This is a genomic window from Vibrio sp. 14G-20, assembly GCF_026241515.1.
Lineage (GTDB): Bacteria > Pseudomonadota > Gammaproteobacteria > Enterobacterales > Vibrionaceae > Vibrio.
Map to the genome: position 1 here is coordinate 115,343 of NZ_JAPHPW010000007.1, position 57,671 is coordinate 173,013.

The 57,671-nt window shown below is 44.9% G+C and carries 49 protein-coding genes and 1 pseudogene (2 of these 50 running past the window's edge); 20 read left to right on the forward strand and 30 right to left on the reverse strand.

Annotated elements, in window-relative coordinates; genetic code table 11:
* The 3 genes from OQJ75_RS08450 to phhA all read right to left on the reverse strand — a co-directional run.
* Positions 1-462 carry the 5' portion of a Fic family protein gene (locus OQJ75_RS08450; protein ID WP_265972443.1) on the reverse strand. It extends 639 nt beyond the left edge of the window, so 462 of the gene's 1,101 nt are visible here — the first part of the coding sequence; its start codon is at positions 460-462; the stop codon falls past the left edge of the window.
* Positions 463-602: 140 nt separating this feature from the next.
* Positions 603-941, reverse strand: coding sequence for a 4a-hydroxytetrahydrobiopterin dehydratase (locus tag OQJ75_RS08455; RefSeq protein ID WP_017102223.1), 339 nt, complete (start codon positions 939-941; stop codon positions 603-605).
* Positions 931-1,725, reverse strand: coding sequence for a phenylalanine 4-monooxygenase (gene phhA / locus OQJ75_RS08460; protein ID WP_265972441.1), 795 nt, complete (start codon positions 1,723-1,725; stop codon positions 931-933). Before phhA ends, OQJ75_RS08455 begins: the two co-directional genes overlap by 11 nt.
* Positions 1,726-1,924: 199 nt before the next feature.
* On the opposite strand from phhA, the gene OQJ75_RS08465 reads away from it, so the two are divergent.
* Both OQJ75_RS08465 and OQJ75_RS22525 read left to right on the forward strand, forming a co-directional pair.
* Positions 1,925-3,931 carry an acetoacetate--CoA ligase gene (locus OQJ75_RS08465; protein WP_265972440.1) on the forward strand — a complete coding sequence of 669 codons (2,007 nt, stop codon included), beginning with the start codon at positions 1,925-1,927 and terminating at the stop codon, positions 3,929-3,931.
* A 176-nt stretch (positions 3,932-4,107) separates the two neighbouring features.
* Positions 4,108-4,269 (forward strand): annotated as a pseudogene (locus OQJ75_RS22525) (LysR family transcriptional regulator); the annotation flags it as partial.
* Positions 4,270-4,394: 125 nt separating this feature from the next.
* On the opposite strand, the gene OQJ75_RS08470 reads toward OQJ75_RS22525, so the two are convergent.
* Positions 4,395-5,312: a LysR family transcriptional regulator gene (locus OQJ75_RS08470; RefSeq protein WP_265972439.1), complete on the reverse strand. Its 918-nt coding sequence runs from the start codon at positions 5,310-5,312 to the stop codon at positions 4,395-4,397.
* 117 nt (positions 5,313-5,429) lie between these two features.
* Here OQJ75_RS08470 and OQJ75_RS08475 point away from each other — a divergent pair, with 117 nt between their 5' ends.
* The 3 genes from OQJ75_RS08475 to OQJ75_RS08485 are packed head-to-tail and all read left to right on the forward strand — an operon-like array spanning position 5,430 to position 7,373.
* Positions 5,430-6,371, forward strand: a complete 942-nt coding sequence (locus OQJ75_RS08475; protein WP_265972437.1) for an NADP-dependent oxidoreductase — start codon at positions 5,430-5,432, stop codon at positions 6,369-6,371.
* Positions 6,372-6,422: 51 nt separating this feature from the next.
* Complete coding sequence (locus tag OQJ75_RS08480) at positions 6,423-7,049, forward strand: putative quinol monooxygenase (protein ID WP_265972436.1); 627 nt, start codon at positions 6,423-6,425, stop codon at positions 7,047-7,049.
* A 12-nt stretch (positions 7,050-7,061) separates the two neighbouring features.
* Positions 7,062-7,373, forward strand: coding sequence for a DUF1330 domain-containing protein (locus OQJ75_RS08485; protein WP_010432301.1), 312 nt, complete (start codon positions 7,062-7,064; stop codon positions 7,371-7,373).
* 265 nt (positions 7,374-7,638) lie between these two features.
* Here OQJ75_RS08485 and OQJ75_RS08490 read toward each other — a convergent pair whose 3' ends face one another.
* The 6 genes from OQJ75_RS08490 to OQJ75_RS08515 all read right to left on the reverse strand — a co-directional run bounded on the left by OQJ75_RS08490 (position 7,639) and on the right by OQJ75_RS08515 (position 14,760).
* Positions 7,639-8,325, reverse strand: a complete 687-nt coding sequence (locus OQJ75_RS08490; RefSeq protein WP_248376755.1) for an SGNH/GDSL hydrolase family protein — start codon at positions 8,323-8,325, stop codon at positions 7,639-7,641.
* 84 nt (positions 8,326-8,409) lie between these two features.
* Positions 8,410-9,114, reverse strand: coding sequence for a maleylacetoacetate isomerase (gene maiA / locus OQJ75_RS08495; protein WP_265972433.1), 705 nt, complete (start codon positions 9,112-9,114; stop codon positions 8,410-8,412).
* 21 nt (positions 9,115-9,135) lie between these two features.
* Positions 9,136-10,173: a fumarylacetoacetate hydrolase family protein gene (locus tag OQJ75_RS08500; RefSeq protein ID WP_265972432.1), complete on the reverse strand. Its 1,038-nt coding sequence runs from the start codon at positions 10,171-10,173 to the stop codon at positions 9,136-9,138.
* A gap of 12 nt (positions 10,174-10,185) precedes the next feature.
* Positions 10,186-11,316: a homogentisate 1,2-dioxygenase gene (locus OQJ75_RS08505; RefSeq protein WP_016767948.1), complete on the reverse strand. Its 1,131-nt coding sequence runs from the start codon at positions 11,314-11,316 to the stop codon at positions 10,186-10,188.
* Positions 11,309-12,382: a 4-hydroxyphenylpyruvate dioxygenase gene (gene hppD, locus OQJ75_RS08510; RefSeq protein WP_265972430.1), complete on the reverse strand. Its 1,074-nt coding sequence runs from the start codon at positions 12,380-12,382 to the stop codon at positions 11,309-11,311. Before hppD ends, OQJ75_RS08505 begins: the two co-directional genes overlap by 8 nt.
* 338 nt (positions 12,383-12,720) lie before the next feature.
* A complete protein-coding gene (locus tag OQJ75_RS08515) occupies positions 12,721-14,760 on the reverse strand; it encodes a DUF3466 family protein (protein WP_265972429.1) in 2,040 nt (679 codons plus the stop codon).
* A gap of 301 nt (positions 14,761-15,061) precedes the next feature.
* Between OQJ75_RS08515 and OQJ75_RS08520 the strand changes: the two genes are divergently transcribed.
* The 3 genes from OQJ75_RS08520 (at position 15,062) to OQJ75_RS08530 (ending at position 17,626) form a co-directional block, all read left to right on the forward strand.
* Positions 15,062-15,307 (forward strand): hypothetical protein, encoded by a 246-nt coding sequence (locus OQJ75_RS08520; RefSeq protein WP_010432281.1) that lies wholly within the window; start codon positions 15,062-15,064, stop codon positions 15,305-15,307.
* A gap of 286 nt (positions 15,308-15,593) precedes the next feature.
* Positions 15,594-16,964, forward strand: a complete 1,371-nt coding sequence (locus OQJ75_RS08525) for an ATP-binding protein (RefSeq protein WP_265972604.1) — start codon at positions 15,594-15,596, stop codon at positions 16,962-16,964.
* Positions 16,961-17,626 (forward strand): response regulator, encoded by a 666-nt coding sequence (locus OQJ75_RS08530; protein ID WP_010432275.1) that lies wholly within the window; start codon positions 16,961-16,963, stop codon positions 17,624-17,626. The genes OQJ75_RS08525 and OQJ75_RS08530 overlap by 4 nt, the downstream gene beginning before the upstream one ends.
* Before the next feature lie 74 nt (positions 17,627-17,700).
* Here OQJ75_RS08530 and OQJ75_RS08535 read toward each other — a convergent pair whose 3' ends face one another.
* The 6 genes from OQJ75_RS08535 to OQJ75_RS08560 are packed head-to-tail and all read right to left on the reverse strand — an operon-like array spanning position 17,701 to position 23,134.
* On the reverse strand, positions 17,701-18,360 hold the full coding sequence (locus OQJ75_RS08535) for an HAD family hydrolase (RefSeq protein WP_265972427.1): 660 nt from the start codon (positions 18,358-18,360) through the stop codon (positions 17,701-17,703).
* Position 18,361: 1 nt separating this feature from the next.
* On the reverse strand, positions 18,362-19,381 hold the full coding sequence (locus OQJ75_RS08540; RefSeq protein ID WP_265972425.1) for an ABC transporter ATP-binding protein: 1,020 nt from the start codon (positions 19,379-19,381) through the stop codon (positions 18,362-18,364).
* Positions 19,381-20,166 carry an ABC transporter permease gene (locus tag OQJ75_RS08545; protein WP_016785448.1) on the reverse strand — a complete coding sequence of 262 codons (786 nt, stop codon included), beginning with the start codon at positions 20,164-20,166 and terminating at the stop codon, positions 19,381-19,383. Before OQJ75_RS08545 ends, OQJ75_RS08540 begins: the two co-directional genes overlap by 1 nt.
* A complete protein-coding gene (locus OQJ75_RS08550; RefSeq protein WP_010432260.1) occupies positions 20,166-21,059 on the reverse strand; it encodes an ABC transporter permease in 894 nt (297 codons plus the stop codon). Before OQJ75_RS08550 ends, OQJ75_RS08545 begins: the two co-directional genes overlap by 1 nt.
* Positions 21,056-21,997, reverse strand: a complete 942-nt coding sequence (locus OQJ75_RS08555; RefSeq protein ID WP_265972420.1) for an alkaline phosphatase family protein — start codon at positions 21,995-21,997, stop codon at positions 21,056-21,058. Before OQJ75_RS08555 ends, OQJ75_RS08550 begins: the two co-directional genes overlap by 4 nt.
* A gap of 33 nt (positions 21,998-22,030) precedes the next feature.
* Complete coding sequence (locus OQJ75_RS08560) at positions 22,031-23,134, reverse strand: ABC transporter substrate-binding protein (RefSeq protein WP_017075612.1); 1,104 nt, start codon at positions 23,132-23,134, stop codon at positions 22,031-22,033.
* 211 nt (positions 23,135-23,345) lie between these two features.
* Between OQJ75_RS08560 and OQJ75_RS08565 the strand changes: the two genes are divergently transcribed.
* Positions 23,346-24,074, forward strand: coding sequence for a UTRA domain-containing protein (locus OQJ75_RS08565; RefSeq protein WP_265972416.1), 729 nt, complete (start codon positions 23,346-23,348; stop codon positions 24,072-24,074).
* A gap of 108 nt (positions 24,075-24,182) precedes the next feature.
* Here the strand turns inward: OQJ75_RS08565 and OQJ75_RS08570 are convergent, their stop codons facing one another.
* The 4 genes from OQJ75_RS08570 to OQJ75_RS08585 all read right to left on the reverse strand — a co-directional run bounded on the left by OQJ75_RS08570 (position 24,183) and on the right by OQJ75_RS08585 (position 27,450).
* Entirely contained in the window at positions 24,183-25,037 is an 855-nt protein-coding gene (locus OQJ75_RS08570) for an amino acid ABC transporter ATP-binding protein (RefSeq protein WP_323054476.1), read from the reverse strand.
* Complete coding sequence (locus OQJ75_RS08575) at positions 25,030-25,695, reverse strand: amino acid ABC transporter permease (protein ID WP_210472199.1); 666 nt, start codon at positions 25,693-25,695, stop codon at positions 25,030-25,032. Before OQJ75_RS08575 ends, OQJ75_RS08570 begins: the two co-directional genes overlap by 8 nt.
* 115 nt (positions 25,696-25,810) lie before the next feature.
* The gene (locus tag OQJ75_RS08580; protein WP_210445558.1) at positions 25,811-26,452 is read right to left on the reverse strand and encodes an amino acid ABC transporter permease; all 642 of its coding nucleotides are present in this window, start codon (positions 26,450-26,452) and stop codon (positions 25,811-25,813) included.
* Between the two features lie 131 nt (positions 26,453-26,583).
* Entirely contained in the window at positions 26,584-27,450 is an 867-nt protein-coding gene (locus OQJ75_RS08585; RefSeq protein WP_265972414.1) for a transporter substrate-binding domain-containing protein, read from the reverse strand.
* 239 nt (positions 27,451-27,689) lie between these two features.
* On the opposite strand from OQJ75_RS08585, the gene OQJ75_RS08590 reads away from it, so the two are divergent.
* A complete protein-coding gene (locus OQJ75_RS08590) occupies positions 27,690-29,204 on the forward strand; it encodes a PLP-dependent aminotransferase family protein (protein ID WP_265972412.1) in 1,515 nt (504 codons plus the stop codon).
* 187 nt (positions 29,205-29,391) lie between these two features.
* Here OQJ75_RS08590 and OQJ75_RS08595 read toward each other — a convergent pair whose 3' ends face one another.
* A complete protein-coding gene (locus tag OQJ75_RS08595) occupies positions 29,392-30,708 on the reverse strand; it encodes an aspartate aminotransferase family protein (RefSeq protein WP_265972410.1) in 1,317 nt (438 codons plus the stop codon).
* Positions 30,709-31,070: 362 nt separating this feature from the next.
* Here OQJ75_RS08595 and OQJ75_RS08600 point away from each other — a divergent pair, with 362 nt between their 5' ends.
* Positions 31,071-31,766, forward strand: coding sequence for a sulfite exporter TauE/SafE family protein (locus OQJ75_RS08600; RefSeq protein ID WP_102265468.1), 696 nt, complete (start codon positions 31,071-31,073; stop codon positions 31,764-31,766).
* A 12-nt stretch (positions 31,767-31,778) separates the two neighbouring features.
* Positions 31,779-32,531, forward strand: a complete 753-nt coding sequence (locus OQJ75_RS08605; RefSeq protein WP_102265466.1) for an SDR family NAD(P)-dependent oxidoreductase — start codon at positions 31,779-31,781, stop codon at positions 32,529-32,531.
* 173 nt (positions 32,532-32,704) lie between these two features.
* Here OQJ75_RS08605 and OQJ75_RS08610 read toward each other — a convergent pair whose 3' ends face one another.
* A complete protein-coding gene (locus tag OQJ75_RS08610; RefSeq protein ID WP_265972407.1) occupies positions 32,705-35,137 on the reverse strand; it encodes a response regulator in 2,433 nt (810 codons plus the stop codon).
* A gap of 88 nt (positions 35,138-35,225) precedes the next feature.
* Between OQJ75_RS08610 and OQJ75_RS08615 the strand changes: the two genes are divergently transcribed.
* The gene (locus OQJ75_RS08615) at positions 35,226-35,984 is read left to right on the forward strand and encodes a substrate-binding periplasmic protein (RefSeq protein ID WP_265972405.1); all 759 of its coding nucleotides are present in this window, start codon (positions 35,226-35,228) and stop codon (positions 35,982-35,984) included.
* A 210-nt stretch (positions 35,985-36,194) separates the two neighbouring features.
* Here OQJ75_RS08615 and OQJ75_RS08620 read toward each other — a convergent pair whose 3' ends face one another.
* Complete coding sequence (locus OQJ75_RS08620; protein ID WP_265972403.1) at positions 36,195-36,755, reverse strand: NADAR family protein; 561 nt, start codon at positions 36,753-36,755, stop codon at positions 36,195-36,197.
* A 190-nt stretch (positions 36,756-36,945) separates the two neighbouring features.
* Complete coding sequence (locus OQJ75_RS08625; RefSeq protein WP_017061218.1) at positions 36,946-37,140, reverse strand: hypothetical protein; 195 nt, start codon at positions 37,138-37,140, stop codon at positions 36,946-36,948.
* A gap of 361 nt (positions 37,141-37,501) precedes the next feature.
* Between OQJ75_RS08625 and OQJ75_RS08630 the strand changes: the two genes are divergently transcribed.
* Genes OQJ75_RS08630 through OQJ75_RS08640 form a run of 3 tightly spaced genes read left to right on the forward strand, consistent with a single transcriptional unit; the run spans position 37,502 to position 39,747 of the window.
* Positions 37,502-38,326, forward strand: a complete 825-nt coding sequence (locus OQJ75_RS08630) for an ABC transporter ATP-binding protein (RefSeq protein WP_017082903.1) — start codon at positions 37,502-37,504, stop codon at positions 38,324-38,326.
* Between the two features lie 9 nt (positions 38,327-38,335).
* Positions 38,336-39,268, forward strand: a complete 933-nt coding sequence (locus tag OQJ75_RS08635) for an ATP-binding cassette domain-containing protein (protein WP_265972400.1) — start codon at positions 38,336-38,338, stop codon at positions 39,266-39,268.
* Positions 39,265-39,747 (forward strand): transcriptional regulator, encoded by a 483-nt coding sequence (locus tag OQJ75_RS08640; RefSeq protein ID WP_265972398.1) that lies wholly within the window; start codon positions 39,265-39,267, stop codon positions 39,745-39,747. Before OQJ75_RS08635 ends, OQJ75_RS08640 begins: the two co-directional genes overlap by 4 nt.
* A gap of 402 nt (positions 39,748-40,149) precedes the next feature.
* On the opposite strand, the gene OQJ75_RS08645 is transcribed toward OQJ75_RS08640, so the two are convergent.
* The gene (locus tag OQJ75_RS08645; RefSeq protein WP_248399023.1) at positions 40,150-42,129 is read right to left on the reverse strand and encodes a replication initiator protein RctB domain-containing protein; all 1,980 of its coding nucleotides are present in this window, start codon (positions 42,127-42,129) and stop codon (positions 40,150-40,152) included.
* A 1,261-nt stretch (positions 42,130-43,390) separates the two neighbouring features.
* On the opposite strand from OQJ75_RS08645, the gene OQJ75_RS08650 reads away from it, so the two are divergent.
* The 4 genes from OQJ75_RS08650 to OQJ75_RS08665 all read left to right on the forward strand — a co-directional run bounded on the left by OQJ75_RS08650 (position 43,391) and on the right by OQJ75_RS08665 (position 49,865).
* Positions 43,391-44,608, forward strand: coding sequence for a ParA family protein (locus tag OQJ75_RS08650; RefSeq protein ID WP_265972397.1), 1,218 nt, complete (start codon positions 43,391-43,393; stop codon positions 44,606-44,608).
* Positions 44,609-44,613: 5 nt separating this feature from the next.
* Positions 44,614-45,588 carry a ParB/RepB/Spo0J family partition protein gene (locus OQJ75_RS08655; protein WP_017065141.1) on the forward strand — a complete coding sequence of 325 codons (975 nt, stop codon included), beginning with the start codon at positions 44,614-44,616 and terminating at the stop codon, positions 45,586-45,588.
* Between the two features lie 93 nt (positions 45,589-45,681).
* Complete coding sequence (locus OQJ75_RS08660) at positions 45,682-47,775, forward strand: GNAT family N-acetyltransferase (RefSeq protein ID WP_265972395.1); 2,094 nt, start codon at positions 45,682-45,684, stop codon at positions 47,773-47,775.
* 419 nt (positions 47,776-48,194) lie between these two features.
* On the forward strand, positions 48,195-49,865 hold the full coding sequence (locus tag OQJ75_RS08665) for a DUF342 domain-containing protein (protein ID WP_265972393.1): 1,671 nt from the start codon (positions 48,195-48,197) through the stop codon (positions 49,863-49,865).
* A gap of 121 nt (positions 49,866-49,986) precedes the next feature.
* On the opposite strand, the gene OQJ75_RS08670 is transcribed toward OQJ75_RS08665, so the two are convergent.
* From OQJ75_RS08670 to OQJ75_RS08690, 5 genes are all read right to left on the reverse strand, one after another.
* Positions 49,987-51,735 (reverse strand): SgrR family transcriptional regulator, encoded by a 1,749-nt coding sequence (locus tag OQJ75_RS08670; protein WP_265972391.1) that lies wholly within the window; start codon positions 51,733-51,735, stop codon positions 49,987-49,989.
* Positions 51,736-51,912: 177 nt separating this feature from the next.
* Positions 51,913-54,027 carry a type I secretion system permease/ATPase gene (locus OQJ75_RS08675; protein ID WP_265972390.1) on the reverse strand — a complete coding sequence of 705 codons (2,115 nt, stop codon included), beginning with the start codon at positions 54,025-54,027 and terminating at the stop codon, positions 51,913-51,915.
* Positions 54,028-54,045: 18 nt separating this feature from the next.
* Positions 54,046-55,956, reverse strand: coding sequence for a LapD/MoxY N-terminal periplasmic domain-containing protein (locus OQJ75_RS08680; RefSeq protein ID WP_265972388.1), 1,911 nt, complete (start codon positions 55,954-55,956; stop codon positions 54,046-54,048).
* A 5-nt stretch (positions 55,957-55,961) separates the two neighbouring features.
* Complete coding sequence (locus OQJ75_RS08685) at positions 55,962-56,630, reverse strand: transglutaminase-like cysteine peptidase (RefSeq protein ID WP_265972386.1); 669 nt, start codon at positions 56,628-56,630, stop codon at positions 55,962-55,964.
* Positions 56,631-56,689: 59 nt separating this feature from the next.
* Positions 56,690-57,671, reverse strand: the 3' portion of a protein-coding gene (locus tag OQJ75_RS08690) for an HlyD family type I secretion periplasmic adaptor subunit (RefSeq protein WP_248399015.1). 410 nt of this gene lie beyond the right edge of the window; the window shows 982 of its 1,392 coding nt (coding positions 411-1,392); its start codon lies off the right edge, out of view; the stop codon is at positions 56,690-56,692.

Sequence of the window (57,671 nt, forward strand, 5' to 3'; positions counted from 1 at the left end):
GTCAATTCTTCCCGATACCACTTGCATGGGAGTGTCACCTCTTAGCTGACCTCCGATTACAGGGTTAAACATGGTGTAGCCCTGAGGAAACAGTCTATCGTGCCAATGCAAAATCCTATCAAGCGCTAATGGCTCAGTGAGATTCTGCACTGCATCCAACATAATTTCCGCTAAGCCATCAGTTTGTTCTGTCGTAGGAAAAGGTCGCTCTTCACTCACGCCAAGTTTGTTAGCCAAAGAAGAACGAACAGAGAAGGCATTCAGCTTTTCTCCTTCGATCGCACTGGAATGGACAATGTTCGCTAGCAAAGTATCGAGCATTGTTTGTGTTTGGTCTGCGGATTGAGAGGTTATCTTGCCTAATAGAATACCCTGATTAAGCCGCACTTCTCTTAACCTCACGCCTATTTTCTGATTATCCCAAACAAAGTTTGGCCAATTATCTTGTTGCCAAATCCACATATTACGCCTCATGATGCGAAAGCTATACTTATTCAAATCATATTATGAGCTGTTTAACCTCATTATTCAAATCACAACATGAGCCGAATAATGAGTTAATCACATCACAAAGGCGAAAGAGTAATTTCTAACCTACAAAACTATTCACTCACAGCGAACACATCGCAGCGTGAGGCGCAGATGAAATCATTTTTGTGGAGGCCTTTGATTGAGTGGCTCCACCAAGTGACGGTGACTTTGCCCCATTCCAATAAGATCGAAGGGTGATGGAACTCTTCTTCTGCCAACTCTGACACTTTGTTGCTGAATGCCCATGCTTGTTTGTAGTTCTTGAACTTAAACACCTTCTCAAGCTGTGGGATGCCGTCTCTTTCCATGATCTGCCAATCAGACAACTCCAACAGTAAAGATTGTTGCTCATCTTTACTTAGGGCAATCGCGTCGATACTGCAGGCTTCGCATTTTTGTTCATTCAACATGTGTTGGTTCCTTGGGTTCAAAAAGTGGTGGTAGTAACCCCGCATCAATCGCGAGATCAGCTTGCTGTAATAGGTTTTCCTGACTGATTTTGAAGAGCTCAGATAGCTCGTCGATCACGTAATATTTCGGCTGCATGATGTCGATGCGGTAAGGGGTTCTTAAAACGGTTTGTAGATCGAACCGCTCGCGAACGGCCAAATCCCCTCCCAACGCATACATAGTTTCCGCCGGAGACGAAAGAATGCCACCACCATAGATTTTCAGTTGTTGGCCTTCTTTTACTAAACCGAACTCGACCGTAAACCAATACAAACGGGCAAGATAAGCGCGCTGTTTTGATGTCGCCGCTTGGCCTAATTTTCCATAATGCTCAGTGAATGCTGCGAAATCAGCATTAGTGAGCATGGCACAGTGACCAAAAATTTCATGAAAGAAATCAGGTTCTTGTAAGTAATCGAACTCGTCTCGTGTTCTCAAAAATGTCGCGACGGGGAATTTCTTATTCGCGAGCAAATCAAAGAAACGGTCGAAATCGATTAACGCCGGTACAGGCTGAACCTGCCAACCTGTTGTTTCCTTTAGCACTTTGTTTATCTCTGGAAGCTGGGGAACTCTGTCTAATGGCAGGTCCAGCAGGGTCAAACCGTGCAAATAGGCATCACAAGCGCGGTCACTAATGACCTCCAGTTGCCTTTTCACCAAGTCGTGCCAAATGGCATCTTCTTCGATGCTCCACTCAACCCATCCCTCTTGGCTCACGGGCTTAGAATGATATTGAGTCATTACACACCTCCTTTCGAATGTCTCACTTTAAGCCTATCTCCACTCCTTATAAGCGCCAATTTGCGCGATTTTTCTAAACAAGCGATCGTGTAACATTTTATTTACACAATTCCGCCAGACGCTTATTTTGCTGAACTTTTGACTTTGTAAAACCTAAATACCAGACTGAAAACGTTAATTTTTTGTTAAAGGTAAAGGAATGCACGAAAGCAATAAGCCCATTTGGCAGCCAAGCGAGCAGCGTATAGACGATGCCAACTTAACCCGATTTATCGATAGCCTTGAACCATCTGGGTTAAACCTAGATAGGGACGTAAAAAGCTACGCCGAACTCCATCAATGGTCTGTGGATCAGCCGGAATCGTTTTGGAAAAACGTGTGGCAGTTTTGTGGAATGGTTGGTTCGCAAGACTGTGTTAACAAGGCAGAAAGCGAGACCATCAAAGCTCAAGGTGAGAGCCGCTGGCAGCAGCCTAAATCGAATCGTGATGCGGTTTGGTTTCCCAATGCACAAGTAAACTACGCCGAGAACTTGCTGCATTTGGCACACACCATGCCTGATGAGCTTGCGATTTGGTTTGAGAATGAACGTGGCGAACAACAGAGTTATACATGGAAAACCCTGTGTGAAGCGGTCTCTAGCGTTCAGCAATGGCTTGTCGATAGCGGAGTGAAACAAGGTGATGTGGTTGCTGCGTATGCGCCCTATCTGCCACAAACCGTAATAGCCATGCTCGCTACCACCAGCTTGGGCGCGATTTGGACATCAACCTCGCCTGACTTTGGTGTCGAGAGTGTGATTGAACGATTTGGCCAAGTTAAACCCAAGGTGCTGTTCACCTGTGACGGCTATACCTTCAATGGCAAAACGTTCGATATGACGGACAAGAACCGTGAAATCATCGAGCACTTAACCGAGCTAAAACAGGTGTGTCAGATCGGATATTTGGGAAGGAATGACTTTGAAAATGATGTATCGACCCGAAGCTGGCACAGCATCATCAATCATTATCAGCCACAACCTTTACGATTTGTGCGTGTCGGCTTCAATGAACCATTGCTTGTACTCTACTCTTCCGGCACAACAGGCAAGCCAAAGTGTATTGTTCACTCGGTTGGCGGCACCACCATCAACCACCTAAAAGAGCATCAACTTCATTGCGATGTTAAACCAAACGATCGCGTGTTCTATTACACCACTTGTGGTTGGATGATGTGGAACTGGCACGTCTCTGCACTCGCCAGCGGCGCTTGTTTAGTGATCTTTGATGGCAGCCCTGTTTACCCGCAACCCAATGTACTGTGGGACTTGGCACAGCGCACCGATGTGTCGCTATTTGGTACATCTGCCAAGTATCTAGAAGCGATCGAGAAGGCTGAGCTCTCACCTATCGACAGCCATTCTCTTCCCCACTTAAGAACACTGTGCTCAACGGGTTCTGTGCTCTACCCAGAGCAGTTTGATTACGTTTACAAACACATCAAACAAGACCTGCATTTAGCGTCCATTTCTGGTGGTACGGATATTTGTGGCTGCTTTGTGTTAGGTAACCCAATCTCGCCAGTGTATCGCGGTGAATGCCAACAGGCAGGGCTTGGCGTCGACATTAAGGTGTTCAATTCATCTGGTGATGAGGTCCATCACGAACGTGGCGAACTGGTGTGCACAAATTCCCTCCCCAACTTCCCTGTTGGCTTCTGGAATGACACCGGAGAGCGCTATCACAACACTTATTGGGATAGGTTCGATAATGTGTGGCATCACGGTGACGAAGTCGCACAGAGCGTGCACGGCGGTTATCTGTTCTACGGGCGAGGCGACACTACACTCAATCCCGGTGGCGTGCGAATTGGTACCGCCGAGATCTATCAGCAAGTGAACACCATTGACGGCATCATCGATTCCATCGCCGTCGGTAAAGATGTCGACCGCAATGAGCAGATTTGGTTGTTCATTCAGTTGCAGCAAGGTGTGGCTCTCAATGAAACGCTATTGGCCGCCATTAAGCACAAGCTCAAATCATCTTGCTCACCAAGGCATGTGCCGAGCCAGATCTTCGCTATCAGTGACGTGCCAAAAACACGATCAGGAAAACTGGTGGAGCTGGCGGTGAAACAGGTGGTGAATGGTAAGCCTGTCGAGAACATCGGCGCGATCGCTAACGCCGAGGTACTAGAAGAGATAAAGCGTACTGTTTCTCTTTAGCGCTGAGACCTAGAAGAACATGATTTAGAAATAAAAAGTCCTCCGTGGAATTTAACGCCGCGGAGTTATTTTTGATCTTCGTATTCGCTTTATTTAGTGGGCTAGTCAGCACGAGCCTGTCATTTTCACTCAAGGTTTAAGTTGTTCCAATCGGGAATATTGGAAGATTCAAATTTAATGGCACGAAAGCTGAAGAACTTGTCGATCATAACTGCCTGCTTTTCGAAGAGATGGAGGTAGAGCCAATGGGGTTATACGCCGTATATCCCGAGAACCGACATTTAACCGCAAGAATCAGAGCTTTAATCGATCATCTTGCTGCTTGGTTTAACGACTAAGCGCTAACCAGTATTAGGTATTTAGGTGCCTCGCTTATATCTAGTTCTAGGCGAATTCTGACCGGCTCATTTACATTCTAATGAGTCTCAGAAATAGTCTTAGTGTGCTCTAGGTAAGAGCCAAACTACATCAGTAAATCCCCGTATCTCACTTTATTGGTATCTACGATTTTTTTCTCAATAAAGTCTAAGAATACTTTAACTCTAACGGGTAAAACCCTGCCAGGTGGCCGTACCGCCCAAATTTTTGTGTCGTTCACAAGCTTATAATCCGGAAGGACTTGAATCACTCGACCAGATTTTAACGAAGGCCCTGCATGCCAGTAAGAAGCCATACCAATCCCCATACCAGACTCAACAAGATCACTGATCGCATCCCCTAAGTTTAAGGAGATCGGATTTGCTACAGATACCTTGTGTACTTTCCCATCAGCACTCATAAACGCCCAATCGACAGCATGACCCAAGGGCAAACATCGATGCTTGAGTAAATCTTCTGGGCTTTCAGGCGCACCATATTTTTCAATATAGTCTGGTGAAGCAACTAGCATAATTGGATTGTCAGCCAGTCGCCTCGCTAACAGGTTACTTGAAGACAAGTTACCAATACGGAAGGCTAAGTCGTAGCCATGCTCAATTAAATCCTCGGTTTTATCATTAAAGTCAATTTCCAATTCAAGATTAGGATACAGCTCGAGTAACTCAGGGATAAAGGGAACAATGTAGTGTCGACCATATGAAGCTGATACAGCCACTTTTAATCGCCCTTGAACATTGCTTTCGCTACCTTTGAAGACATTTGCCACCTCTTCAACATCGTCAACAATGCGTCTGGCATGAGGTAAAAACATTTCACCATCATGAGTCAATGTGATGGTTCTTGTTGAGCGATGGAACAGTTTTACGCCTAGCTCCGCCTCTAATTGTTGGACTCTTTGGCTGGCATTAGTCGTTGAAAGCCCAAAGTCTTCGCCAGCACGTCCAATTTTTCCTATTTCTACAACTCGTAAGAATAACGCTAAGGTTTTTAGATCAAAGTTCACTTCATCCGCCTCTCTATTAATCCCGAATTTAAGGATAGTCTTTCCTCAATCCGCTAGATGATACCAAATAATGGCACATATATAATCGTTTACGAGTTCACCACCGGAGACAAACCAATGAAAGCAATTATTACTCATCAAGCAGGCGGCATTGAAAACCTACAGTTGCACGACGTAGAAAAGCCAACAATTAGAGCCAATGAAGTACTAGTAGAAACTCGAGCCATCAGCATTAATCCTGCGGATACCAAAGTGAAGTATGCAGAAGAAGCGTTACTTGATTTGTATGGCGAAGAGCGTCCTATCATTTTGGGGTGGGACATTGCAGGCACAGTGATTGAAGCTGGTGCAAACGTCACCAATTTCAAAGTGGGTGACAACGTCTTTGGTATGGTGAATTTTCCAGGAAATGGTAAAGCGTATGCGGAGTATGTTGCCTCTCCAGAATCACATCTCGCATTAATACCTGAGAGCGTTAATTTTATCGATGCAGCAGCAACCACACTTGCTGCCATGACGGCCTATCAGGCATTAAACGGTCGGGTAAACCAAGGTGATAAAGTTCTTATTCATGCGGGATCTGGCGGCGTGGGTCACTTTGCCGTTCAAATAGCCAAACAAATGGGCGCTTATGTTTATTCAACAAGTTCGGTTCGAAATAAGGATTTTGTGATGTCGCTTGGTGCAGATGAGCACATTGATTACCGTGAGCAAGACTTTGAAAAAGTACTACATGATATTGATTTGGCGTTCGACACGGTGAGCCCAGAAAACGCTAAAAAGTCGCTACAAGTGCTGCGTTCTGGTGGTCAACTCGTTTCAATTACGATTCGAGAGCCTTCAGATAACATGCAAAAAACTGCGTTTGAATCAAATTTAACGATTACTCCGCTTCTTGTTCAATCTAACGGTGAAGACGCTTCAAAGATTGCTGAAATGCTCGCCAACAACTCGATCAAACCACACGTATCTCAAATTTTCGAGTTTAAAGATTTAGCTCTGGCGCACACTGCTGTCGAAACTGGCCGAACCGTAGGTAAAGTTATCGTAACGGTTTAGTTCCCATAAGTCATTGAAGTTAAAATTAAAAATCCAACAAGGTGTAGAGTAATGATTAACCAAATTGTAAAGTTCACAGTAAAGCCAGAATACGAAGACGAATTTCAACAAGAGCTATTGGAGCACCAACTGGCGAGTAGCCAAGAAGCTGGCAATGTGGAGATGCGAATCTATGTTGATAACCAAGATTCGAATCTATTTTTTGCCTACGACCGTTGGGTCAATCAGGAGGCTTTGGATTCACACTTACAGCAGGCACACACTCAAAAACTCATCAAACTGACAGAAACTGCTTTGGTTGAGCCTGCGATGGTTTTGAACCTTAGTGAAACAACCCCTGCGCCTGTGGCCTTGAAGCAAGCAGATAAAGAGGATGAGAAATTTAATATTTTCTTCATTTTCAAACTAAAAATGGAACATCGTGAAGCGCTAATCGCCCAGTTCGAGGAGCATATTCAACACACTCGCACCGAGGCAGGTAATTTGTTGTTTGATTTGTTTACCATTAATGGCAATGACGACACGTTAGCCGTGTATGAACACTGGAGAAAAGAATCGGATGTTTGGGATATCCACTTTAATCAGCCTTACTCGAAAGTGACTGGGGCATTAATGGAGAAAGCCGTGGTAGGTGATATGAACCAGTACATGAACTTTGTCACTCAAATAGCGGGTTGATTGGAGATAATAATGACGGCTTATTATGTAGTTAATTATGATATTGCGGATGAAGAACTTTATGCACAATACAACCCTGGGTTAAATCATGTCACTGCTAACACGGTTGCAAAGCATGGTGGTGAGATTTTGGTCGCAACAAGTGAAGGTCAGACACTGTCGGGGCAATGCTTACAAATGAAAGTAATCATTCAGTTCCCAAGTAGAGAAGCTGCATTAGCATGGGATAATGACATTGAATATCGTGACGCAAAACTCATACGCCTTGCTGCCACTACCAATATAGATTGCTACATTGTAGACAAATTGGTTGTTCCGTCTTAATACCAAGAATCTTATTTAAGTACAGGTAGTGGAAGGCGTAGCGGATGAGTAAAGTTGATCGTTACTTTTAGGTGATTCGAATACTTTGTAGAAGCAGAGATTATTCGCATCACCTTAGTTCTATTGGCTTCTTAACAAGCTTTTGTCCCGCGGCGTTCAATCTAACCCTCACCATAGTTTGCCAGGACGAAAAATATCAAAGCAAAAGGATGACTAGAAATACCAACATAAGGCTTTCTAACCTCGGAAAAGCCTGCAGCTATAACTAAACAGCGGTTTCCAAGATGGTGGGGATTCGCTTTGCTAGTATCTCAGCAAACTTTTCATGCTGAGATGCTTGCCAATGTATACCTTCTTTTGGGCAAGGTTGGATTTCGGTTGCAGCATCAAAGAAATGACAACCCAGCTCTTGGGAGCGAAGTTTAAAATAGTGTCCTAGCTGCTTTGATTTAGCTTCAGCGTTCGTAAAACCCTCTTTTAATGGATTCACTTCAAGGACATGAGTAGGTGACACTAGCAAGACTTCAGCAGGCTTAGTCATAAAACCGTGTTGATAGGTTTGTATCAGTTGAACGAGTCTTGCAGCCCCTTTAGATATATCACTGGCAGTCAAATTGAAACGAGATTTGAGGTCATTGGTTCCAAGCATCAGTATAACAAGATCGGGGTGATGGCTTTCTATGCACGGTAAAAGGTAATCTAGCCCTTTTTTTCCTGCTTCATAAGGATCATCTAAAACGGTTGTTCTGCTGTTTAAACCCTCTTCAATCACGACATAATTAGGGAGTTTTGATTGAAGTAACATCGTCCAGCGCTCTGCACGGTTATATCTACGCGGTAAGTCTGGGGAACATCCCCAAGTGTTGGAATCGCCAAAACATAGAACTGATTTCATAGCCATTTTATTCGTTGATTTAAAGATATTTAATTGTATTACAAATAAAATAAAAATTGTTAGCACGACGTCAGACACACCTTAGATGCTTGTGGTATATCGTATTGCAGTCGAAATTAGCCGTAAAGTGTTGCTATACGTTTACGTAAGTACATTCGCATCCGCTTGGTTCTCTGGCATCGCCCCAATAAAAGCGGGTAACTGGTTACACGCTTCGACTATTGAGTTGATCAGCGGATAAGGCGCCATATCAACGCCAAAGCGCAGTGCGTTATACACCTGCGGCACTAAGCAGATATCGACAATACAAGGGGAGTCAGTGAGGCTATACACCGAGTCGCCATGTGCTTTGCTGTGCTTCGCTAGCTTCTCTTCTAGAGCATGGAAACCTTGGCTCATCCAATAGTGCAGCCAATCCATTTTAGCCTCTTGCTCGCACGACAACTCTCGCTCCAAATACTGCAGCACACGCAGGTTATTCAGAGGGTGGATTTCCATCGCAATGTCCTGAGCCATCGCCAGTGCTTGATAGCGCAGTGGTGTTTGCTCAGGGATTATCGAGGCTTCTCGGCTGCTCTCACACAAATAGTGCTCATCGAGATATTGAAGAATAACCAGCGATTGATTGAGCTGAACGTCACCATCCACCAGCACCGGCACTAATTCACTGGCATTGAGATCGCGATATTGTGGATCATGCTGCTCGCCGCCATTACGCACCAAATGCACCGATTTAGACTCATAGTTGAGTTGTTTTAGGTTCAATCCGATACGCACTCGATAGGCTGCGGACGAGCGCCAGTAACCGTAAAGTATAATGTTCTTGTTCACGACGCTCTCGCTCATACAGAAATCCTATTATGTGGATTATAGCGCTCGATACTGGCTCACTTTTTGGTCAATCGCACCAAAAATCGAGTCACCCGCTGCATCAAACATCTCAAGCTTGATCGAATCGCCAAACGACATGAATTGGGTCGAAGGCTTACCATCGCGAATCGTCTCAATCATTCGCACTTCGGCAATACATGAATAACCCACACCGCCTTCGGCAATTGAGGTGCCGTGGTCAGTCCCTTGCTTATTAGAAACCGTGCCCGAGCCGATAATCGCGCCTGCCGACAGTGGGCGAGTCTTCGCGGCATGCACGACCAACTCTGCAAAATTGAAGGTCATATCCACGCCCGCATTCGGACAACCAAAAGGCTGGTCGTTGTAGGTCGATATCAACGGTAGATGCACCTTGCTACCTTTCCATTGATCGCCAAGTTCATCAGGTGTGACGGCAACCGGAGAAAACGCCGAAGACGGTTTAGACTGGAAGAAGCCAAAGCCCTTCGCAAGCTCAGCGGGAATCAAGCCACGCAGTGACACGTCGTTCACCAACATCAGTAAACGAATCGAATCATGCGCTTGTTTAGCACTTGCGCCCATTGGCACATCTCCAGTCACAACCGCGACTTCTCCTTCGAAATCTATACCCCACTCATCGCTGGCAAATTCGATGTTGTCACGAGGGCCGATAAAGGCATCTGAGCCGCCTTGATACATCAAAGGATCAACCCAGAAGCTTTCTGGCATTTCAGCACCACGAGCCTTACGCACCAGCTCAACGTGGTTTACATACGCGCTGCCATCTGCCCATTGATAAGCGCGTGGCAGAGGCGATTCACAATATTGAGGCGCAAAGACTTCACTGCCTATCACATGCCCAGTATTAAGCGAGGTGTATAATTCTTCTAACTGAGGCGCAACACTGTCCCAGTTATCCAAAGCTACCTGCATGGTTGGCGCCAAATGCATCGCGTGGAAAATCTCCGTCGCTGGCACACACTGTTTAAGATCTCTACTCACGACCATCAACAGACCATCGCGAGTACCATTTTTCTTGGTTGCTAATTTCATCCTTGTTGCCCCTTACTTCTCTTGCCAACTGTAGACATATTCTTTGTTCTCAACGCTATCGAGTTCATCAGAGAACTGCAGCGCGTGGCGAGTATCGATCATCACCGCCACTTCATCGGTAAACTTCTTCTTGTGCGCTTGCCCTGCCTTAAAGGCTTTAGGGTGAGGCCCATGCGTAAACCCAGCCGGATGGAAGGTCACCATGCCCGCCTCAATGTTATCGCGACTGAAGAAGTCACCTGCGTGATAGAACAGCACTTCGTCGTAATCATCGTTGTTGTGGTAGAACGGCACTTTTAACGCCCCAGGATCGCTCTCAATCGGGCGTGGCACAAAGGTGCACACCACAAAGCCTGCGCCAACAAACGTTGTATGCGCAGAGGGTGGCAAGTGGTAGCGATGTGACATCAGCGGTCTGATATCGCGCCAATTTACTTTCACCACAGCTAGGTCGCCATGCCAACCAATTGCATCCAATGGATTGAACGGATAAGTAATAACGCTGACTTCGTCGTGGCGTTTTACCTGAACCTGAGTTTGATTTTCTGAGTACTGAACGCGGAATTGATCATTGATAGAAGGGATGTCGAGCACAGCAGGATCAAACACCGCGTGATTACCGACCATGCCTTTCTCTGGCAAGGAGTAAGCCGCGTCTGTGTTCTCAATCATCAAGATAAACATCGGCTCGCTTGGCTCTAAACGCCAGTTGGTCGAGCGCGGGATCATCACGTAATCCCCTTCACTCACCTCTAGATGACCATAGTCACAATAGAGATCGGCGCTGCCTTGATGAATGAACAGCAGCTCATCACCGTCGGAATTACGCACCAAGAAATCCATCTTCTCGTCCATGCGCCACACACGAATTTTGCAGTCCGCATTGTGCAAAAGATGAGGCACCGCCCAAGGGGTTATCTGGCTGGCTTTTTCCACCAGCGTAAAATCAAAAGCGCGAGGACGTAAATCGCCCTCCCACTCCGACCAACCTGTTGGGGCATGTTGGTGATGAAAGTGAGCCGCTGGGCCGAAGAACCCACTTCGGCCCGCCTCTCGCTCATAAATTGCCTCTTCGGGAAAATCGGCGTGCGCTTGTTTAGAGCACACACCCTCCCGATGAGGAAACGAGATCCATTTATGCATCGTCTAATACTCCTCGACGAATCTGGTCCTCTTCAATCGATTCAAACAGCGCTTTGAAGTTACCTTCGCCAAAGCCTTCATTACCTTTACGCTGAATGATTTCAAAGAACACAGGCCCGATTACCGTCTGTGTGAAAATTTGCAGCAAGATGCCGTCTTTGGTCGGCGCACCATCAATCAGAACGCGTAGGTCACGCAACAGATCGGTATCTTCCCGGTGGCCTTTTACACGATCGTCAACTTTCTCATAGTAGGTATCTGGGGTTGGCATAAAGTCCATGCCGCGATCACGCAGGGTTTTCACCGTTTTGTAGATGTCATCCGTAGCAAGCGCGATGTGTTGGATACCTTCGCCGTTGTATTCACGAATGAACTCTTCAATTTGTGATTTGTCATCTGAAGACTCATTGATTGGAATACGGATCTTGCCACATGGTGAGGTCATGGCACGGCTCACAAGGCCTGTCAGCTTACCTTCAATGTCGAAGTAGCGAATCTCACGAAAGTTACCGATACGCTCATAAAAACCAGACCACAGATCCATATTGCCTTGTTTCACGTTGTGCGTGAGGTGGTCGATTTCATACAAGCCAACATTAGCTTCTGCCATGCGCTCTTTCGCATCGTCATAGAATCGGAAGTCAACATCATAGATACTCTGCTTACCATAACGATCCACAAAATAGAGCAGGCTTTCACCGATACCATAAATGGCAGGAATACTCAGCTCCATCGGCCCTATTTCTGTTTTGTACTCTTCACCGCCACCTTTGAATGCTTGCTCCATAGCAGCGGTTGCTTCGTTGACACGAAAAGCCATGCCACACACCGATGGGCCGTGAACTTTAGCGAACGCTTCCGCTTGGCTGTGAGGCTGTTCATTGACGATAAAGTTGATGTCACCTTGTCGATACAGCCAAGCCTCTTTTGAACGGTGCTTGGCGATCTCAGCAAAACCAAGTGACACAAACAGCGCTTTAAGTTGCTCTATTCCCTTGTGGTCAACGGCCGTGTATTCAACAAACTCGAATCCATCTGTGCCAAGCGGGTTGTATGACTCCACCATGAACTTTCTCCTTGTACCTACTGGTTTTGTGTTAAGTGATTTTTGTCCTTGATTAAATTTGGCCCACAAGCGGAAAGATTGGAATGGATGGAAGGAAATGGGCAGTAACGCTGAAAACTCGTCAAGTTGTAAAATATTTGTTACACACAAAACCTCACAACAAGAAAATGAGTGCTATCAAGGGATTGAAAGAGGGTGGTTTGATTTACAGGCGAGCAAGAAATGTTATTGAATTGTTACATGTGGACTTTTAAGCGAAAGGGATAACATCGACTTAGTGCCGCCTTCGATGTTATCGGAAAAAGAAGGCGACTTTTGAACTTCATCAATTTAAAAAGTTACAGACGAGATACTCTTGAACGCATAGAAAGCACGGACATCAAACTGATAAGCACCAATAACCCGGTACCGGCACCACTACGTTCAACATCTTCAGCGCTATCATCACTTCTTTCAGCAATGTCTTCACTTGTTGCTCCAGATATCGGGATAAGTTTCACAGCCACCACCCTCTCGTCACCTACTCCATCATTACAATATGCAAAGTGCGCGGTTGAATCATAAGCCATAGAAGAGGAGCTACTTTCACTCGCAAAACATTGTATTGCCGTCCCTGAGATAACACCCGCATCATTAATGTCGGTTGCGTCCAATATTCTAAAGTGGTTGTTGGCATCACTGTAGTCACCACCGTTAGTTAGGTCGTCTAACCACCAAGCTTGATCATTATATCTTGCACGTCTATCAGCATCGGTACCAATGTCGTTGTAAGGGAAAATGAAGCCGCGATGCCTCCTTTCATGGCCGTCTACTTCAGAGTGAGTTTCTGCGTCAACATAGCCAACAATTTCATTGTAATTATTGATCTCACTTGCTTTTCCTTCTGCACTATCAAAGAAAATGTCTTCACCTAAACTTGCGAAGAATGTAGCTGTTGGCGTTGTGTCATTCGCATCAGCGACAAACATACGATTGTCAGACACACGATCCGACGGATAATCACCATCTCGTTTTGCATAACCAATAACCATCATGTTTTCATTAATATCTGTTGCGACAGAATTACTGTGAATGTATGAATCACTCACTTCTACCGTCGCATTAGCGATAAATGTCGTCGTCCAAGCATTTTCCGAAACGCTGAAATTTGACGTACTGCTTGGCCTAAACACAGCAGCCTGCATAAGAAAGTTATCAGAATCATCTAGCTCTGTATTGTAACCAACTAAAACAGGATAAGAGCTATATGTCCCTCTAGATGAAATCGTTGCAGCCCTCACACTCGCCTGTGCTGAAGCTTCATCATCGTTGTAAGAGTAATAGGTCGAACTGGTTTCCCAATCAGATACTGAGAAACGGTTTCCATCATCATTGGGGCCATTCGCATCGGTTATATTCCAGACAAAAGCTCGATTAGCAAAAGCAAAGTTCTGACACTCTGGATATAAAGCAGGCTCAATATCTTCATCGATACAATTATCTAGATCCTCTGCATCACTGTCGGATGTGTACGGAGAATCATAATCTTTATACTCATCACTGTAATAAAAAGTCGCAACGGACGCACTTCCGACCACATAGCTTTCTCCTCCATAACTGAAAGAATCAAAAGCCATCGTTCTTCCCATTTGGGAGATTATATTCGCTTCGCCGTCAGCATCGCTGATCGTAATGCTGGTATCGGCTTCAGGTTGGAGAACCGTAAATTCAGTGCCTGTATCGTAGTAACCACGCTGCCTATACAACTGAATATATTGGTTGTTATAGCTGTAATAACCACTGCTGGTGTTACCAAGAACAAAACCATTCTCGTCAACTTTAGTGATCACCTTCTCCTCTGTTCCATCAACAAAGGAATAACTATAACTGCTCACATCAGGTGGGTTACTGCCAACATCCGGGATATCACTTAACGAATTAGAGTCATAGAAAGCCGTGGAATTCGTCTGATAGCTCAGCTCGTAATATGCATCACGCTCATTTCTCAAGCCTCCAATGCCTGCATCCTCATCGCCATACCACAACAAAGAACTCCAAGCTTCACAAGTCGCGTAGCCAAGTTCACTCGTGCAGTAGCTATAGATATCGTCATAATCCAAATAGTAGAACGTGTTATCGATACCAAAAGGGACCTCCTCTTTAAAGGAAAAACCTGGTTCTGCATTTTGAGCTTCCCCTGCGAATGCGTAATCGGTGTCACCACAACTGGTACTAAAGCAATCCGTTGTACCAAGCTCTGGTTCAACTGCAACCCCATACACCGATTCCGTTTCTACTGGTGATTCCTCCAAAACCACCCTATAAAGAGCAGCGTTACTATAAGAAGCAACCAACAACGTAGAAGAGACAACGACTGATTTTTTTACCATTGCCTTCATTCTACGGCTCCTAAAAAATAATCCATTTCAATACCAACGATAGCTTTCTGCCTTTATTGCTAAAGGCATTAAATTCATGAGTTCAATAATGGACTAGGATAAAAATAGAAAATGTGGAAACTATGTAGAAACAATGGAGGTTTAAACAACCTGACTTGATGGGCTGATGAATTGATGCCCTATTAAAGTTAAACGCTAACTTTCATCTCCTAGATTTATCCATTTTCTCTGCTAATTTGATCGCTAACCTATTTGCGTCAAAGAAATACACTTATTTTTGGTTACGAATAGGAATTAAATTATGAAAAAAATCACGACAGCATTACTTTTACTGACATCGACATTCGCGCTTCAAGCGTGTGCTGAAAGCCGTGAAGGTCCAAGAGAAATGCCAAGTTTTGAAGAAATGGATGCAAACGGTGATGGCGAGTTACAATTAGAAGAGCTCAGAGGTCCACTCGCCGATGACTTTGACAAACTAGACGCAGATGGAAGCGGTGGTCTATCGGAAGAGGAAGTTCCGCCGCCACCACCAAGACGTCAATAATTATTAGAGGGTTATCCAAAAATAGTGATAATTCAATGCGAGCTGATGGGGTATAGCACCCTGTCAGCTCGCTATTCGTTTCTAACAAAAAGATGCTTATACATGGCCTAAGATGAATAAAGAAATCAATGTCCACATTTCCCACACGATTGGTGACTAATATTGGTTTAACTCACTTTTGTCTTAATTCATTTTACTGTCCTAATTCACTTTAACTTCTGGAGAGAACGTGCGCATATCAATTTTCACTAAACTGTTTGTTTCAATACTAATGGTATGCGTGACCATGCTCTTTGTACTCACCTATTTTATTAACTCCAGTTTTCAAAGAGGGCTCCAAGATTTCACAAATAATAATGAGATTGCCCTAGCTCAAGAACTCGCCAATAACTTAAAGCAATATTACTCACCTTCCGAAAAGTGGAGGCGGCTAGAACGTGAACCACATTTAATCGCCAGTAGCATTGGTGGCCCCTCACGACCACATGCTCGTGACAGACACCCATCGCCACCACCATTAAGAGAGCCGGAAGCGCCAGATCTTCAACCTATTTGGCAACGACTCAACATTTTAGATCAAAACGGGCGAGCTATAATTGGACCTCCTGAAAACCTATATCACCTTGAAGATGGTCAGCATCAAGCACTAGTCGAAATAACACGGGATGATCAAGTGATTGGGTATATCTCCATCGTCCAGATGGATGAAATATCAGGGCCTTTGGCAGAAAGCTTTTTCAAACAACAAACGACGCATGTAAGCACTATCGCTTCGATTACCGTGTTGCTTTCATTCCTTATCGCTTTATTTCTTGTTAGGCGATTTTTGAAACCATTGCGTGCTTTGTCGAAAGGTGCCAAATCTATCGAAAATGGCGATCTCGATTTCTACATTGAAAAAAGCGGCAATGATGAATTGTCCGATCTCATCGGAATATTCAACGGTGTAGTCGAAACACTAAGAAAACAAAAAACACTTAGAGAACAGTGGTTATCGGATATTTCACATGAACTTAGAACGCCTATCACCGTGCTAAGAAGTGAACTAGAAGCGCTACAAGACGGTATCCGATCTCCTGAGCCAAAATATATCGACTCGTTACATCAACAAATCATCACACTGGGTCAACTCGTTGAGGATCTTCATCAACTCTCCCTGTATGACATCGGATTTAACCTCAATGTTAAAAACAACGTTGATATACATAAACTGATTGATTCTGTGATCGTTCAAAACTCGATCCGTTTAGAACAGAAAAGAATCACATTAACAAAGCACTATGACCATTCAGCCCCACTGTTTACCTCGTGTGATGAGAGATTACTGACACAACTGTTTGTGAATCTGTTGGAAAATAGCGCACGATACACTAGCGATAATGGGCATGTATCGATAGATGTTACCGACATTAGTGATAGTATTATTATCAACGTTGAAGACAGTGATCCAGGTGTACCTGATGCATCACTTCCGCGTTTGTTTGAGAGGCTTTACCGCGTTGATAAATCGCGCAGTCGCTCAAGTGGCGGTTCTGGGCTTGGCTTATCTATCTGTAAAAATATCGTTGAAGCGCACCAAGGACACATTACTGCCGACCACTCAGAATTGGGTGGACTACGAATCATCATAGCGTTACCAAAGGAAATAAAATCGTGATCTTAGTCGTCGAAGATGAGCCTGCATTAGCAAGTGTACTGTGTGAGTACTTAGAGCACTCTGGCCTTGAAAGTCATCATATTATCGATGGTAATCTTGTCATTGACTGGGTAAAACAAGCATCGCCTAAACTCATTATTCTCGACCTAATGCTACCCAATCGAGACGGGTTGGATATTTATCGAGAGCTGAGAACGTTCAGTGATATCCCTGTGGTTATGGCGACAGCCAAGGTCGAAGAGATCGATCGACTCGTTGGGCTTGAATTGGGTGCAGATGATTATATATGTAAGCCGTACAGCCCGAGAGAAGTAGTCGTGAGGGTGAAAAATATTTTGCGCCGTTCCAACAAGCCCCAAGCCACGTCAGCAACGAACGCCATTGATATTGATGAATTGAGTATGACCGCCGTCCTATGTGGTATTAAGCTAAGTTTAACGCCAGCTGAGTTTCGGCTTTTGCACCTTCTTTATCAAAATGTTGGCCGCATTTATAGTCGCGATCAATTGATTGATAAAATCTACGACGATAGAAGAGTGGTTAGTGATCGCACTATCGATAGCCATATTAAAAACTTACGTAAAAAAATGGTCTCGATAAATGAAAAATGTGACTACATTAAATCCATTTACGGGATAGGTTACAAACTAGAAATAGAATAATACGAACGAAAAAGCCGCTTTCATCAGCGGCTTTTTCGTTCTAAAGCGAACATAATTCAAAGATGGGATCAGCGTTAATCCCAGTTGAGAATCGACCAATTCGGTTGATCAGCCAGTGATTTCAAACGAGGGCATGGATTCACCAAGTAAGCAAAGTCCGCGTGTTCGCATAAAGGTAAGTCGTTGATTGAATCGGTATAAAAGTGGATATCTGAGTAGTTGGTTTCTTGATTGTCTAACCACTCTTTCAAACGCGTTACTTTGCCTTCACGGTAGCTTGGTACGCCAGAGATCTGAGACGTGAAACGGCCTTGGTTTTCGACCAAATCGATACCGAGTGCGTTCTCGATACCAATCTTGCGACCGACCTCTTCTACTAGGAAAGTGACGCTAGCCGAGATGATCAACATGTCGATGTCATCATTCTCTAGCTGCTCAATCAAAGGTTTCGACTGCTTGAACTGTTTAGGCAAAATATAATGCTCAACACACTCTTCGACCAATGCTGTGACTTGCTCTGTTGGCATATCGGCTAAAGGTTGCATGGAAAACGTGAGGTAATCTTCCATGTTCAGTTTGCCTTCCGAATACAGACCCATTAAGCGCTTATCTTCTTCAATAAAGTTGGGCGCTGTGGCAATGCCCTTTTCAACCAAGAACTCATTCCAAAGCATCGCTGCGTCAGCATTGATCAGCGTTTCATCCATATCAAATACATACAAAGGTTTGAACATCTTAGGCTCTCACAGGTTGAATTTCGTTAAGGTTAAACAGGAGTTCAAGTTGGCTGCCGTTTGCCAACAGTCGTTCAGAGGAGCGGTTAAGTAGGTCGACCGTTAATTCACACTCATCAACGTCCACTTGATATCGAATCACGTTACCCAAGAGCTGGTGGTTGCGAACGGTACCGGCTTTTGGCGCAGAGATATGTTCGCCATATTGTCGACCCTGCTCTTTAACGTAGATAGATTCAGGTCGAATCGCCACCTTCCATTCGGTTTCAATATTGAACAACTGCTTAGCCTTGTTCGCTTGGACCAAGTTGTAGTGTCCCATGAACCCCGCCACGAATTCATTGGCAGGTTGAGTGTAGATCTCTTCGGGTGTGCCGGCTTGCACGATCTCGCCTTTGTTCATCAAGAAGATACGGTCAGACATGATCATCGCTTCTTCTTGATCGTGAGTCACGAAGATCGTGGTCAGGTCCATCTCTTTTTGGATGTCTCGAATCTGTTGGCGCAGATGTTTACGGATCTTCGCATCCAGCGCTGAAAGCGGCTCATCCAACAACAAGATACGTGGTTTAACTACCAAGGCTCTTGCCAAAGCGACACGCTGACGCTGACCGCCTGATAGCTGATGCGGGTAAAACTTCTCTTTGCCCGTTAAGTCCACCAGCCCAATCACTTTCGCGACTTCGCGTTTAATTTCATCGGCAGCAAGCTTTTTCATCTTGAGACCAAACGCAATGTTGCCTTCAACCGTCATGTTCGGGAACAGCGCATAAGATTGAAACACCATGCCGATGCCACGCTGTTGCGGCACTTGGTGAGTAATCTCTTCGCCATTCACCCAGATTTCGCCACCATCAACAGGATTCAAGCCTGCCAAGCTACGCAGTAGAGTTGATTTACCGCAGCCACTCGGCCCAAGCAGAGTAATGAATTCACCCTTCTCGATGGAAAATTCAATGTCTTCAAACACCGTGTTGTCACCAAAACGCTTGGTGAGGCTTTTCGCATTTACATAGCTCATTATTTTGTTCCTTGGCTGAAACGACTTGCCAACCAAGTCAGTAAGAAAATAAACAGGAAGTACGTCATCACAAGGGCTGACGTGAAGTGACCACTGGTTTGACGCATGTTGTATAGGTAGATTTGCAGTGTCTCGTAGCGTGTACCGACCAAGATGTTGGCGAACACAAACTCACCCAGTAGGAACGAGAACGACAAGAACAGCGACGCCATTAAGCCTTTCTTAAGGTTTGGCAGAATAATCAATAGAAATGCCTTAGTGGTGCTTGCACCGAGCAGGTGAGCAGCGTCCATCAAGTCGTGTAAGTTAATCGCTTCAAAACTGTTGGCAATCGCGCGATACATAAATGGCAACGCGATAGTGAAGTAGGTGCCAATCAAAATCCACGGCGTGCCTATCAGTGAGATCTCACTGTCTGCATACAATTGAAGTAAACCCACCGATGACACCACAGGAGGCACAGCGAACGGCAATAAGATCAGGATATTCATCACCTTGTCGAGTTTCGGGAAATAGTAAAACACCACGAAAATCGCAGGCAGAACCAACACCACACTCAATGACAGTGCCGCCACGCAGATAAACAGTGAACGACCAAAGGCTTGCAAGAAGCGAAGATCCGTCAGCAGGTTGATATACCAATCTAACGTGAAGCCATCCGGCAGGATCGTTGCGCCCCATCGAGAAGAGATCGAGTAGATAAAGGTCGCTAAGATCGGGATCATCATGATGCCGACAATCGAATAGACAACCGTTTTATGAAAGCGAGTATTTACGGTGTTCATTACTTTCTCTTCCCTACGTAGCTTTTGCTGATCAGCCATTGGTTAATCACGGTGATGAAGGCCAGCATCGCCATCAGAATTACGGAAATTGCGGCAGCTAGGTTGGGTTCTAGGAACAAGTCGCCCGATACTAAGCTCGCGATTCGAATCGTAATCACGTTGTAGTTGCCCGAGGTCAACGCATACACGCTCGCATACGCACCAATCGCATTGGCAATCAAGATGATAAAGGTGCCAAACAAGGCAGGAGATAGCACAGGCAGCGCAATTTTAGTCCAGTATTGCCAAGTTTTCGCACCAAGCAGTGCTGAGGCAGCTTGCCAGTCGTCACTCAGAGCATCAAACGCTGGATAGAGTAACAACACCGCCAATGGGATCTGGAAGTAGATATAAATCGCCAGCAAGCCCCACTTGCCATACAGGTCGAAATCACCCAATAGCCCGTACTGCTTAAGCAGCAAGGTGATAGCACCGTTGGTGCCAAGGATGATGATGAAGGCGAACGACAGAGGCACGCCTGAGAAGTTACTGCTCATGTTGGTAAACGCAATCACCGCATCGCGGATTTTAGAATCAACGCGGCGCAGTGAAGAAACGAGCAGAGTCGCAATCGCCAAGCCAACAATGCTCGACCAAATCGACAACCATAAACTGTTGCCAAAAGCCTGCATCATAAAGGCAGAGTCGAACACTTCAGCGTAATTTTCGAGAGAGAGTTCGTCGTCATAGAAAAAGCTGTTGATCAGCACCCAAACCATAGGTGCCAGTTGGAACAGATAGAAAAATAGGGCGAAAGGCGCAAGCCACAAAGCGGGCTTGAAGCGTTTGAACCAAGATTTGGTTTTGGGTTGAAGCGCAGAGCCATCGCTCTGCGTGATTACAGAACTGCTCATAGGGCCAACAATTCCTGAGTGTAAGACTTATCGTGTTCAAGGTTGAGTAGCTGACACACGCTGCCGCAGATGTCGGTCTGTTTCACTGAACATTCTTGGTGTGTGAACTTATCGCCAATCACAAAGAATGGCACTTCACGCTCTTCGGGCAGAATGCCACCGTGAGACAAGTCATTGTTCATGCCGTGGTCACTGGTGATGATCACTTGATAACCATCATCTACCCATTTCTCAAGGTAATTCGACAGGTAGATATCCGCGCCACGTGCACTGTTGCGGTATTGGCGAGAATCCAGCCCGTGCTTGTGCCCTATGTCGTCAATGTTCATTGGGTGAATCAGTAAGAAATCAGGTTGATGAGTGACGCGCAGGTGCTCTGCATCCAAGAACAAGGCTTCATCTGGGTAGTGATCCCAGTGATAGAAACAGCCATGTTGAATGTTCATGGTCTCATCGTTTGTAAAGCGGTCACGCACAGCATCAAATGGCGCTCGGTTATACAGCTCACTCACCCAATGATAGGCCGCTGCAGCCGTCACTTTACCTTGCGATTTAGCCAAGCTAAAGATCGACTCATGATTCGATAAACGCACGATTTGGTTGTTAACGATGCCGCTCTCGACAGGGCGGACTCCCGTTAAAATGCACTCATACAGTGGGCGTGACATGGACGGCAGCTCACACTGCACCGGATAAAGCGTGGCACGCAACTTGTTTTTTTGCGTGCTTTGCGAAGTGCTCTGTTTACTGTACGAATCGCCCTGTTTTTCATGCAAATCGCCCTGTTTTTCATGCAAATCGCCCAGCTTTTCATGTATATCGCCCTGTTTTGTCTGCAAATCGCTTAGTTCTAGAAGACCGTTCAGGTAGCCCATGCAATCACGGGCTACCTGATAGTTCAGTCCATCTAGAACAACAAGGATAACCTTATTGCTCATGGTCTATTCTCTATTGCTTGTTTTGAATACGGATTACTGTTGGTGAATCAATACACTTTCTTGCCATTGACGTGGCAGGCGACGTGCTGATTTTTCCCATGCTGAGAAGTCAGTCACTGGGTGAACGTTGCTGTATTCATCGTTTGAGATCAGCTTGTCTTGTACTGATTTAGGCAGCGTAATGTTGCTACGGATTGGACGTGCGTAGCCTTCTGCTAGGTTGATTTGGCCTTGGTCGCTAAAGATATATTCACGAGCCAACTTCGCCGCATTCGGGTTTTGCGCGTATTTGTTGATGATGGTGGTGTAACCAGAGATCACCGAACCATCTTGTGGAATACTCACCGTGAAACGCTCACGGTCAATCGTGTCGCGGTAGTTCAGTGCATTGAAGTCCCACATGATTGCCACTTCCACTTCACCTTTTTCAAGGTTCGCGATGCTTGGGTCTGTGTAAGACAGACGGCCTTGCTTCGCTAGCTCGCCAAAGAATTTAATCGCCGGCTTTAGATTTGACTCGTCACCACCGTTAGCAAACGCAGCCGCTAGAATCGCGTTGTTTGCTTGCGCTGCTACACCGACATCGCCGACTGTTACTTTGTAGTCACCTTCTAGTAGGTCGCTCCAAGTTTTCGGCGCATCTTCAACAAGGTTGTTGTTGGAAATGAAAGAGATAGTGCCGGTGTAAGCCAGAGCCCAGTGACCATCTTTGTCTTTCGCCCAGTCCGGAATGTCATTCCAAGTGGTTGGTTTGTATGGCTGAGTGACGTTTTTCTTCACTGCCACACGTGCAAATGCAAAACCCACATCACCAATATCAGCGGTTGCGTTTTTCTTCTCTGCTTCAAATTTCGAGATCTCTTGCGCTGAGCTCATGTCAGTATCCTGATGCTTCAAACCGTAGTTTGCTTTCAGGTCTGCCCATGTGCCTTTCCAGTTTGCCCAACTGTCTGGCATACCCACACTGTAAACCGCACCTTCTTTTTGAGCGGCTTTTACCAGTGACTCAAGATCAGCATCCTTTGCCATCGCTGGCATTGAAAGTGTTGCCGTTATTAGCGTCGCACCTATTAGCTTTGTAGGTGAACCCATCAGTTTTCTTGGCGATACAGTTGAACGGCTAAGCAAAGTTTTCATTGTCTCTATCCCTCTGGACTAGATCAGTAAGTTCGTTTTGTATGCTATCGCCGGAGTGTGACGCTTTCGCGCAAGTTATTTGACAGTTAGGATGCATTTTTGTGGCAGTTATATGTCACTCATATGACAGTAAGCCATTGTTTACTGTCACATTTCTGTTAACTCCATGGTTTACCTTATTGAGCACACGAACTTATGGACTAGATCAGCAATGAGAACATTGGCAACAGCGCAATCAGGGACACAGCTAGGCAGAATTAAGGCAAGTATTAGAGAACAACTTCAATCAGGTATCTTCACCGAGGGGCAAAAGTTGCCATCAGAAAGAAACCTCAGCGAGCTGTTTTCCACCACACGAATCACGCTCAAAGATGCGTTGGTGTCTCTGGAAACCGAAGGTTTGATATACCGAGAAGAGCGCCGTGGCTGGTATGTGTCACCCGAACGAATTCGCTATAACCCATTGTCGCGTTCTCACTTTCATCAAATGATTCGCGAGCAACATCGTATTGCAGAAACTCAATTACTAGGTACTCGCACAGAAATGGCGGCAGGCGATTACGCCAAGGCATTAGAAATAGGCCAGATAACCCCGATACACGTGATTGAGCGATTACGATTTATTGATGGCAGAGCGGTGCTGTTCGTTGAAAACGTCTTAAAAGCACCTCTATTTGAGAAGGTGTTGTCGGAAAACCTCACCATGTCGCTGACAGGCATCTATCGAGAAAAATACGGCTACGAAACTAAACGATCGCGCTTCGATGTGATTCCCACTTCTGCCCCTGCGCATGTCGCTAAGGCGCTCAATTTAGCTGAAGGGCAACCTGTTCTTAAGATCTGTCGAGTGAACTACAAACAAGATGGTGAGCTAATGGACTGCGAATTGGAATACTGGCGACCAGACTCAGTAGTGATCCATATTGATAGTATTGGGTAATGCAGTGCCTACTTAAGAGAAGAATCCCACACATACAAAAACTCCGACTGATTAGGTCGGAGTTTTGGATTTAACGATCAAACATTAAGGTGATGTGAATCATCTAGTTCATGAATCAAGTTTAAGGAACTGCCTAACCCTTGGTGAATCTGGGTTAGTGAAGAACTTCTCTGGGTTAGATTTCTCAATCAATATCCCCTTCTCAAGAAATACCACTTGATCCGACACCTGACGCGCGAACTCCATCTCATGAGTAACCACCACCATGGTGTAGCCCTCTTGCGATAGCTTCTTCATCACTAGGAGTACCTCTTCGACCAATTCAGGGTCGAGCGCCGAGGTTGGCTCATCAAACAACAATACATCTGGCTCCATCGCGAGTGCTCTGGCAATCGCGACACGTTGCTTTTGTCCGCCCGATAACATACTTGGGTAACTCTCTAGCTTGTGGGACATGCCCACCTTATCGAGTTGCTTACGAGCCATCTCTTCAGCGTCAGGCTTCGCTATTTTCTTCACGTGTACCAGCGCTTCCATGACGTTTTGTAAAACGGTGAGATGCGGCCATAAGTTGAAGCTTTGAAAGACCATCCCAAGGCGCTCTCGAAGTTTCGCCAACTCTTTGTATTTGAGCGGCTTCCCCGTTTCAGAGTTGATACCAATTCGCTCATCACCCATGAAGATCGTGCCGCGTTCTGGTTGTTCTAACCAGTTCATGCAGCGCAATAACGTCGATTTGCCCGACCCTGACGAACCGAGAATGCTGACCACATCGCCTTTGTTGATGGTGAGGTTAATGTCTCGTAATACTTCGATTCCATCAAACTGTTTCGACAAGTTTTCAATGTTGATGATCGTCTCACGCTCTTCCAACAGTGGCTCACACTCAATCACTTCCAAACTCACTCCCAAAGAGGGGTTAATCGGTGCTTCTGTTTCAATAATCTCTGATTGTTTAAGCATGGCTAAGCCCTCTAAGTTCAACTTTGGTTTGGATTCGTTTGGTGATGGTTTCAAGTGCAATACTCACAGCCCAGTAGAGCGCGATAGCAATGATGAAGGCATTCAATGGGATGAAGTAGGTCGATTGAATACTGTTGGCTGCTGCGGTAATTTCTGCGACGGTAATGATGCTAAGAAACGCGGTGTCCTTTAAGCAGATGATAAGTTGGTTAGTGATCAGAGGAACCGACTTAAATAACACGTTGGGTGTGATGACTCGGGTAAAAGTTTTCAGCTTAGAGAAGCCATAAGCGTGCGCCGCTTCGATGTAGCCAGGCTCTAACCCTTTACGCACACCGCGGAAAATCTCACAGAAATACGTACCATGATAAAGGCTGAGCGCGATGATTCCCGCTGTCACTGCATCTAGTCGAATGCCAATCTGAGGCAAACCGTAATAGAGGAGGTAGGCTAAGATCAGAAACGGTAAGGTACGCATCATGCCTATCAAGCTGTTGATGGTGTACTTAACACCGAGTCTCGAGTTTTCGAGACAATACAACAAACCAATACCTATGACGAAACTCAAGATTGAAGACGAAACAAAAAGATAAAACGTGGTCACAAAACCAGAAGCAAACAGCTCTTTTTGTTGCCAGATAATATTCCATTCTTCCATATTTACTCCTTAAATTTACCCACTCAATGACGCTTCATAAGCAGGTAAATGGTGTTGCTGACCAAGTAGTTATGACGGCCAAACTGTTGCTGCTGCTGTTAACAGATGTATGCACTTATTGCTGCAGATAAGTGGCTCGGTTTTCAGCCACAGCTTGCAACTTCACCAACACGCCAATAATCAACATGTAGATGGCACCAGCACATAATATTGGCCCGAGTGGCTCATAGGTAACCGCTGCAATTCGGTTGGTGACACGGGTTAGATCCACGATACCGATCACTGCAATCGCTGGGCTGCCTTTGATTAAGAACGACATCTCATTGACGAGCGCAGGTAAGCTCATGATCACCATCTGTGGGAACATGATTCGGCGAAAATAAGTCAGGCGTCGCATGCCAATCGCTTCGGCCGCTTCCATTTGCCCTTTTGAAAAGTTAAGAAAGGCATTGCGCCAAATTTCAGCATTGAATGCCGATGTGTTGAGTGTGAGCGCTAAAATGGCAGAAACGTGTTTATCTAAATTGATGCCAAATGACGGGAACGAAAGAAAGATAAACAGAGCCAGTGTCACCAAGGGTGTTGCTCGGGCCCAACTGACATAGATACCCAGTATTTGATCCACAAACGGGATTTTCATCATTCGAATCAAGGCTATGACTAGCCCGATGACAACACCTAATACAATCGAGACTGCCGATATCCATGCCGTAGCCCACGCGCCCTGTAGCAACTGTTCCCAAGCGTAATAATCCATAAACGACCTCTTTGATAAGCGACTTCTTTCGATAGGTTTTGCGCAAATGATTCATGGGTTAAACCGCTTTGAACCCATTGGCATGGACACAAACAGGCGTTAACTGTTTGTGCCAGCGCGTGCTTACTGATCTACTGGACCGCTGTTAGCTTGTGATACTGCTCTACTGAAGTGATGGCTTCCGAAGGAAGATGCTCGAACGATTCACCGAACCACTTCTTCTGCAACTCTGCCATTTTTCCTGTTTGCTCTAGATGAATGAAAAACTCAGTGAGATAAGCCAATAGCTCAGGACTCTCTTTTGGAACAGGCCAGCTTACGAAACCAGGGCCAGATACCGCCTCACCTTTTTTAAAGACGTTAGACTTAGATTTCACTACCTCGTTAACCGAGACCACACTGTTGATGACGTAGTCGATTCGGCCAATAGCTAAATCTGAATACGCTTCTGGGTACGATTGGTACTGAACGACCTTACCTAAAGATTTACCTTGTGCTTCGAGCATTTCTTCGAGCTCTGGCAGTCGCTCTAACAAAGCACTACCCGCTTGTAATCCCACCGTTTTGCCGTCTAGATCCGACACCGTATTGATGTCGTCAGCATCCGCTCTGGTTAAGAAATAATGCTGTGCTGAGGCAATAGGCGGCGTAAAATCAAACACCTTCAATCGAGCGTCTGTCACGATAGCGCCCGTTAGCGCCACATCGTATTGACCCGCAGATACTGAGGCGAGCAACCCTGTCCAAGGTAAGATCTCTTGTTCAATATCGAACTTTGAATATTCACGCAGCTCATCAAGCAGATCTTTGTTAATCCCCGCAGGCTTGCCTCGGTCAATGTAGTTGAATGGTGAGTAGTTATCTTCTGTCGCCACTTTCATAAAGCCTTGCTTTTCAATGGCTGAAAGTTCTGATGCTTGTGCAACACCAAAACAACCCAGCACGACGGTTGCTGCCGCTGTTGAAACCCATGCCTTCATCGTCATTCCCTGTTTCATACGCTTTCCTTATCGAGATTATTTGCCTGCCTTTACTTTATGAACGGAATGCATCGAAGACGTAGAGCCAATTTAATTTTCAGGTTGGGACAGAGCGGTTTTCTAGTTTGGGACAAAGTAACTTTTGAGTTTAAGAGAGAGCAAAACACACTCTTAAAATATCAATATGAACTCTGGCGCACTTCTTGCTATTTTATACAGATTGGACTGAGGTTCACTGAGAATAAGGACTGTATCTCATGGCGATAAATCACAATTGTTTCATCGAGTTTGATTCCAAAAGAAGCCTGCAAGAACAAGTACGTAGCTACTTGGTGACGGCGATATTGAATGGTATTTTTCCGGCTGAACAAGCGCTTCCGTCTTGTCGTAAGCTCTCTAGCCAATTGGGTGTTTCACGCAATACTGTCTCCTTGGTATACGACAGTTTGCTCGACGATGGCTACCTCATCAGTAAGCCTCGCAGCGGCTATTACCTTTCAGAAAAGTATCAAAATCCGAGTGATACTATCGACACGAGTTTGGATCATTTTGAATCAACCGACAGCGACAATGCACCGGATTGGAGCAAACGCGTTAAGCTGCAATTGGGCCAATACCCACGCATCGTCAAACCCTCGCATTGGAGTTGTTACCAATACCCATTTATTTTTGGCCAACCCTCTATCAATGACTTCCCATTAGCTCAATGGCGAGAAGCGACAAGAAAGGTCACCTCAGACCCACATGATCACCGCTGGCTTTGCGACAAGGTCGATAAAGACGTCGATATGCTGGTGGAACAGATACGCACGAGAGTGCTCCCACAGCGCGGTATTCATGCTCAAAGCGATGAGATCTTAATAACCTTAGGCTCTCAGAACGCGCTCTATCTGCTCTCGACCTTGTTAATGAATCACCAGAGTCGAGTTGGTGTCGAGAACCCCGGTTACAAAGAAGCGAACCACATCTTTAATCTCTCTGGTGCACAGTTACACCCTCATCAAGTGGATGAACAAGGCTTGAGGTTCAATGAACACTCTTCACTGTGTGACCACTTCTATGTCACACCCAGCCATCAAGCGCCCACAGGTGTGACTATGAGTGACGAACGTCGAACTCAGTTACTTGAGATGGCTAAAACCAATGATGCAGTGATTATAGAAGATGACTATGATGCCGAGTGCAACGTGGAGTGGAACCCAAAGCCTGCGCTGAAAGCCAGTGATAAAGAAGGACGTGTCATCTACGTTAGTAGCTTCTCTAAGCTACTGGCACCCGGCTTAAGGTTAGGCTACATCGTGGCACCGGAGGAGCTAATCTACGACCTTAGAATACTGCGCAGGTTGATGTATCGACATGCACCAAGCCGCGTTCAAATGGAAGTGGCTCACTTTATTGAACAAGGCTACTACGACAGTTTTGTAAGACGCTTCAGAGAGAACACGCGTCAGCGTTGGAAACTGCTCAATGATGCCGTCTTAAAGTATTTACCTGATTGCAAACGACTCGCACAAAGCGAGCAAGCCAACTCATTATGGCTACAAACACCGAGCCACATTAACAGCCAGCGACTGGCTTCGCGAGCCGCACAGAAAGGGATACTGATTGAAACCGGGTATTCACACTTTATGACTAATTCCGAAACGGAATCGGGTTATGAATCATTGTCAGAATATGATCCCAACTCTTATTTCCGATTAGGATTTCACGCCATCGATAAAGATCTGATCGCTCCCGGCATCAAAGAGCTGTCTGAAGTAATGAAGATTTAGCATCAATTAGGGCTTTTTACCGACACTCTCAATGAGCATGAATTAAAAAGAGAATAACGTAAAAAAGAGCATCAATTGATGCTCTTTTTAGGATCGACATAACACTCTAAAAGCCAGACACTTAAACAAGAATGGGGAGTCCTTATCAAAGCGCCTTGGTTTCGTTACTGGTTATCCGATTGAAAAATTAAGATGCAAGCTCACACAAAACGTCGTCAATGATCTTAACGCCTTTCTTTATCTCGCTTGGTTGAATAACCAAAGGAGGAGCTACATGAATACGATTATTAACAATAAAGGTTAACAGGCCTCGTTTCGTTAGCTCCGCTTTCAATTGACCCATTTTCTCATTGCTCAATGGCGTTTTACTTTCTCGATCTTCGACCAATTCAAGCGCCCAGAACATCCCTTTACCGCGCACATCACCAATCATAGGATGCAGCTCTTGAAGACTAAGCAGAAGCGGCCCAAGAACGCTGTTTCCGACATTATCAGCATGCGTAACAATGCCCTCTTGCTCCATCACATCGAGCGTTGCAACGATCGAAGCCATCGCTAGAGGATGACCAGAATACGTTAAGCCACCCATAAAGAAGTTCGACTTAAAGTACTCAACGATCGGTTCGCTGACCACCACACCACCAGCTGGAACATAACCCGAGTTAACCCCTTTCGCGAAAGTAATAAGATCCGGCACGACATTAAAGTGCTCAAACGCAAACCACTTACCCGTTCGACCAAAACCGACCATGACTTCATCAAAGATCAATTGAATACCGTATTTAGTTGCAAGCTCACGCACACCAATAAGGTAATCTTTTGGCGGAATGAGGAAGCCCGCTGTTCCCGGAATGGTCTCTAGAATAATAGCCGCAATCGCCGTTGGCCCTTCGCATTCAATCACTCGCTCTAAATGCTGCAGGGCACGTTCACTCTCTTCTGCCTCAGTCGCCGCGTTGAACTCGCTTCGATAGAGAAATGGATTGAAGAAGTGAACGTGCCCACGGCTATACTCGTTTGGAATACGGCGAAAATCGCCCGTCGCCGCAATCGCTGTACCGGTATTTCCGTGGTAAGAGCGATAAGCAGAAAGCACCTTATCGCGTCCTGTGAACTGTCTTGCCATACGAATTGCATTTTCGTTGGCATCTGCGCCTGCGTTGGTAAAGAACACCTTCTTAAACGTGCTTGGTGCTTTAGACAAAATACGTTTAGCGGCCAAACCACGAGTGAGGTTTGCTGTCGCAGGGGCAACGGTCACCAATGAATCAGCCTGATCTTTAATCGCTTTAATCACTTGTGGATGCTGATGACCAATGTTGGTGTTAACCAGTTGGCTACTAAAATCAAGGTACTCTTTACCTTCGTAGTCCCACATTTTGCACCCTTGCCCACCAGCAATGGCGATAGGCTCAGCCGCTTCCTGAACTGACCAAGAATGAAATACGCTCTTGTCGAGGTCGATAATATCTTGGTTTACAAGCTGTTCTGTTGATACTTCCATTTCATCGTCTCCATAAACAACACTAGATTCACAACCGCTCGAGCTTGACTCGTCTTCGAGAATAAAAGACGCGAAGCACGAGATTGAAAAGGTTGCGCTATCGGATGCAATAATCTTCGTCCCAAACAGGGCGAAGCTCATAGTGTCAGTTTCAACAAAATCTTGGGCCAGTGAATCAGCTCAAATCTCGTCCCCGATCCAAACAACAGCCTGACCCAATCCAATCGTCGATCTGGCTCTATTCAAAATTCTTAGGTGTGAATAGATTGAAAGGCAGACGAGACAAGTCTCATCGAACGCTAATTAACGCAGCAGCAATATCAAAAGCAAAGAGGTGAGCAAGAGTGGAAATGGGATTGGCGATGACAATGATTCTGTTTGCTGGAGTAATTCGAGGTTATTCCGGGTTTGGGTTTGCGATTATCGCAGCACTCTCTCTCAGCTTTATTGTTTCACCATTGCAAGCCGTAACCATCGCTATCCTGTTGGATTTTTTAAGTACCTTTCCTCTGCTCAAGCGAAGTAAAACCACCATTAATATCCGGCTTATTGCGCCGCTGTGTATAGGTATGTTGGTTGCAGTGCCTTTCTCGCTGTATTTCATTAGCGTGATATCGGAATCAGGTTTGAAGGCCTTTATCGCGATGATGTCTTTGGTCGCTGGTACGCTGATTATTTTGGACTTACGCCTCACTTGGTTACACCAACGACACGCGTTTTGGGCGGGAGCAATTTCGGGGTTTAGCATGACCACCGCCTCTTCAGGTGGGCCGCCATTAGTGACGTATTTGATGAATCTAACCATTAAAACCAGTGAACAGAGATCCACCGCGATTGTATTTTTTCTGTTGAGTTCAGCGATTTCACTGATCGGCTTCATGTGGATTGGCGCATTTAACCAAGGATCGTTCATCACAGGTTTATGGCTATTACCGGCAGCTTTGATTGGCAATGTACTGGGGCAAAAGCTTTATCTATCAGTACCGAACTTGTCTGCAAAAACAACGACCGCGCCGATTTTGATCGGCATGGCACTACTTATGTTAATTTCAAATTAGAAGGATGTATTTATGGATAAGATAGCGTTCATTACGGGGGCAACCTCAGGTTTCGGCAAAGCAGCGGCAAAACGTTTTGCAGAAGATAACTGGTCGTTAGTGTTGTCTGGCCGTCGAATCGAAAGGCTACTCGACCTAAAGGAAGAATTGACGGTGCCTGTACATGTGATTCAACTCGACGTTCGAGACGCAGACGCCGTAAAAAAAGCAGTTGATTCGCTACCCTCTGAGTTTTCGTCGATTACAGCGCTGGTTAACAATGCAGGCTTAGCCTTGGCACCGGAAGGCGCACCTGATGTGGACTTAAAAGATTGGCACACTATGATCGACACCAATGTCACTGGGTTAGTCAATGTCACACATGCTCTGCTTCCGAAGTTAATTGAAAGCGGTGCGGGCAGCTCAATCATCAACGTAGGCTCAATTGCTGGGCAATGGCCGTATCCAGGAAGCCATGTGTATGGCGCAAGCAAAGCGTTTGTAAAACAGTTTAGTTACAACCTACGTTGCGACCTACAAGGCACAGGGGTACGAGTGACTGACCTCTCCCCAGGCATCGCAGAAACGGAATTTACTCTAGTAAGAACCAAAGGCAACCAAACGGCTTCAGACAATCTTTACCAAGGCACCACACCGTTGTCAGCAGAGGATATCGCCGAGCAGATGTTTTATATCGCAACGCTGCCTGATCACATCAACATCAACCGCGTTGAAGTGATGCCGACTCGCCAAGCATGGTCTCCGTTTGCGATCGACAGAGACTAAGTTTAAATAAACAGAGACTAAGTTCAAATCTACACAAACAAAAAAGGTGGTCTTTTCAGACCACCTTTGCCATTTTATTTCACACGATACTTAAAACAAAACCAACGGCATAAAAGACGATGCCTCACTCACCTCACCACTCTTTTAAAGAAAGTAAGCTTAGAAATACTCAACTAAACTATTTTTTGCTCATGCTCCTTGCCCGATTCAGTCTCTTTCGATAAGAAACTGGCAACAATCTCTCTCAGTTTCCCTTGGTTAACAGGCTTGGGTAAAAACTCATCCATGCCTACATCGAAGCACAAATGCTTGTCTCGCTGCACGACGTTGGCCGTCAGAGCAACGATTGGAATGTGTTTTGAAGAACCCTCTTCAAGGGCTCGGATCTGCTTGGTAGCCTCGAAACCATCGAGAACTGGCATCTGACAATCCATAAAGATCATCTCGTATTTGTTGGCCTGAAATTTCTCGACACCAATTTCACCGTTGTCGGCAATATCAACCTCAAAGCCAAGCTTCTTGAGCATCATCTTAGCGACTTGTTGGTTTACTCGAGAGTCTTCAACGACCAATACCGTACCACTAAATTCTCCAGCAACCGCGACAGGTTTTGACTCTGCTTGAATAGGCGCTTGTTTATCAGCTAGTGCCGCATTATCAGAGCCAGTAAGTGTTTCTTGTACAACCGCTGCAGGTTTGGTTAACGGAACAAGTTCGGTGTCTTTAAACGCGACCTCACCCCTGTTCGGATAGGTAAAGGCTGCAGTATCAGCGGCTCTCGCGAGCACCTCGCTGATGGTCCATTTAAGCTGATTATCTTGATAAGGGCGTGCAATGTAGGCAACAAAACCCACTTGTTTGGCGCGAGCTTCATCTTGCTTTCTAGGATCAGCTGAGATCATCACTAACTTAGGACACTCGCTACCAAAGCGTTCAACTAAGCTTCTCGCCAGTTGAAAGCCATCAACGGACGGCATCACTTTATCTATCAGCACGAGGTCGTATGGCGATGACTTGGCCACAGACTCTGAAACCAGCTCTAACGCTTGATTTGCCGTTTCACAGCACTCAGACTTAACGCCGAAAGATTGAAGCTGTGCAGACGTTATACGCATGTTCAGTTGGCTGTCATCCACTAGCAGAACCGAAACCTTATTGAAATCGATATTGCGTTCGTCCACTTCTAAACACGGATCAAAATCAGCAGTGAAATAGAATGTACTGCCCTTGCCTTCGACACTGGTTAGTTCAAGCTTGCTGCCCATCAATGTCACGATCTTCTCGCATATCGTTAGGCCAAGCCCTGTGCCTCCGTAAATACGCGTGGTACTACCGTCCGCTTGTTGAAACTTATCGAATACCGATTTCTGTTTGTCTTCCGCAATACCGATACCACTATCGACAACCTCAAATTTGACTCTGAGCTTTTGCTCAGGATCAATCACATCATCCAAACGAAGAGAGAGTGTGACGTGCCCATGCTCGGTAAATTTGATGGCGTTACCTACTAAGTTATTTAGAACTTGTCTAAGTTGAGTAGCATCGCCAATCACCATGGTTGGAATCTTAGGATCTATCGCTAATTGGAATCGAAGCCCTTTCTGTTCAGCTTTCACTCGGAAGGTCGATTCAACATCGGCCGCAATGCCCATCATTTTCATCGGCTCTTGCTGAAGCTCTAGTCGTCCCGCTTCGATCTTCGAGTAGTCGAGAATGTCATTAATTAAGTCGAGCAGCGTAAGCGAAGAGGTATTGAGCATGTTGATATACTCTTTTTGCTCCTTCGGCATGTCCATTTCAGAAAGGAGAGACGACAACCCGATAATCCCGTTCATAGGGGTACGAATTTCATGGCTCATATTGGCAAGGAATTCACTTTTATTGCGGTTAGCAATCTCTGCAACATCTTTAGCTTTTTCCAGTTCTTGGTATTGTTGACGAATACGTTCAATAGACTGGTTATAACTGCTCTCTAGTGTCGAGATCTCATCTTTGTAATCAGAATCGGTGGGTATTAAAAAGCGCGGTTTATTATCTTCGACCTGCTGCAGATTGATCTGAGAAGACATGATCATTAAGCGTTTCACCACGAGACGATAGACGATTGTTAAACATACCAAAGACAACAAGAATATTTTGACGGCTTCAAAGGCGAGCAACAGTAACACTCGTTCTTCAAAATCATTAAGAATCATACTTAAATCAGATTGCACCGTGAGCGTCGCTAACGGGAAATCGGTGCCCCCCATCTGATGTACCATTTCCCAAGACTGGGAATAAGATCGGCCTTCAGTCTTTTGTCCTAACTCTAGGATTTTTTCATCGGGACTTTCAATCAAGAGGTAACTCACAGACGGCAAACGAAAGATGCCCTCTGCTTGAACAAAAAGCTGAGCACGGTCTTCGACCCACAAGCTGGACGTTAAACCGGACAGATAACCGGCCTTAACCTGTTCGACCTGAGAGCTGATAAAAGAAACTCGACTTTGGTACTCCACATACAACCCTAGACCTGTCACTATAACTGTAAATAAGGTGCTGATTGCGATGATTACCCCGATCAACTGTCGGGAGAGTCCAATATAGCGTTTTCCTTTTGTCACCATACAAAAATTACCATTATTGTTATCCTAGCAAACTACAATTACTCAACTAGTATAATAGTAGTCATTCATCAAATAACTAGGGAAGGTTATGAAAAAACATCTTATCTTTGCATCCATAGTCAGTTTGTTTTCAAGCAGTTATGCTTTTGCAAGCGAACCTCTTCACTACTACATTATTGCGAGCCAAGCGCAACCTTTTCAGATCGAAACTGACGGGTCATCTCACAGAGGAATCGTTTCAGATATTGTGGAAGCCGTGTTTGATGACAGCCAATATAAAATCAACTATCACACCTACCCTTTTAATCGAATGATCGACAAGCTCGATGCGAGAGAAAACCCAAACTGGGTTACCTATGGAAGCCCTAGTTGGGGAAACATCCAATCTGTGAACCTATCTGAAGACCCGATTTACAATGTAAAACACGTGTTGCTGAGTAGTGGTAAAAAGCCATTTGAGTTCAATACAATCAATGATCTAGACGGGAAAGCAGTAGTATTGCTGGTGGGGTTTGAGTATCCGAACTTGGAACCTTATATCCAACAGGGCAAGCTCAACGAGATTCGAGTAAAAGATTACACGGCTGCATTTCGAGTCCTGAACCGTGCCCCCGGTGACACCGTGTTTGTGGAAATGGAATCTCGAATCAAATACAACCTAAACGAGCAAAAACTGAATATTGATGATTACCAGATGCAAGAGTTTGGTTCTGTAATCAATAACTATCCTATCCATTTAGCGTTTGACCCTGAGATGGATCCTAAGCTGCAAAGCTTCATCAACCAACGCCTCGACCAAATGAAAGACGATGGTCAGCTCGATGACATCGTACAGAGTTACTTGTAGCACCAGCGTAACGTAGAACTTAGCAACGGATAGCTTGATAGCGAACCGTTTGATAACGAATAGCTTGGTAACACACTTTAACTATCGTTGATGCCTAACTCTCTAAAACCTAAAAGGCCGCCCTGCTAAATATTGAATAGCAGGGCGGCCTTTTAAATACGTCTGTAGGGGCAAGCAACCATAAATATGCCCGCTATCTGAATCGACGAGTCAATGCGAAGCAATTAAATGCTGTTGCTGAGTGAGAAGCTGTTGACGCACTGTCATCAGAATCTTACCTAAATGGTTCTCGCCAGTTCCATCGCCGCCATCGCCCCAGAAGTGGTCTTTATGCGAATGTTCTTTGATCACCGAATCTCCGGTGTTGGTAAGAAACAGCGCAAACTGTGGGTTCTGTCTGAACTTCTCAGTCACAATAAACTGCATCACTTCAACACGAATGTCATACCAATCTTCGCGAACTTGGTCTTCATAGTCACGACTTAAAGAGAACGCTTCAGCAGGTGTACTGGCTTCCAAAATAGTATTGCGTAGCGCTTCGGAGATAAACTTCATTGCTTGATAATAATGCTCGCTGGTTGCCCAAACTTGATCACCCACCTTGATAGGACAAGCCGCAAAATTTGACAGGTATCCGTTTGGATCTTCAGGTTCGTAAAACAGCACTTCTTTAGCTTGAGCCACAGAATTAGACATAGCCTTCTCCTTACCAACGACATCGCATATTTTTGCGTTAACTTTAAAATTAGTGGCGTTGAATATTACTGTCAAACAACTTGGTTCAAGAGTATGCCATGTGCGTGTTTTTCATCTATAAAGCGTAATGTCAAAAAGGGATAGGTTAAGCGGAATAGCGAGCTAAAGAAGCAAAGGGTTGATTTAATCGAGATAAGAATTATGAAAAAGTATTTATAAATCAAAGGGTGGCGTTGTGCCACCCTTCTAAATGCAATGGGAATTATTAGTGAATAAGACCTAGCTCCCTCGCTTCTTCCAGACTCAAACCGCTTTCTCTAATTTCTCTTAGAGTCTCGATACGACGACGAGCTTCAGCAGACTTCATTTTCTTTTCTGGTTTGAAAGATACTTCTTCTTCAGCATCCCACTTGTTTGCAATATTTGTCATTTCATCATGGTTGATAGAATTAATGGACATGTTTTCCTCCGAAAAGCACCATGTAATGGACAGGTAATCTGTAGCAAATGCTTTTTCGCTTGTTAAGAAATTCTGTACTGAAATGTGATGATTCCGACGCTTCACAAAGCTAATTAATAAATGCCTCATTTAAACTTTGCCAAAGCCATTTTCTGCAATTACATTTAGAGGATTCCCCATAAGAAATGTGGTTTGATCCAACTCTCATTTTCCCCGCTTTCAATGCTTCTTTTCTACTGAAAATTCGTGAAATAACCCAATTTAAATTTCGAGGCACTTCATCCTTTTCGTGCTCGTCGCTTCCACTAAATCCAATGCATGTTAATGATAATAGTTATCAATATCATAACTGAGTATTTACATGTCTAGGGAAAATTCAGATAAACCACTTCTCGAAGTGAAGAATCTATGTGTCGATTACATCACCGATGACGGTGATTTTAATGCCGTAAAATCCGTAAGCTTTAGCATTGGCCAAGGCGAAATTTTTGGTTTGGCTGGCGAATCCGGGTGCGGAAAAAGTACCATCGCGTTTGCCATTAACCGTTTACACAAGCCGCCTGCTTTCATCTCTGGAGGGAAGATACTTTTCAACGGGCAAGATCTGCTCGGTTTATCTGACGACCACTTGAACACCTTGCGTTGGAGCGAAATCGCCATGGTGTTCCAAAGTGCGATGAACTCACTCAATCCCGTACTGACCATTGAAGAGCAGTTCGCTGATGTTTTACGTCACCACAAAGGAATGACCAACGAACAAGCCAAAGACCGCGCAGAGAAGCTCCTCGACCTTGTAAACATTCCACGCCACCGCCTAACAGAATACCCGCATCAGTTCAGCGGAGGGATGCGTCAACGCTTAGTCATCGCCATCGCGCTCGCCCTCAATCCCAAATTGATCATCATGGACGAGCCGACAACGGCACTTGATGTGGTTGTACAACGCGAAATTCTGCAGCAAATACACCAACTCAGAGAAGAGTTTGGGTTTTCGATATTGTTCATCACCCATGACCTCGCACTAATGAGCCAGCTATGTGACCGCATTGCCATCATGCGCCACGGCCAGATCGTTGAAATCAACCAAGCCTATGAGATTCGTAACAACCCTCAGCACTCCTATACCCAAAAGCTATGGAGTTCTTTCCCTAACATTCACGAACATGCGCACGCGACTACGTGCTAGGAGAGCTCCATGTCACAACCTATTTTTCAAGTGAAAAACCTCGTTAAAGAGTTCACCGTCGACGGTGGATTTGGCAAAGAAGCGATCTTTAGAGCACTACATGGGGTGAGTTTTGATTTGCATGCCGGTAAAACATTGGCGCTGGTTGGAGAATCAGGCTGCGGGAAAAGCACCTGCGCCCGATTGATGACCAAGGTTTACGCACCGACAGAGGGAGAGATACTGTTCAATGGCAGAGACATCTCTACCCTAAAAAGCCGTAAAGATATCTTGGATTACCGCAGCCGCGTACAAATGATATTTCAAGACCCATTTGGCTCACTTAATCCAACTCACACCATTGAGCACCACTTAACGCGCCCGCTTAAAATCCATAAGCAAGTTGCCACGAAACAGGCTCTCACAGAGCGTCTCAAAGAGCTATTAACGCTGGTGGAGCTCCCCATCGAAACACTCGCTAAATACCCTCACGAGCTCAGTGGCGGCCAAAGGCAGCGGGTTAATTTAGCAAGAGCACTTGCAGTCGGTGCTGAGCTTATCCTTGCCGATGAACCTACCTCGATGTTGGATGTTTCAATTCGACTTGGCGTGTTAAACCTGATGCAAAAAATGAAGAAAGAGTTGGGGATTGGTTTTTTGTACATAACTCACGATCTTGCTACGGCACATTACATCGCAGAAGAGACGGCGGTAATGTACAAAGGGCAGCTCGTTGAATGGGGATCAACCCAGTCGATCTTAACCAATCCACAACATCCGTACACTAAACTGTTGATCTCTGCCGTTCCCGATCCCGATCTGCCATTTGGCGAACTCGTCAAAAATGAGCCAAACTATTCAATAAACGCAGACCGAATTCGAGAGCAGAGCTGTGAAATACAGCATGAAATCAAGCAAGTTACTGATAATCACTTTGTAAAACAGTGGGATAACGTTGCATGAATGAACTAGACACTTGGTTAGAGCGGATCGGAGATTGGTACAAAGACCGAAAGCATGATCAAGTGGACCGGTTAGAACCTTTGATCTTAACGCCTCCAGATGCGCTCTGGGGGCCATTGATCACAGATGAGCAGAGTAAAGGCATCGCATGTTGGCTAGACGGGTGCCTGAGAATCTTTACTTTCTATCGAAACTCAATCGAAAACCCGCACCATCAAGAAAAGGCCTATCAATACCTGATGTTTGCTTACGGTAAGCTTCAGGCGGTGTCTTGTGACCCAAAAGCGGAACCCGGCCTACAAGAGTGGTGTACCAAGCGGGTACAACACTTATGTGTGCTGGCTTTGGAGTTTGCTAACCAACAACAAGAACCGCGCTGGAAGGAAGAATCAGAAAAACTGATCGAATCGCATGTGCGTTTTATGGCAAGCCAACACCAGAACGATGATCAAGGTGCAGCTCTACGTCAATGCCACTGATCCACTCCACGGTTTAACCCTGATCGATCAAACACCAAAGCAGAATCCTTTCACAAATAGGATCCGTAAAAAGCACGATCTAACCTTGATCATGCTTCAGGGTTAGCAGTAAGGAGTAATACGTAAGCTATTGAATTTTAATCATTATGCAAATTTCAGGCAAAAAAAAGCGAGTCCCTTAGGAACTCGCAAAAATCTATTCAGTATGATGTAACAAAATATGAGCCAATCTATTAATCATAAGAAAGGACAAAGGTTGTCTATTCGGGATAAATAATAATCAACTGGATGCGTTACATTGTCAGAACTTTGTCAGCGTTAGGTGCGGTTTTAATCAGCACCTAATGTGTTCAAACTATCCATTCATCGACCATAAAACAGGCTTATCGCTATCGGAAATAACTAATGGCCAATCGCCATTTCATCGAGTGCAAGGAACACATTTTCGTCAAGGTGACCTTCATGAACCTGTTTACACACTTTACGACGCACAGCTAAACCAGAGATCAAACGCTCAATGGATAAATGTCGATTGCTGGTGCTATCACGGTCGTTGTAAAGCTCAATCAAACGACTCAGTGTCTCGTATGGGATAACGTCCTCCCCTACTCTCAACCAATCAAGCTTCTCAATGAGCTCTGAGCACTCTTCTTTGATAGAGGCATGTGAGTGCCCTGTCATAGCAGACAAAGCCGTTATACTGCGTTCTAGAGCCTCTGCAGAGGTATATTTAGAGAGAGTAATCATGATCTCGTCAGCGTTGATCTCAACAGAGTGTTTACGCTGCTTAACTCGACGTCCCAATTTGCCTCGTGGCGAAGGTGCTTTGCGCTGAATTGGCTCAAACTCACCGTCGATAATCTCAGACAGCTCTTCCAGCTTCTGCTTAGACACCATTTCGTTACGAAGCGGGTTCGGCAGCGTTGGTGCCATGTTACGCTTGCCTGCGTTGGTGGTACGTGCTCTTGAGTAACGTAGTACTTCTTCCACATTACATTTGATATCTACCTGATAATCAGCCGTTTTGCCTTTTTCGATCAACGCGGTGATCGTTAAGTGATAGCCCCAAAGATTAACCAGGAAGGTATCTTCTTGATCCCCGACTTCACCCAGCTTTCTGAGCTCGCGGATCAGATCCATAGAGAAACGACGCCAATCGATGTTACGCGCCAATTTCTGGTTGAGCTCACTGAGCAACATGCAATCTGAATGGCGACGTGCCATGCGGCTTCTAAAGTACGAATACATCTGGAAGACCAAGGTATGTTGCTTCAGGATTTCTGGCGGAAATAGGAAGAAATAATCACGCGTCAGCAGTTCTTCGTAGAACGAAGGTTCCCAAACGAGGATGTATAGGTTCGGTTTAATGCGAATTTCACCGTCAGAGCCCTCTGTAGGCGCTTCTTCCGATGCGGTAATGGTTCTAGCTAAGAATCGAAAACGATCACTCTTAAAGCCTTCTGGCATGTTCTCACTAAGCCAACGGCCTGTAAGCTCGTGCAGTTGGAAATCCGTGAATTCGATACGATCAATACTGTCGCGGATCGAATCACGTGCAGGACCACTGTCTTTCTTGCCACGTAAAGACAAAATGTCCGTGATGTAGAGTGGTGTTTTGTTCGGCGTGTGTTTCGCGTCTAGATGGTAATCATCTTGGTGATGATCATGGTATTGAACGGTGAGTGTGAATAACGCGAATAGCGTCATCAGATCGTCAACGGTCATGATATTTTTAGAAGATCGTGTCTCGATCACAGCTCGAGTACCAGAGATCGAAACCATGGATTTCTGGTAGCTCTTACGAGTTCTAGGTGGCGCTAACGCTTGATCAATAATCCCCGCCCAATTGGTTGGCGAAACAATAAATTGATCCGCTTCGTCTTTCATCGTTGGTGGGGTATTCAGTCCATGTTCATTCAGTAAGCGCTTGTTTACTTTGGTTTGAGCTAGGGCTTTAGAGCGCTTTTGCTTTTCATTTTGCTTCACGCTTTCTGTCACTAAGCTGGTGGCACCCAGTACCGATATCAATTGGTTTGGGTTCACAAAGCGATGCAACATGGTTTTACCAGCAAGGCCTTCTTCAAAGCGAACGGGGATTTGTTTGAACAATCCGATATTGACTGCTGCTCTCAGCCTTTGCTGTAAGGCCGCGCGAGTGACTTGACCATCGGTTGATTCAATAATCTCAGTGGTGGAAACGTACCCGTCTTTGCTGCTAAACCCACGAAGTGAAATTAGGTTGAGAAGCTCAACGATGCTTTTGGTGACACCTTTGAAGTGTTGATATTGTTCTATCCATTCAACGGCTGTTTCAGATACCTCAAATAAATGACCATCTTTGTGGCTTCGTGCCTTAATTAACAATTTCTCTTCTGGTTTCATTTTTGATCCGTATCACACTAACCGTAATTTCACTATAGTTCCTGAATGATAAAGAAAGAATGATCATAAATAAAGAGAATTTATTGGCTTTTAAATAACTGATCTTTTTGATTAATATGATCTTAAATGATTAAGTGATCTAATGATCTGGACGTAAGTTTGACTTTAAGTGGCTGAATTTAAAGTATTAAAATAAATCGCCTTGGAAAGCATGATCATAAAGGTTCCGAAACTATGATCATTAAATTTAAGAAAGCATGATCACAGAACATCAGAACGATGATCATTAAGTCATTGTAAGCATGATCATTATTGGTTCGAAAGCATGATCATTATACTTATACAGCTTATCCACAGATCGGAATTCAACATCGGTTTCTAAGTCGCCTTTGACTTGTCTATGTGGACACTTGTGGCGGCCAATCTATCGGAACAATGATCAAGAGAACATACTTTTTTATGGTTCTTACCCTATTGAGCGCAAAATTTAGTCTCTATCCGCTGAAAATGGATTGGTTTGATGTATTTAGCGCTGGCGGGTCTTAACTAGGAAGCATGATCATGAAATTGTCATGTTTGTGTATTCTCGGTCTGTGTCGATTGAATTTTCAATAATTGAGCCCTTATAGGCGTTGAATCCCCATTCCAAAAGCATTTGTCCGTAACTTAGCTCATAAATTACATGCTTCCGGAACGATGTTTACTTGATCATTTTTCCGGAAGTTGATCATTTCCAATGTGCAGTTGCTCGGATCAATATTGCTAAGTTTACGCCTTGATCATGCTTCATAATTTGGCGTTATTAATTATCTTACACTGGATGTGTTCCATGATCATTCTTCCGGTTAGGCTCCAATCCTCTATTGTTTTTTGACACCTCATCTTCTCTTCTGTTTTGAATCTTTTGTTCATTGAGCGTTTTTTAATTTTAATTTGGGTTGAAAATCTATAAATTCGAATGCAAATCACACCAACCGTAATCTACGGTTGTATTTCAATCGTTCCGAAGGTTTTCCACTGAAATTCCATTTACATTGTAAATAAGTGATGCTGTAACATTTTAAATGTAGGCTAGAAATAACATGGTTATGCATGATAAAAACGGTCATTTTTGTGTTTGTCTAAGGCGATGTTTCATCAAATTGTAAAAACGCGGTCTATTTTATGTGATTTTACTCATAAATGTATGTTCATGTTTTTGTTGTGTTTGTTGTTAATCGCTGTACAATTTGTACTTAGTTAATCATTACGGAAACTGGCAATGAAAAGAGAACAAACGATTGATAAGCTCTATCAGCTGGCCGAACAAACTCAACAAGTTCAGGCTGACCGAATTGAGATTATTTTGGAAGAGCGAAGTGATGAACATTTCCCTCCAATGTCTAAAGCTATGATGGAGACTCGTTCTGGTTTAACGCGTCGTAAACTCGATGAAGCGATCACTAAACTTGAAGCTGATGGCCATCAGTTTACAAAGAACAACGCCAATCATTACTCGATTTCATTGACAGAAGCTCACATGTTGATGGAAGCGGCAGAAGTGCCAAAGTTCCATGAACGTAAGCAGCACGCTGACAATAAGCCATGGATTATCAACGTACAAAACCAGAAGGGTGGTACGGGTAAATCAATGACAGCGGTTCACTTAGCCGCTTGTTTGTCTCTGAATTTAGATAAGCGCTACCGTATCTGTTTGATTGACTTGGATCCACAAGGTTCTTTGCGTCTGTTCTTAAACCCACAAATTAGTGGTGCAGAGCACGACAGCATTTATTCTGCCGTCGATATCATGCTGGACAATGTGCCTGAAGGCCAAGGTGTCGACCTGGAATTCCTTCGCAAGAACGTACTATTGCCAACTCAGTATCCAAACCTCAAGACAATTTCTGCTTTCCCAGAAGATGCGATGTTTAACGCTGAAGCGTGGCAAAGCCTTTCACAAGATCAGTCACTTGATATTGTTCGTCTGTTAAAAGAGAAGCTTATCGACAAAATCGCCGATGATTTCGATGTGATTATGATTGATACCGGCCCGCACGTTGACCCGCTAGTATGGAATGCAATGTACGCGTCGAACGCACTTCTGATTCCATGTGCTGCTAAGCGTTTGGATTGGGCTTCAACGGTTAACTTCTTCCAGCATTTACCAACGGTTTACGAAATGTTCCCGGATGATTGGAAAGGGCTAGAATTTGTTCGTCTAATGCCAACCATGTTTGAAGACGATAACAAGAAACAGGTGTCAGTTCTGACTGAAATGAATTACCTGTTGAATGACCAAGTAATGATGGCAACCATTCCAAGAAGCCGTGCTTTTGAAACCTGTGCCGACACTTACAGCACGGTTTTCGATCTAACGGTGAGCGACTTTGAGGGCGGTAAGAAAACTCTAGCTGTTGCTCAAGACGCAGTACAAAAAAGTGCTCTAGAATTAGAGCGCGTATTACATAGCAACTGGCCTTCACTTAATCAGGGATAACAACAATGGCAATTAAAACATCTGACTTAAATGCAAAGCTATTTGGTAAAGCAAACAAACGTCGCGTAGCAACACCACAAGAAGCGCAAACAGCGGCAAAAGAACAGGCTCAAGTGATCGAGCTTTCTGTTGCTGGCGAAGATTTAGTTTCATTTGAATTGGTTCGAATCCCTGCGGCTGAAGTGGCAACTCGAACGGTTGTTTTTGAAGAGAATGCTCGTGAGCAATCTTTCTTAAACGAGCATGCGCTTTCTGATGTTCTTACAACATTGAAAGAACGTGGTCAGCAATACCCAGCGGTTGGTCGTAAGAACAAAGACGGTAAGATTGAAGTTCTTGATGGTAGCCGTCGTCGTATGTCATGTATTTTGGCTGACAAAGAGTTCCTAATCTATGTTGCTGAAAACATTAACGGCGAACACGCTAAGTTCCTATCAGACGTTGCTAACGCTCATAAACCGCTTTCTCTTTACGAGAAGGGCAAAGAGATGCAAGCGAAGCTAGATAAAGGCGAAGCTGAAGACCAGAAAGCACTGGCGAAAATGTTTCAGTGCAGTGAAGCTTTAGTGAGTGGTGCATTGAAAGCGGCCGCTTTACCACTTGAATTGCTACAAGCTTACCCAAATGTGAGCGACCTTGGGCGTCCAACCATTGTTAAGCTGCACAAGCAGTTTGGTGGATTGACGAGTGAGCAGCAGCAAACACTACTCACTAAGTGTGATGCTTCTGAAGGTTTTGTATGGCAGCGTAGCGAAGCTCAAGGCGTAACTCGTCTAACCAAAGACGTGACAGAAACTTTGGAAGGTTGGATTCTTGAATTGGCGCCAGCGCCAGCGAAGAAAGCTTCTCCAAAAGTTGAGCTTATTAAGGGCCGCGCATCCTACAGCCGTAAGGGTTCAAACTTGGCGTTGAACCTTAAGAAAGTTGATGATGCAACAATGGAAGAAATCCTCGCCTTCGTTCAATCGAAGCTCGACTAAGTCGACGACTTTTCATTACTCCTCTAAAGCCGCTTTATGCGGCTTTTTATTTGGCTGTGATAAACTGTGTTTAGATGAATCTGGACGCTAACTATGACAAACCCAACCAACACTTTTCTACATACACTTTCTAATATTGCTCAATATAACGATCACCGCTACGGCGTGGTCTTTGATGGCGATTTTGATTGGCAAAACTCTGCTGTTTTTACCTTCCTTCAAGATTCAAACATTCCGAGTATCTTCCAGATTGGCGGTACGCCATTTGAAGGTGTGATTCATGCTCCAGTTAAAAAAGGCCAACAACTGCTTGGTCGTGAGTGCCAAGTTCTTGTTTGTGATTTTAGAGAGCAGTTCGATGCGAATGGTTTTAGTGCCGCGTTGGGTTCGTTAGTTGGTGGTGGGCTGCTGTTGGTGTTGCCGCCAAAAATTGATGCCTCTGAAGATAGCGAGAGCTTTGGTCAATGTTGGTTAAAACGTCATTTCGATAAACTGTTTTCTGTTTCACAACACAATGAAGCAGGCGATGTAGTTCAAGCAACTCACGCTCTTCCTCAGATGCAAAGCGCCCAAAACGGATTGGATAAATTTGAACAGCAAAACACGGCTGTTGAATTAGTTAAAAAGGTAGTGTCTGGACATCGTAAACGTCCTTTGATTCTCACTGCGGATAGAGGGCGTGGTAAAAGCTCGACATTGGGTATTGCCGCAGCGCAGCTGTTAGTTGAGCGTCACGGGTTTTATATTATTGTTACCGCGCCTTCAGTGAAAGCGGTAGAACCGGTATTTTCTCATGCTTGCCAAGGGTTGGAATCTTGCGAAGTGGTTAACGCTACTCACATTCGTCATCAAGGTGGCAGTTTAAGATTCGTCGCAGCAGATGAATTACTTAAATCTAAGCCGGATTGCGATCTGTTATTGGTTGACGAAGCAGCTGCAATTCCAATTCCAATGCTTAAATCCATGGTCGACATCTATCACCGTATAGTCTTTTCAACCACGGTACACGGCTACGAAGGCAGTGGACGAGGGTTCGGTATTAAGTTTGAATCTTGGCTTTCTGAGCATCGTCCGGGGTGGAAAGGCTTTAAGCTCGAACAACCGATTCGTTGGAATAACAACGATCCGCTAGAAGCTTGGTTGTTTGATTGCTTCCTACTTGGTAATGACGCATCACTCAGTGACTCGGCGGTTGATGAACTCGATGGCTTTTCTGCCGAGGCAATCAACCAATTAAACTTGGTCGAGTTATCAAAAGCAGAATGCTTGGCTAATCCTGAGCAGCTACAACAATGTTTCTCTCTTCTTGTGGACGCGCACTATCAGACATCGCCAAATGACTTAATGCAGTTTCTCAACAATCCAGCAATCCGTTTGTATGGAGTTTGGCATAAAGACGAATGCTTAGGCTGTATGTTAGTGACGAAAGAGGGTGGTTTGGATAGCGAGTTGATTGCTCAAATTCAACTAGGGAAACGTAGGCCTCAAGGGCACCTTGCTCCCGTGTTATTGGCAAACCAACTTGGCTGTACTCAGGCGGCGACCAGTCGGTGCCTTCGAGTTATGCGCATTGCTGTTTCAGCACGTCATCAAGGTTTGGGTATTGGCCGTTGGATGTTGGTTCAGTTATCACAGCAAACCAGTCAAGCAGATTATCTGGCGACAAGCTTTGGCGCGACCGGCGAATTGATTTCTTTTTGGCGTGGTAGTGAATTCGAAGCTGTACACATCGGCCACCAGCGAGATCAGGCAAGTGGCTGTCACTCGGTTCTGATGGTTAAGGCGCTTAACTCAAACTCTCAAAGTTGGATTAACCAAGTTCAAAATCACTTCGAGCGTAGCTATTGTTTTCTTGTTTCAGGTTCTTTGGTTTCACTTGAATCCGATATGGTGCGCGCACTGCTGCCAAAGAGTGTCCAAACCGTTAGCGAGTTTGAAACTCAGTTAGTTAGAAATTACGTGAACGGTGGCAACAGTTATGATGCGATCAGCTTCAGCGTACTGAACTTGATTCTACTCAGTAACGATCGAAACATAGGTATTTCTGACTTACTCATCGCAAAGGTTATTCAGCAGAAAGATTGGGGGACTTGTATCGAACAGTTTAAATTTGTTGGTCGGAAACAAGCAGAGATTCAGTTTCGTAAAGATGTCGATGCTTTGCTAGCAAATTTACAGTGTAAATAGACAAGCCATCAATAAAATAGACCGACTGCTACAAATTAGATTTACAGTGTAAATTAGAATCTTGGATTTACACTGTAAACTGAAGCTACATATTGAAATCCGTTTTCACTCTGATTATCAGCTTCATCACTTCTGTTCCATCTCTCCATTACAGCCTTTAATCTTCTTAAGCTATTCGCCTTTACTATCTAGTCCTACATCGAATCAACATTCAATCGCACGAAATATTCTGAAAAAATTTTCCTATGTATTTGTAAAGGCGAAGTAGATCATAAAATGTGTAAGTCTTATTTATGAGTCATGTTTGCAGAATCGAAAGTAAGTGATGTGACGCTGATTATTCTAATAATGTGATACTCAGCGCAGAATGAATTATATAGACTGAATAACAACTGAGTCATTAGGGATACTCAATTCGAATGTGGGATAACATCGTTAAATTGTCGGAAGACAAGCAACAAGTAATGGCATGTCTGCCAACCGGGACTGTGGTTGACGCAAGCTTTGATAACAAGACGCTGCCACCAACCTTGGAAGCTTTGAATGCATCAAACTATTTTCTTTTCGAAGAAGAGGTTTTACGTTTCGTTACTCTTGCTAAAGAAGGTAAGGGTGAAGCTTATGAAGGAATCTTGATTGCCGAAGTTCGAAATGCCAGTGTTGCGGTCGAACTGTCTGATGATGAGATGTTGGCGAGTCTCGTGGTCACTGGTCCACACAATGGACACCCACTGCGTGGCAGCGACATCATCCAGTGTTTATCTCAAGCTCAAATAACAAAAGGAATAAATAAGTTAGCGCTCAGAAAAGTTCTGATGATGAGTAGTAAACTTAAGCCTGGCGAAAAGTTTACTCAGCCCGTCGCTAAAGGGACACAACCAGTAAAAGGTAAAGATGCTAAGTTTGCCGCTTTGGTTGAAGATATTACACGCCAAGTCTTGAAGCCTCGCAGCAAAGACGAAGGCAAGATTGATATGCGAGACTTGGGACAAACTATTACTGTTGGTCAAAATGATCAATTAATGAAACGTACTCCCGCAACCAAAGGCATCGCTGGCTTTACCGTCCAAGGCCGAATTATCCCACCGCATCCAGGACAAGATAGTTTAATTAAGCCTGGAAAGGGCACCTACATCTCTCCTGAAGATCCAAATTTATTACTCGCCTCATACCCTGGATTGCCCATCATTAAAGACCGAACCATTGAAGTGGATGACGCCTTATGTGTCACCAACGTTGATGTCTCAACTGGGCACGTTAAATTCAAAGGTAATGTTTTTGTCTCTGGCAACATCGAGCCGGGGATGATTGTTAAAGCGACTGGCAGTATTACGGTGGGTGGTTTTATTGAATCGGCCGAAGTGCAGGCTCAAGGTGACATCAAAGTCGCGAAAGGTATTATCGGCCACACCACCAAAGAGGGAGAGGCGAAAAGCTGTAAGGTATTCAGTAAAGGTTCAATTACCGCGAGCTACGCTCAGAATGCAGAACTGCAAACCGCTGGTGACATTCGACTTGGCGTGCATAGCATGAGTAACGACATTCGCTGTGGAAACAATCTTGTCGTAATGGACAGTTTGAAAAAGCATGGCACGCTCAGCGGTGGTGAAGCCAAAGTCGGCGGAAAAATAGAATGCGTCTTCTTAGGTGTTGAGGGAGACACTGCAACCAAGGTACATGGTTTTGCACGCTACGATGGCTACCGACAAAAGATCGCGGGGCTGAAGGAAACTTATAAACACACTCAAGAGCAAACCATGGGTGTGATTCGTCAAGAGTTAGAATTTAAGAAGCGCCCGAAAGCAGAGAGAAGCGAAGAGCAAGCCCTAGAAATTGAGCAGCAACGTGAGAAGAATAACCTCGCAATTGAAAATACAAAGTCACAGTTAGATACACTCGAAGCGGAGTTTGAAACCAACCTTGCTGAATGCACGGTAGAGGTACACGAAAAAGTGTATACCCGAGTGACGATTCAATTTGGTGATGAGACAGTCACAACCAAGCGAACCCACGGCGGAAGTGTTTTCTCATTCAACCAATACGAGATCCAATGTTCATTTAAGATGGAGCAAGAGGATATTGCTTTATAATCGGTGTCCTAGAGGGCGCCGACTCTTTTGTTATCAAGAATATCCTTATCGGAAAATGCTATTGAGCCGCCTTTGAGGTTATTAGATAGAATATGTACTTACCGTCACTCACGATACCTCATTAATCAGAAGACCACACCGAGCGAATATTTGGCCATCCCCAATTAGTGAGCGCAACGTCTTCTAAGACACCCTGAAAACGTAATGTTTGAGTGTGATGGAACATAGGAGCAATCCAATATTCACTGATTAGTGTTGAAGCGATTGGTTCTAGTGCTGTTAGATAATCTTCAAGTGGAGTGAATGCTCGTACGTTTTCCAATTGTTCATCAAGCCATCTTGCATTTACCTCTCCCAAAGTATGGTACAAAACGTTATTGCTGTAGAAATTAGAAAACGCTGAAGCATGACGGTTATCATCCAAATTGGTATTCGTTAAGATAAGTGTTTCATTGAGCGTGCCGTTCTCTGCTTTTTCACTCAACTCTCTATAGGAATACATTACTATTTCAACCTTACAGCCGTGATCGATAAGTACAGAAGAAATAGCGCGAGCGCATCGACGCAATGCTGTGTAGTTGTAACCTGCGATGGTGATGGTTTTTGGTAACACGCTGACTTCACCAAACGGGCGTAATACGGGGCTCCAAATGGGTAATAAGTTGTTGGCTAGTACGCTGCCATAATACGTTTTCTCTTTACGAAACAGTTCGAGCAGTCGCTGGGGGTGAATTAGCTCTGTAATGTAACGACGTTGGGCGCGTGTTAATGGATGTTTCGTATGCTGGTTGAATAGAGCGAATAAGCAGCCGTCTTCAGTTCGACTGTGTTGACTCGAGTGAGAGGCATTAGGTGTTTGTATTGAAACCTCAATACCGCTCGTGGTTTCAGATACTTGGATAGGTGAATTTCTTGATAGCGATGGGTTCTCCATCTTCTCATCATTGACGATCCAAATCGTGACTAAATCGACTAACACACGACACGAATAGTAGCCATCGAACGCTTGCAGCTTTAGTTTATTTTTATCGTGCTCGACCACCGAGAATGGCCCACTTCCAATCACCGAATTGTTGTTTGCAACATTCACTTGGCTCGCTGGTTGAATACCGTATTTGACGCCTGAAATAAGCCCAGCGAACCCTTGATCAGGTTTGCTCAATGTAAATACAATCTTTAAGGGATGTGGCGCCACGATATTGGTGACGTGCGCTAACTCTTTTTGATAATAGTGAAGGGCGCTGAGCTTGGCAAAGAGACTCACAATCGTATCTGCGTCTATTGGTTCACCGTTGTGGAATGTGAGGCCAGGACGAAGGTGGAACGTCCATTGACATCTATCTTCGTCATAACGCCAGTGATGAGCGAGCTCAGGCCTGACAACGCCATTGTCATGACTGGATACCAAGCAGCAATAAACCTGACGCAAAAAGAAACGCTCACTACAACGGTGTAATTGGTGGGGGACAATGCGCTCAAACATTCGCTTGTATGTCAGTTGAATATTAACTCGGCCTTCTTGAACAGACGTCCCTGAGGTTGTTTTCAATAGGCGGCCAAATATCGCTTCATCTTCATCGAGAATGGCTAATGCTTTCTCATATTTACCTTGTTGGATTCGTTCTAGCGCTAGGCTTTCTTTTAGGGTGCTTAGTTCTATGTTCAATATTAGAGTTGAGCGTTGATTTCGACCGGCTTTGGGCTGCCAAGTCAACCATACTCGCTCCTGCATTTGCGATAAAAGATTACGGGCATGTCGAGGTGATGTGCACAACAAATCAGCCACTTCTTGAACTGTGGTCTTTATTTCGCTACCGACACCAATAGGGATGAGTCGCTGGTAATACCTAAGCAGGTTGAGATTAGACACCAATAGTCCTTTATTTATGGATAGCCTGGTATTTTACTCAACTTAGCTGCAAAAAAATAAGAAAATGTTCAGCGACTTTGTTCCTCTTTTGTCGCTTTGCAAGAGTATAAAAAAGGGGAGCTGATGCTCCCCTTTTACTTTCTACTGATAATGACTTATTTAGGTGGCTTGCGCGCTCTAGCTAACCGCTCTTACTCGGCCTTGTTTAAGGTCTGAAAGAACCTGTGCTTTAGGACCGTCGGCAATGATGCAGCCTTTCTCCATTACGATCACTCGATCGACAATGTCCAACATCGACGTTTTGTGTGTAATCAGAATTAACGTCTCGCTTGGTAGCAATTGATTAAGTTGGTGCTTGATGTGCATCTCTGAACGGTTATCCATAGCGCTGGTCGGTTCATCCATCAACAATACTGGCGGGCGTCCTAAGAAGGCTCTTGCAATGGCAATTGACTGGCGTTGACCACCAGACAGCAAAGCACCACCTTCACCCACTTGGCGTTCTAAACCTGCCGGATCTTGCTGAGTAAACGCGGTTACGCCTGCACGGTTCGCTGCATCCATCACGTCACGGTCATCTACCAAAGGGCGACCTAAAGTAATGTTGTCTCTTACCGAACCGTAGAACAGGTTACTGTCTTGCGGCACACAGCCTATATTGCGTCGTACGTCGACATGATGCAGTTGTTCCATATCGGTGTCATCAATGCGTACGTGGCCTTCTGTGGGCTTGTACAGGCCCATAATCAGGCGCTCTAGAGTCGTTTTACCTGAACCAATTCGGCCAATGATCGCCACCTTTTCACCAGGTTTAATATTGAGGGTTAAGTCTCTGATAGAAGCCACTGGTGAATCAGGGTAGTGGAACGTGACTTTATCTAGCGCGATATGACCTTGAATAATCGGACGGTGGATGTAGCGTTTACCTTCTTCTTGTTCATCAGGCATCGACATTACTTGCTCAATCAAAGTCATTGATGACTTCGCTTGGTTGTAACGAGTCGAAAGCAAAGACAGTTGTACAAGCGGGCCAATCGCTCGACCGCTCAACATGGTCGCAGCGATCAAGCCACCCATCGTAAGTTCGCCTTCCGCTATTAGGTACACACCAAAAATGATCATACCTACGTTAGTACTTTGCTGAACAAAGCCTGCGGTGTTTTGGATGCTGTCTGTGATGCGTCGGCTTTTGATATTCCAATTCGCCATGTGAGCAACGGCTTCTTCCCAACGGAATTGGAATTGGCTTTGCGCGCTGAATAGCTTAACGGTCTCTAAGCCAGCTAAACTCTCGATCAGGTTTGCGTACTTCTGCGAAGCAAGACGAGAGCCTTCTTCGATGGTGCGGCGCAGTGGGCCTTGGATTAGCAACGCATAGATGATCAAAATAACCACGCCAGCAATGGGAACGAACACAAGGTTTCCGGCCATTAACCAAATTAGCGCTAAGAACATCAGTGCGAAGGGTAAGTCGATCAGCGAGCCAATGGTTGCAGAGGTAAAGAATTCTCGAATGGATTCGAACTCTTGCAAGTTTTTAGCGAAAGCACCGACAGAAGCAGGTTTTGCTTCCATACGAATACCTAGCACTTTACTGAACAGCTTAGAGGAAATGAGAATATCGGATTTCTTACCGGCAACGTCAATGAAGTAGCTTCGCATCAGCTTTAACAACAGATCGAAGAGGAAGACGACAAAGATACCACTCGCCAATACCCATAAGGTTTCAAATGCAAGGTTAGGGACGACTTTGTCGTAAACCAAGCGAGTGAACATGGGTGCGGCAATTGCGAATATGTTGATCAGAATGGAGGCAATCAACACATCTCGGTAAATGTTTTTAGATTCCCAAATGGTGCTCCAAAACCAGTGACCTTTGCGTGTTTTTAGAACCTCTGGTGAACGTTCATCATAGCGGAACTGTTTCTTTACCAAGAAGTAGCGGCCAATAAACTGTTCTTTCAGTTCATCGACGGGAATGACGATCGGTACCATTCCGCTTTCCGCAGTGATGATCTCGGCTTCTTGTTTTTCTAAATCTATACTATTAAGAACACATGCCTCGCCTTGTTTAAGCAGTAAAACCGCAGGCAGAATAAGATGAGGGATGCTTTCTAGGTCGGAACGGTTTTCTTTCGCCACTAATCCCGCTCGTTCAGCGGAACGAGGGAATAGGAAAGGGGTTAGCTTGCCATCGGATAGTGGTAGCCCATTGATCAACGCTTCGGGCGAGTTAGCTAACCCGTAATACCGGCTAACGTAGATCAGTGAGTTCAATAGTGGATCTTGCATGTGATATAACCCTTACAACTATTTATCAACAATGAAGCCTTGGAACACTTCTACGTAGTTATCAGACAGGATATCTAGCTGAGTCTGTGTTTCTATTCGAGACGCAATGGTGGTTACGCCTAGGTTGTGAGCGGTTCTAGAGATCGACGTTAAGGTGAATTTCTGTTTTTCGTCATCAAGGTTATGTGTGAATAGGTAATCTAGCTTCACATAACTTGGACGGTATTCGTTAATGTAATCCAACGATTGGAAGTTACGCCCATAGTTATCGACACCAAACACCGCTTCAGCGTTGCGAATAGTGTTACACAAGAGTGCTGTGTAGTGTGGAACGTTGATGAAGCAGTTTTCTGGAATCTCAAAGTGCAACTGATGAGCGATTGAAGCATTTTGTTCAAGCGTCTTACCGATCCAACGGATGAAGCTTGGTTGAGAAATACTGCTTGGTGAAATATTGATAGCGACAGGGCTGGTTACTTCTTTTGCATTAAGCTTTTCTATCATTTTCTCGATAACGTATTGGTCGAGAATGTGGCTCATTTCAAGCTGCTCTAGCGCGTATAGGTATTGGTTAGCACCGTAACGCACACCGTCTTTCTCAATCGCAGAGAACACCTCTTGGTGGTATGTTTTACCGAAGGCGTTGTTTGCAGCTTGCAAACGGAAGGTGACTAGGTCGTTGATGATCGCTTCTTCAACCAACATACGCCATTGCTGCTTACCCATTACCGCACCGTGGTCGTCAGCGGTTACGTAGCCGTAAGCAAGCTCGCGGTTCGCTTTAGCACTTGAAAGTGCGTTATCCACCAGCGACATGATTTCGGTACTGGTTTTACGCTTGTTGCTGTAGGTCACACCCAGTGCAATGTGTGGGTTCGCCATACCTGTTGGATCTGAACCTAGGCTTTGAATACAGTTCACGATGCTGCTTGCGACAAGTTTCAGTTCGCTCTCATCAATGTTTGGCATGATGAAACCGAACTCGTCACTAGAAATACGAGCGATGGTGATATCTGGTGATGAGATTGAAGCTTGTAGCTGTTCAGCCAGTTGATGAACCAAGGCATCACCTTCTTGGTAGCCTTTTTCATCGTACTCTTCACTAATAAACTCGGCTTTAAGTACCGCTAAACCACCCAAGCTCGACTCTTCTAACCATTGAGTTAACTGAGACATGTAGTAAGCACGGTTACCTAGCTGAGATACAGGGTCGATATACGCTCTTTCCCGTAACTTCTGAGCTTCTTTCGCTTGGTTCTTAAATGCCAGTTCAACTTGAGTCGACATGTGGTTGATACCATCGACAACTAAGGTCAGATCTTTTGTCTTTGGACGAGCCAGTGGTTCGCCAAACTGATTCTTGGCGATCTGATCCATCTTTGTAATGATCAACGTGAGAGGACGTAAAGCGCGCTTAAGGATCCAAGAGATAGACACCAAACCGAGTAAGAAGATCGTGCCAAAGATACTCAGTAAGCGGATGAATGCTTGCCAAAGTTGATCGTAGGCAGGACCTGGGTGACTTACGATCTCTACTTCAGCCAGTTGCATCCAGCCACTGGTGATTACACGGCGGTCATGAACAGGCTCGAACAGGTTTAGGTTGGTAAACCACTCTGGTACTCCAGTTGGTTTTACAGGGTATGAGCGGAGAATGTCTTCACCGTTGTCGAGAAATATTAATCGCACGACGGAGTAAGAACTGCCATCAAACAGGGCGTTGATAACAGACTCCACTGCCACCTTGTCCTTTTCTTCTAGGTAAGGGGCGAGAGCCAGTCCAACAGTATTAATGGTATTACTTACCTCAGAGCGTTGCTGCTCCTCTAAGTATCCACGGGTGGTATTGAATTCGATCATAAAAACTGACGTCATCAGCAGTATGAACACTGCAACCATCCCGACCACAAGCTGTTTATATAAAGTCATTTTACCTACTCATCGTAATTGATAATGGGTTTGTTTAATTTTAGAGAGCGCTCACGTGAACGTAAGTCGTTCCATAAGCTCAATCTTGAAGATTTTCCTGCTAACTTGCCGCTGCCTGCTGCTGACTTGATCAACCAAAGGTTTTTACCGTTGAAACTGTAAATTGGTCGTAGATCTGGGCGTTTGGAACCGCGTTTAATTTCAGGGTTTAAGTTGTCCAAAATTAATGGATCTGCACTCGGTGTTGAGTAGTACGCCAACACCATGTGGAACTGGTTTAACTCAAGTGCTTTTACGTACACTAATCGTAATTTCTTATCTAGGACGCCCAGTTCAAGCAAAGAGAAGTATTTTGCGATAGTGAAGTCTTCACAATCACCGGCGTTGCTGCCTAAAAATTCCAGTGGTGTTGCCCAGTAGTCATTCTTTCCCCACAGTATGTTGTCATCGACAAAGTACATCTGGTTGAAGAACTGGTTCACCGACCTGAGCTTCTCTTTTTCACTTAATCCGTCGTATGACGTCATATTTGAGCGCCACGTTGCCACGCGCTTTCCGGCTCTATCGCCGTAGGTTTTGGTTACCGCATCTATCCACCGTTGGTCGCTCTTGTTGAGCGCCCCAGAGGTAAAAGAGGCGAGGACCAGCAGCAATAGCGAAATCCGAGACTTCATAGCCTCTGCTCTTGTCTATTTTCTGTGTATTGAAAGGCGTTATCAAACATCAAACGTCCTTACTCTTTTAGTGCGTTGTTTTGAGCGCTTAATAGTGGCTTCAACATGTACTCAAGCACGGTTCTTTTGCCCGTGATGATATCGACAGAGGCCGTCATACCTGGAATGATCGGCAGCTCTTCGTTCTGTCCAAAATTGTGCTTTTCGGTACGCACACGCACGATGTAGAAGCTGTTGCCTTCTTCATCTTGAGTGGTATCGGCACTGATGTGCTCAAGCACGCCTTCGAGACCACCGTATTTAGTGAAGTCATAGGCACTGAATTTAACGATGGCAGTCAATTCTGGGCGTAGGAAAGCGATATCTTGCGGGGCGATTTTCGCTTCGACCAATAGAGAGTCTTCAGTCGGTACAATCTCAACGATGTCCATACCCGGTTGGATAACGCCACCAACAGTATTAATGCCGAGTGTTTTAACGGTGCCGGTTACGGGAGAAACCACCACGGTACGGTTTACTCGGTCTTCAAGGCCAACGGCCGATTCGGTCATTGCAGAGAGCTTGTCTTGTGCTTGATTGAGTTTTTCTTGTTGTTCGGAACGGAAGTTCAGTGCGGCATCAATACGACTGAGCATAGATTCTTTGATGGCAGAACGTAGAAGGGGGACTTTGAGCTCGCTTGAGGTCATTTCTCGGCGAGTGTCGTTCACTTGTCTTTGCAGTTTAAGTAATTCAATTCGTGGTACCACTCCTTCATCAGCGAGGGGTTTGGTGATATCCAGTTCTTGGCGAGCAAACTGGTAACTCTGTTTTAGGTTACGAACACGCGCTTTAATCTCAACTAGGTCTTGTTGTTTCTGTTCAACTTGTTGATCAAAAACGGAAAGTTGGTTTCTCAGATTGTTGAGATCTTGACGATATTCTGCTTTTTGACGATTAACCAGTTGAGGTTGAAGTTCATAGAACTTAGGTGGAAAGGCAAGCTTGCCATAATCGAGAGTGACACTTTTCTTCCACTCCTTTTCAGAGAATTCTTCGTCG

Bases quoted from the DNA above. Each gene is read 5' to 3' on its own strand.
- phhA (WP_265972441.1), bottom strand. From the start codon at position 1,725: ATGACTCAATATCATTCTAAGCCCGTGAGCCAAGAGGGATGGGTTGAG.
- OQJ75_RS08600 (WP_102265468.1), top strand. From the start codon at position 31,071: ATGACAATGATTCTGTTTGCTGGAGTAATTCGAGGTTATTCCGGGTTT.
- OQJ75_RS08645 (WP_248399023.1), bottom strand. From the start codon at position 42,129: ATGAAACCAGAAGAGAAATTGTTAATTAAGGCACGAAGCCACAAAGAT.
- OQJ75_RS08640 (WP_265972398.1), top strand. From the start codon at position 39,265: ATGAATGAACTAGACACTTGGTTAGAGCGGATCGGAGATTGGTACAAA.
- OQJ75_RS08540 (WP_265972425.1), bottom strand. From the start codon at position 19,381: ATGAGCTATGTAAATGCGAAAAGCCTCACCAAGCGTTTTGGTGACAAC.
- OQJ75_RS08480 (WP_265972436.1), top strand. From the start codon at position 6,423: ATGATTAACCAAATTGTAAAGTTCACAGTAAAGCCAGAATACGAAGAC.
- OQJ75_RS08500 (WP_265972432.1), bottom strand. From the start codon at position 10,173: ATGAAATTAGCAACCAAGAAAAATGGTACTCGCGATGGTCTGTTGATG.
- OQJ75_RS08570 (WP_323054476.1), bottom strand. From the start codon at position 25,037: ATGCTTAAACAATCAGAGATTATTGAAACAGAAGCACCGATTAACCCC.
- OQJ75_RS08580 (WP_210445558.1), bottom strand. From the start codon at position 26,452: ATGGATTATTACGCTTGGGAACAGTTGCTACAGGGCGCGTGGGCTACG.
- OQJ75_RS08555 (WP_265972420.1), bottom strand. From the start codon at position 21,997: ATGAGCAATAAGGTTATCCTTGTTGTTCTAGATGGACTGAACTATCAG.
- OQJ75_RS08610 (WP_265972407.1), bottom strand. From the start codon at position 35,137: ATGGTGACAAAAGGAAAACGCTATATTGGACTCTCCCGACAGTTGATC.
- OQJ75_RS08650 (WP_265972397.1), top strand. From the start codon at position 43,391: ATGAAAAGAGAACAAACGATTGATAAGCTCTATCAGCTGGCCGAACAA.
- OQJ75_RS08520 (WP_010432281.1), top strand. From the start codon at position 15,062: ATGAAAAAAATCACGACAGCATTACTTTTACTGACATCGACATTCGCG.
- OQJ75_RS08685 (WP_265972386.1), bottom strand. From the start codon at position 56,630: ATGAAGTCTCGGATTTCGCTATTGCTGCTGGTCCTCGCCTCTTTTACC.
- OQJ75_RS08630 (WP_017082903.1), top strand. From the start codon at position 37,502: ATGTCTAGGGAAAATTCAGATAAACCACTTCTCGAAGTGAAGAATCTA.
- OQJ75_RS08635 (WP_265972400.1), top strand. From the start codon at position 38,336: ATGTCACAACCTATTTTTCAAGTGAAAAACCTCGTTAAAGAGTTCACC.
- OQJ75_RS08475 (WP_265972437.1), top strand. From the start codon at position 5,430: ATGAAAGCAATTATTACTCATCAAGCAGGCGGCATTGAAAACCTACAG.
- OQJ75_RS08585 (WP_265972414.1), bottom strand. From the start codon at position 27,450: ATGAAACAGGGAATGACGATGAAGGCATGGGTTTCAACAGCGGCAGCA.
- OQJ75_RS08590 (WP_265972412.1), top strand. From the start codon at position 27,690: ATGGCGATAAATCACAATTGTTTCATCGAGTTTGATTCCAAAAGAAGC.
- OQJ75_RS08535 (WP_265972427.1), bottom strand. From the start codon at position 18,360: ATGTTCAAACCTTTGTATGTATTTGATATGGATGAAACGCTGATCAAT.
- OQJ75_RS08505 (WP_016767948.1), bottom strand. From the start codon at position 11,316: ATGCATAAATGGATCTCGTTTCCTCATCGGGAGGGTGTGTGCTCTAAA.
- OQJ75_RS08660 (WP_265972395.1), top strand. From the start codon at position 45,682: ATGACAAACCCAACCAACACTTTTCTACATACACTTTCTAATATTGCT.
- OQJ75_RS08545 (WP_016785448.1), bottom strand. From the start codon at position 20,166: ATGAACACCGTAAATACTCGCTTTCATAAAACGGTTGTCTATTCGATT.
- OQJ75_RS08525 (WP_265972604.1), top strand. From the start codon at position 15,594: ATGCTCTTTGTACTCACCTATTTTATTAACTCCAGTTTTCAAAGAGGG.
- OQJ75_RS08675 (WP_265972390.1), bottom strand. From the start codon at position 54,027: ATGCAAGATCCACTATTGAACTCACTGATCTACGTTAGCCGGTATTAC.
- OQJ75_RS08615 (WP_265972405.1), top strand. From the start codon at position 35,226: ATGAAAAAACATCTTATCTTTGCATCCATAGTCAGTTTGTTTTCAAGC.
- OQJ75_RS08605 (WP_102265466.1), top strand. From the start codon at position 31,779: ATGGATAAGATAGCGTTCATTACGGGGGCAACCTCAGGTTTCGGCAAA.
- hppD (WP_265972430.1), bottom strand. From the start codon at position 12,382: ATGGTGGAGTCATACAACCCGCTTGGCACAGATGGATTCGAGTTTGTT.
- OQJ75_RS08550 (WP_010432260.1), bottom strand. From the start codon at position 21,059: ATGAGCAGTTCTGTAATCACGCAGAGCGATGGCTCTGCGCTTCAACCC.
- OQJ75_RS08455 (WP_017102223.1), bottom strand. From the start codon at position 941: ATGTTGAATGAACAAAAATGCGAAGCCTGCAGTATCGACGCGATTGCC.
- OQJ75_RS08680 (WP_265972388.1), bottom strand. From the start codon at position 55,956: ATGACTTTATATAAACAGCTTGTGGTCGGGATGGTTGCAGTGTTCATA.
- OQJ75_RS08465 (WP_265972440.1), top strand. From the start codon at position 1,925: ATGCACGAAAGCAATAAGCCCATTTGGCAGCCAAGCGAGCAGCGTATA.
- OQJ75_RS08515 (WP_265972429.1), bottom strand. From the start codon at position 14,760: ATGAAGGCAATGGTAAAAAAATCAGTCGTTGTCTCTTCTACGTTGTTG.
- OQJ75_RS08565 (WP_265972416.1), top strand. From the start codon at position 23,346: ATGAGAACATTGGCAACAGCGCAATCAGGGACACAGCTAGGCAGAATT.
- OQJ75_RS08575 (WP_210472199.1), bottom strand. From the start codon at position 25,695: ATGGAAGAATGGAATATTATCTGGCAACAAAAAGAGCTGTTTGCTTCT.
- OQJ75_RS08655 (WP_017065141.1), top strand. From the start codon at position 44,614: ATGGCAATTAAAACATCTGACTTAAATGCAAAGCTATTTGGTAAAGCA.
- OQJ75_RS08560 (WP_017075612.1), bottom strand. From the start codon at position 23,134: ATGAAAACTTTGCTTAGCCGTTCAACTGTATCGCCAAGAAAACTGATG.
- maiA (WP_265972433.1), bottom strand. From the start codon at position 9,114: ATGAGCGAGAGCGTCGTGAACAAGAACATTATACTTTACGGTTACTGG.
- OQJ75_RS08485 (WP_010432301.1), top strand. From the start codon at position 7,062: ATGACGGCTTATTATGTAGTTAATTATGATATTGCGGATGAAGAACTT.
- OQJ75_RS08595 (WP_265972410.1), bottom strand. From the start codon at position 30,708: ATGGAAGTATCAACAGAACAGCTTGTAAACCAAGATATTATCGACCTC.
- OQJ75_RS08625 (WP_017061218.1), bottom strand. From the start codon at position 37,140: ATGTCCATTAATTCTATCAACCATGATGAAATGACAAATATTGCAAAC.
- OQJ75_RS08665 (WP_265972393.1), top strand. From the start codon at position 48,195: ATGTGGGATAACATCGTTAAATTGTCGGAAGACAAGCAACAAGTAATG.